The 56647-nt window shown below is 71.8% G+C and carries 51 protein-coding genes and 1 pseudogene (1 of these 52 cut by a window edge); 10 read left to right on the top strand and 42 right to left on the bottom strand.

Features of this window, described 5'->3' with window-relative positions; all coding sequences use genetic code 11:
* Positions 1-148: the end of a protein-export chaperone SecB gene (locus ABVB68_RS14070; protein WP_353601309.1), read on the top strand. It extends 341 nt beyond the left edge of the window; only the last 148 of its 489 coding nucleotides appear in the window; its start codon lies off the left edge, out of view; it ends in the stop codon at positions 146-148.
* Positions 149-212: 64 nt separating this feature from the next.
* Here the strand turns inward: ABVB68_RS14070 and ABVB68_RS14065 are convergent, their stop codons facing one another.
* The 7 genes from ABVB68_RS14065 to rpsB form a co-directional block, all read right to left on the bottom strand.
* The gene (locus ABVB68_RS14065; RefSeq protein WP_353601308.1) at positions 213-1007 is read right to left on the bottom strand and encodes an SDR family NAD(P)-dependent oxidoreductase; all 795 of its coding nucleotides are present in this window, start codon (positions 1005-1007) and stop codon (positions 213-215) included.
* A 21-nt stretch (positions 1008-1028) separates the two neighbouring features.
* A complete protein-coding gene (locus tag ABVB68_RS14060; protein ID WP_353601307.1) occupies positions 1029-2495 on the bottom strand; it encodes a cytochrome P450 in 1467 nt (488 codons plus the stop codon).
* Between the two features lie 362 nt (positions 2496-2857).
* Positions 2858-3994 carry a phosphatidate cytidylyltransferase gene (locus ABVB68_RS14055; RefSeq protein WP_353601306.1) on the bottom strand — a complete coding sequence of 379 codons (1137 nt, stop codon included), beginning with the start codon at positions 3992-3994 and terminating at the stop codon, positions 2858-2860.
* The gene (gene frr, locus ABVB68_RS14050; RefSeq protein WP_353601305.1) at positions 3994-4551 is read right to left on the bottom strand and encodes a ribosome recycling factor; all 558 of its coding nucleotides are present in this window, start codon (positions 4549-4551) and stop codon (positions 3994-3996) included. The genes ABVB68_RS14055 and frr overlap by 1 nt, the downstream gene beginning before the upstream one ends.
* Positions 4552-4732: 181 nt before the next feature.
* Positions 4733-5491, bottom strand: coding sequence for a UMP kinase (pyrH, locus tag ABVB68_RS14045; RefSeq protein ID WP_353601304.1), 759 nt, complete (start codon positions 5489-5491; stop codon positions 4733-4735).
* 203 nt (positions 5492-5694) lie between these two features.
* A complete protein-coding gene (tsf, locus tag ABVB68_RS14040; protein WP_353601303.1) occupies positions 5695-6531 on the bottom strand; it encodes a translation elongation factor Ts in 837 nt (278 codons plus the stop codon).
* 173 nt (positions 6532-6704) lie between these two features.
* Complete coding sequence (gene rpsB, locus ABVB68_RS14035; protein ID WP_353601302.1) at positions 6705-7622, bottom strand: 30S ribosomal protein S2; 918 nt, start codon at positions 7620-7622, stop codon at positions 6705-6707.
* Positions 7623-7896: 274 nt separating this feature from the next.
* Here rpsB and ABVB68_RS14030 point away from each other — a divergent pair, with 274 nt between their 5' ends.
* A complete protein-coding gene (locus tag ABVB68_RS14030) occupies positions 7897-8475 on the top strand; it encodes a peptidoglycan DD-metalloendopeptidase family protein (protein WP_353601301.1) in 579 nt (192 codons plus the stop codon).
* Positions 8476-8687: 212 nt separating this feature from the next.
* Here the strand turns inward: ABVB68_RS14030 and ABVB68_RS14025 are convergent, their stop codons facing one another.
* From ABVB68_RS14025 to ABVB68_RS13945, 17 genes are all read right to left on the bottom strand, one after another.
* On the bottom strand, positions 8688-9245 hold the full coding sequence (locus ABVB68_RS14025) for a TetR/AcrR family transcriptional regulator (protein ID WP_353601386.1): 558 nt from the start codon (positions 9243-9245) through the stop codon (positions 8688-8690).
* A 64-nt stretch (positions 9246-9309) separates the two neighbouring features.
* Positions 9310-10152: an RNA polymerase sigma factor WhiG gene (gene whiG, locus ABVB68_RS14020; protein ID WP_353601300.1), complete on the bottom strand. Its 843-nt coding sequence runs from the start codon at positions 10150-10152 to the stop codon at positions 9310-9312.
* A gap of 322 nt (positions 10153-10474) precedes the next feature.
* The gene (gene dprA, locus ABVB68_RS14015; RefSeq protein ID WP_353601385.1) at positions 10475-11605 is read right to left on the bottom strand and encodes a DNA-processing protein DprA; all 1131 of its coding nucleotides are present in this window, start codon (positions 11603-11605) and stop codon (positions 10475-10477) included.
* A gap of 175 nt (positions 11606-11780) precedes the next feature.
* Positions 11781-13391: a YifB family Mg chelatase-like AAA ATPase gene (locus tag ABVB68_RS14010; RefSeq protein ID WP_353601299.1), complete on the bottom strand. Its 1611-nt coding sequence runs from the start codon at positions 13389-13391 to the stop codon at positions 11781-11783.
* Positions 13392-13757 carry a YraN family protein gene (locus ABVB68_RS14005; protein ID WP_353601298.1) on the bottom strand — a complete coding sequence of 122 codons (366 nt, stop codon included), beginning with the start codon at positions 13755-13757 and terminating at the stop codon, positions 13392-13394.
* Positions 13758-13866: 109 nt separating this feature from the next.
* A complete protein-coding gene (locus ABVB68_RS14000) occupies positions 13867-14175 on the bottom strand; it encodes a DUF2469 domain-containing protein (RefSeq protein WP_014675276.1) in 309 nt (102 codons plus the stop codon).
* A gap of 56 nt (positions 14176-14231) precedes the next feature.
* The gene (locus ABVB68_RS13995; protein WP_353601297.1) at positions 14232-14756 is read right to left on the bottom strand and encodes an NUDIX hydrolase; all 525 of its coding nucleotides are present in this window, start codon (positions 14754-14756) and stop codon (positions 14232-14234) included.
* On the bottom strand, positions 14746-15522 hold the full coding sequence (lepB, locus tag ABVB68_RS13990; RefSeq protein WP_353601296.1) for a signal peptidase I: 777 nt from the start codon (positions 15520-15522) through the stop codon (positions 14746-14748). The genes ABVB68_RS13995 and lepB (ABVB68_RS13990) overlap by 11 nt, the downstream gene beginning before the upstream one ends.
* 156 nt (positions 15523-15678) lie before the next feature.
* Entirely contained in the window at positions 15679-16692 is a 1014-nt protein-coding gene (gene lepB, locus ABVB68_RS13985) for a signal peptidase I (protein WP_353601295.1), read from the bottom strand.
* On the bottom strand, positions 16580-17677 hold the full coding sequence (gene lepB / locus ABVB68_RS13980; RefSeq protein WP_353601294.1) for a signal peptidase I: 1098 nt from the start codon (positions 17675-17677) through the stop codon (positions 16580-16582). The genes lepB (ABVB68_RS13985) and lepB (ABVB68_RS13980) overlap by 113 nt, the downstream gene beginning before the upstream one ends.
* Positions 17670-18371: a signal peptidase I gene (gene lepB, locus ABVB68_RS13975; RefSeq protein ID WP_353601293.1), complete on the bottom strand. Its 702-nt coding sequence runs from the start codon at positions 18369-18371 to the stop codon at positions 17670-17672. The genes lepB (ABVB68_RS13980) and lepB (ABVB68_RS13975) overlap by 8 nt, the downstream gene beginning before the upstream one ends.
* A gap of 45 nt (positions 18372-18416) precedes the next feature.
* The gene (gene rplS, locus ABVB68_RS13970; RefSeq protein ID WP_353601292.1) at positions 18417-18767 is read right to left on the bottom strand and encodes a 50S ribosomal protein L19; all 351 of its coding nucleotides are present in this window, start codon (positions 18765-18767) and stop codon (positions 18417-18419) included.
* 135 nt (positions 18768-18902) lie between these two features.
* The gene (trmD, locus tag ABVB68_RS13965; protein ID WP_353601291.1) at positions 18903-19736 is read right to left on the bottom strand and encodes a tRNA (guanosine(37)-N1)-methyltransferase TrmD; all 834 of its coding nucleotides are present in this window, start codon (positions 19734-19736) and stop codon (positions 18903-18905) included.
* Positions 19733-20278, bottom strand: coding sequence for a ribosome maturation factor RimM (gene rimM / locus ABVB68_RS13960; protein WP_353601290.1), 546 nt, complete (start codon positions 20276-20278; stop codon positions 19733-19735). The genes trmD and rimM overlap by 4 nt, the downstream gene beginning before the upstream one ends.
* A gap of 82 nt (positions 20279-20360) precedes the next feature.
* Positions 20361-20600 carry an RNA-binding protein gene (locus ABVB68_RS13955; protein WP_005479813.1) on the bottom strand — a complete coding sequence of 80 codons (240 nt, stop codon included), beginning with the start codon at positions 20598-20600 and terminating at the stop codon, positions 20361-20363.
* 5 nt (positions 20601-20605) lie between these two features.
* On the bottom strand, positions 20606-21025 hold the full coding sequence (rpsP, locus tag ABVB68_RS13950; protein ID WP_353601289.1) for a 30S ribosomal protein S16: 420 nt from the start codon (positions 21023-21025) through the stop codon (positions 20606-20608).
* A 304-nt stretch (positions 21026-21329) separates the two neighbouring features.
* A complete protein-coding gene (locus ABVB68_RS13945; protein WP_353601288.1) occupies positions 21330-21926 on the bottom strand; it encodes a hypothetical protein in 597 nt (198 codons plus the stop codon).
* Between the two features lie 525 nt (positions 21927-22451).
* Between ABVB68_RS13945 and ABVB68_RS13940 the strand changes: the two genes are divergently transcribed.
* The gene (locus tag ABVB68_RS13940) at positions 22452-23318 is read left to right on the top strand and encodes an SAM-dependent methyltransferase (protein WP_353601287.1); all 867 of its coding nucleotides are present in this window, start codon (positions 22452-22454) and stop codon (positions 23316-23318) included.
* Between the two features lie 252 nt (positions 23319-23570).
* On the opposite strand, the gene ffh is transcribed toward ABVB68_RS13940, so the two are convergent.
* The 5 genes from ffh to nsdA all read right to left on the bottom strand — a co-directional run bounded on the left by ffh (position 23571) and on the right by nsdA (position 31292).
* Positions 23571-25121 carry a signal recognition particle protein gene (gene ffh / locus ABVB68_RS13935; protein WP_353601286.1) on the bottom strand — a complete coding sequence of 517 codons (1551 nt, stop codon included), beginning with the start codon at positions 25119-25121 and terminating at the stop codon, positions 23571-23573.
* Between the two features lie 169 nt (positions 25122-25290).
* Complete coding sequence (locus ABVB68_RS13930) at positions 25291-27768, bottom strand: [protein-PII] uridylyltransferase (RefSeq protein ID WP_353601285.1); 2478 nt, start codon at positions 27766-27768, stop codon at positions 25291-25293.
* 28 nt (positions 27769-27796) lie between these two features.
* Complete coding sequence (locus tag ABVB68_RS13925; RefSeq protein ID WP_353601284.1) at positions 27797-28135, bottom strand: P-II family nitrogen regulator; 339 nt, start codon at positions 28133-28135, stop codon at positions 27797-27799.
* Positions 28132-29472 carry an ammonium transporter gene (locus tag ABVB68_RS13920; RefSeq protein WP_353601283.1) on the bottom strand — a complete coding sequence of 447 codons (1341 nt, stop codon included), beginning with the start codon at positions 29470-29472 and terminating at the stop codon, positions 28132-28134. The genes ABVB68_RS13925 and ABVB68_RS13920 overlap by 4 nt, the downstream gene beginning before the upstream one ends.
* Positions 29473-29813: 341 nt before the next feature.
* Entirely contained in the window at positions 29814-31292 is a 1479-nt protein-coding gene (gene nsdA, locus ABVB68_RS13915) for a transcriptional repressor NsdA (RefSeq protein WP_353601282.1), read from the bottom strand.
* Between the two features lie 458 nt (positions 31293-31750).
* Between nsdA and ABVB68_RS13910 the strand changes: the two genes are divergently transcribed.
* Positions 31751-32413, top strand: a complete 663-nt coding sequence (locus ABVB68_RS13910; RefSeq protein ID WP_353601281.1) for a bifunctional DNA primase/polymerase — start codon at positions 31751-31753, stop codon at positions 32411-32413.
* A 427-nt stretch (positions 32414-32840) separates the two neighbouring features.
* Here the strand turns inward: ABVB68_RS13910 and ftsY are convergent, their stop codons facing one another.
* Positions 32841-34043, bottom strand: coding sequence for a signal recognition particle-docking protein FtsY (ftsY, locus tag ABVB68_RS13905; RefSeq protein WP_353601280.1), 1203 nt, complete (start codon positions 34041-34043; stop codon positions 32841-32843).
* Positions 34044-34213: 170 nt separating this feature from the next.
* On the opposite strand from ftsY, the gene ABVB68_RS13900 reads away from it, so the two are divergent.
* Together ABVB68_RS13900 and ABVB68_RS13895 are read left to right on the top strand one after the other, a co-directional pair.
* Positions 34214-35665, top strand: coding sequence for a cytosine permease (locus ABVB68_RS13900; protein ID WP_353601279.1), 1452 nt, complete (start codon positions 34214-34216; stop codon positions 35663-35665).
* 131 nt (positions 35666-35796) lie between these two features.
* Complete coding sequence (locus tag ABVB68_RS13895) at positions 35797-36768, top strand: LLM class flavin-dependent oxidoreductase (RefSeq protein WP_353601278.1); 972 nt, start codon at positions 35797-35799, stop codon at positions 36766-36768.
* 141 nt (positions 36769-36909) lie between these two features.
* On the opposite strand, the gene ABVB68_RS13890 is transcribed toward ABVB68_RS13895, so the two are convergent.
* The 4 genes from ABVB68_RS13890 to ABVB68_RS13875 all read right to left on the bottom strand — a co-directional run bounded on the left by ABVB68_RS13890 (position 36910) and on the right by ABVB68_RS13875 (position 43478).
* On the bottom strand, positions 36910-38328 hold the full coding sequence (locus ABVB68_RS13890; RefSeq protein WP_353601277.1) for a sugar porter family MFS transporter: 1419 nt from the start codon (positions 38326-38328) through the stop codon (positions 36910-36912).
* A 227-nt stretch (positions 38329-38555) separates the two neighbouring features.
* Positions 38556-42347 carry an SMC hinge domain-related protein gene (locus ABVB68_RS13885; RefSeq protein ID WP_353601276.1) on the bottom strand — a complete coding sequence of 1264 codons (3792 nt, stop codon included), beginning with the start codon at positions 42345-42347 and terminating at the stop codon, positions 38556-38558.
* A gap of 263 nt (positions 42348-42610) precedes the next feature.
* Complete coding sequence (locus ABVB68_RS13880) at positions 42611-42814, bottom strand: hypothetical protein (RefSeq protein ID WP_030346494.1); 204 nt, start codon at positions 42812-42814, stop codon at positions 42611-42613.
* A gap of 382 nt (positions 42815-43196) precedes the next feature.
* Positions 43197-43478 carry an acylphosphatase gene (locus tag ABVB68_RS13875; RefSeq protein WP_353601275.1) on the bottom strand — a complete coding sequence of 94 codons (282 nt, stop codon included), beginning with the start codon at positions 43476-43478 and terminating at the stop codon, positions 43197-43199.
* A 181-nt stretch (positions 43479-43659) separates the two neighbouring features.
* On the opposite strand from ABVB68_RS13875, the gene ABVB68_RS13870 reads away from it, so the two are divergent.
* The gene (locus ABVB68_RS13870) at positions 43660-44871 is read left to right on the top strand and encodes a CAP domain-containing protein (RefSeq protein WP_353601384.1); all 1212 of its coding nucleotides are present in this window, start codon (positions 43660-43662) and stop codon (positions 44869-44871) included.
* Between the two features lie 235 nt (positions 44872-45106).
* On the top strand, positions 45107-45502 hold the full coding sequence (locus ABVB68_RS13865) for a winged helix-turn-helix transcriptional regulator (RefSeq protein WP_353601273.1): 396 nt from the start codon (positions 45107-45109) through the stop codon (positions 45500-45502).
* Here ABVB68_RS13865 and mutM read toward each other — a convergent pair.
* The 8 genes from mutM to recG all read right to left on the bottom strand — a co-directional run bounded on the left by mutM (position 45475) and on the right by recG (position 52828).
* Positions 45475-46335, bottom strand: a complete 861-nt coding sequence (gene mutM / locus ABVB68_RS13860) for a bifunctional DNA-formamidopyrimidine glycosylase/DNA-(apurinic or apyrimidinic site) lyase (RefSeq protein ID WP_353601272.1) — start codon at positions 46333-46335, stop codon at positions 45475-45477. The genes ABVB68_RS13865 and mutM overlap by 28 nt on opposite strands.
* Before the next feature lie 83 nt (positions 46336-46418).
* A complete protein-coding gene (rnc, locus tag ABVB68_RS13855) occupies positions 46419-47276 on the bottom strand; it encodes a ribonuclease III (protein WP_353601271.1) in 858 nt (285 codons plus the stop codon).
* Between the two features lie 7 nt (positions 47277-47283).
* On the bottom strand, positions 47284-47457 hold the full coding sequence (rpmF, locus tag ABVB68_RS13850; protein ID WP_003951102.1) for a 50S ribosomal protein L32: 174 nt from the start codon (positions 47455-47457) through the stop codon (positions 47284-47286).
* Between the two features lie 2 nt (positions 47458-47459).
* A complete protein-coding gene (locus ABVB68_RS13845) occupies positions 47460-48113 on the bottom strand; it encodes a YceD family protein (RefSeq protein WP_353601270.1) in 654 nt (217 codons plus the stop codon).
* A 144-nt stretch (positions 48114-48257) separates the two neighbouring features.
* Positions 48258-49376: a F0F1 ATP synthase subunit B gene (locus ABVB68_RS13840; RefSeq protein WP_353601269.1), complete on the bottom strand. Its 1119-nt coding sequence runs from the start codon at positions 49374-49376 to the stop codon at positions 48258-48260.
* Between the two features lie 57 nt (positions 49377-49433).
* Positions 49434-49913 carry a pantetheine-phosphate adenylyltransferase gene (gene coaD / locus ABVB68_RS13835; protein ID WP_353601383.1) on the bottom strand — a complete coding sequence of 160 codons (480 nt, stop codon included), beginning with the start codon at positions 49911-49913 and terminating at the stop codon, positions 49434-49436.
* 26 nt (positions 49914-49939) lie between these two features.
* Positions 49940-50527 (bottom strand): 16S rRNA (guanine(966)-N(2))-methyltransferase RsmD, encoded by a 588-nt coding sequence (gene rsmD / locus ABVB68_RS13830; RefSeq protein ID WP_353601268.1) that lies wholly within the window; start codon positions 50525-50527, stop codon positions 49940-49942.
* A gap of 81 nt (positions 50528-50608) precedes the next feature.
* Positions 50609-52828, bottom strand: a complete 2220-nt coding sequence (recG, locus tag ABVB68_RS13825; RefSeq protein WP_353601267.1) for an ATP-dependent DNA helicase RecG — start codon at positions 52826-52828, stop codon at positions 50609-50611.
* Between the two features lie 224 nt (positions 52829-53052).
* Here recG and ABVB68_RS13820 point away from each other — a divergent pair, with 224 nt between their 5' ends.
* A complete protein-coding gene (locus tag ABVB68_RS13820; protein ID WP_353601266.1) occupies positions 53053-54888 on the top strand; it encodes an HSP90 family protein in 1836 nt (611 codons plus the stop codon).
* Positions 54888-56647 (top strand): annotated as a pseudogene (locus ABVB68_RS13815) (tetratricopeptide repeat protein); the annotation flags it as partial. The gene ABVB68_RS13820 and the pseudogene ABVB68_RS13815, both read left to right, overlap by 1 nt.

The following is a 56647-nucleotide window of genomic DNA, read 5'->3' as shown; positions in this document are numbered from 1 at the left end:
TCCCTATGTTCGCGAACTTGTACACCGAGTAAGCTCGGATCTTGGCTTCCCAGGCCTTTTCTTGGACAACCTAGACAGTAAAGATTTGTTTCGGTTGCTAAGTGAGGAAAAGATCAAAAAGCGCAATGACGAACACGGCGCTGTCTGATCCCCCAATCGGGCAGGTTTGTGGGCGATCGGCACGGCTGTGTACCGCTCCGCTGCGGAACCGTTCAGAGCGTCTTGATCTGGCCGCCGTCGATCGTGAACTCGGCTCCCGTGATGTTGCCGGCGCGGGGTGAGGCGAGGAACAGGGCCAGGTCGGCGACTTCGCGGGGTTCGGTGACCCGCCCGGTGGAGATGCCCATGTCCCGCGGGACGAGCACATCCATGGCCTCCTGCGCGGTGGTGCCGGCCTGGGCGGCGGTGGCATCGGCGAAGCCGCCCGGAGCGGTCCAGAAGGGGGTGCGGACCGGTCCCGGGGCGATCGCGTTGACCCGGACACCGCGCGGGGCGAACTCCTCCGACAGCGACTTGGTCAGACTGGTCAGCCCGGCCTTGGCCGCGGAGTAGTCCACGACCGCGGGGAACGGCAGGCGCGCGTTCACGGAGCTGATGTTGATGATCGCACCCCCGTCCGCCGCCAGCAGGTGGGGAATCGCCGCGCGGCCGGCCCGGACCGCGCTGAACAGCGTCAGGTCGAAGATCCGTCGCCACTCGGCGTCGTCGATGTCGAGGAAGCTCGGGCGGAAGGTCGCGGCACCCAGGTTGTTGACCAGGATGTCGAGCCGGCCGCACCGCTTGACCGCCTCCCGCACCAGCGCGTCCGCCCCGTCCGCCGCGGACAGGTCGACCGGGACCGCGATGACGCCGTGGCTCGCGCCGAGCGCTTCGAGCTCGGGGGTGACGCTCCGGCTGCCCGCGACGACTCGGACGCCCTCACGGGCGAAGGCGTCGGCGATGGCGAGGCCGATGCCCTTGCTCGCCCCGGTGACCACGGCGACCTTGTCGGTGAGCTGGAGGTCCATGGCATTCCTCTTCCGGTCTTGTCACCAGGTGACGGGCAGGGTCCTGGGGCCGCGGATCAGGCCGTTGCGCTGGAACTCGACCTTGTCGGGCGGAACGGCCAGCCGGATGCCGGGGAACCGGGCGAGCACGGTCGAGATGATCACCTCGGCCTCCATGCGGGCCATGATGGCGGCCAGGCAGTGGTGCGGGCCGTACCCGAAGGCCAGGTGGGCCCGTTGCTCGCGGTCGAAGTCCAGGGCGTCGGGGTCGGGGAAGACCTCGGGGTCGCGGTTGGCGGAGACGTAGGCGTTGTAGACGACCTCGCCGGCCCTGATCAGCCGGCCGCCGACCTCGACGTCCTCCGTGGCGACGCGCGGGATGCCGACGCCGTTGCGGTGCGGGACATAGCGGAACAGCTCGTCCACCGCCCGGGGCAGCAACTCCGGCTCGCGGCGCAGCCGGTCCATCTGCCCGGGGTGGGTGAGCAGCGCGTACATCATGGAGCCGCTGTTGTTGCGGACCGCGTGACCGCCGCTGACCTGGATGGCGGTGGCGAGCGAGATCGCCTCGTCGTCGGTGATCTCGCCCGCCCCGGCGGCCTGCGCCAGCACTCCGGCGAGGTCCTCGCGGGGCTCCGCGCGGCGGCGCTGGAGCAGTTCGACGATGCGGGCCCGGGTGGCCCCGGCGGCCTCCCTGGCGCGCTCCTCGGACTCGGTGCCCGCGGACAGCAGGGCCTCGCCCGTCGCCGCCCAGCGATGCCAGTCCTTCTCCTCCACGCCGAGGAAGTCGCGGACCACGGCGACCGGGAAAGGCCCGTGCAGGTGCTCCATGAGGTCGGCCGGTGCGCCCGCGCGTTCCATGGCGTCGAGCAGTTCGGTGGCCCTGCGCTCGGCCAGCGGCCGCAGCCGCCGCATGCTCTTGCCGGTGAAGGCACGGGCGACGACCCGGCGCAGCCGGGTGTGCCGGGGCGGGTCGATGTACTGCAGGCCCGCCGTCTGCGAGGCCACGGGCACCGGGCGCATGGTGGTGACGTCGCGGCCGACGACCTGTTCCCGGGAGAAGCGGGGGTCGGAGGTGACGAAGCGGACGTCCTCGTACCGGGTCACCAGCCAGGCGTGGCCTTCGCCGTACGGCAGCTTGATCCGGGTGACCGGCTCGTCCCGCAGCATCTCGTCCAGGAACGGATCGGGCTCCAGCGCGGGCAGATCGTCGACGGCCCAGAACCGCACCGGCGGCGAACCGGCGCCGGCGGCCGGGCCGGGCGGGGTGACGGCGGGGCTGAGCGGCGAAACGGCAGGGCAGGACGCGGCTGCGGTGGCCGACTGGGCCGCGGCCGGGCCGGGCGGAGTGGCCGACTGGGCCGCGGCCGGGCCGGGCCGGGCTACGGCCGGCTCCGGCGAGGCGACCGCCGACTCCGCCGGGGCCCCGGCCGAGTCCCGCTGGCCTGCAGTTGAGCCCGGCTCGGTGGCGGCCGGGTCTGACGGGGCCGGGGTGGGTTCGAGGGGCATGGGCACACTCCCTGCGGCGTCAGAGGCGGCTGAGGACACGCCGTCCTCTCAGGGAGTCTGTCGCCGACCCGCCGGCCCGGCGATTTCTGCTGCGGCATCCGGGGCCGGGCCCGGATCGCCGGGCCGGGCCGACGGCACGGCAACGGCCCCCGCCCGGTGTTCAGGACGGGGGCCGGGAGCCAAGCCGGTGGCTCCGTGGCTCGATGGCCGGAGGACAGCCCTCGTTGCCGGAGGGCAGCCCTCGTTGCCGGAGTGCAGCCTTACTGCCGGAGCGCGGCCCTCGTTGCCGGAGCGGAGCGCAGCCCTCACTGCCGGAGTGCGGCCTTACCGCCGAAGTGCGGCCCTCGTTCAGCCGTCAGCCGTCAGCCGCCGCCGACGAAGAGCACCATCAGCAGCCAGACCACCGGTGCCGTGGGCAGCAGCGAGTCCAGGCGGTCCATGATGCCGCCGTGGCCGGGCAGCAAGGTACCCATGTCCTTGATGCCCAGGTCCCGCTTGATCATGGACTCGCCGAGGTCGCCCAGGGTGGCGCTGGCCGCGACCGCGAGACCCAGCAGCAGGCCCTGCCACCAGGTGCCGCCCTCGATCAGGAAATGCATGCACAGTGCGCCCGCGACCATGGCGAACAGCACCGCGCCCAGCAGTCCCTCGCGGGTCTTGCCGGGGCTGATGCGGGGGGCGAGCTTGTGCTTGCCGAAGCGCCAGCCGACCGCGTAGGCCCCGGTGTCGCTGACGACCGTCAGCAGCAGGAAGGTGAGGACCCGCCAGGAGCCGTCGTCGGCGGTGAGCATGAGCGCGACGAACGTGGCCAGGAAGGGCACGTAGAACGCCGCGAAGACGCCGGCCGTGACGTCCTTGAGGTAGCCCTCCGGTGGTTCCGTCATACGCCAGGCCAGCACGGCGAGGGCGGTGAGGGCCATGGCGACCCACGCGCCCTCGGGCCCGCGCACGTAACCCGCGACCACCATGGCCGCACCGCCGACCGCGAGCGGCACGAGCGGCGCCTTGATGGCCTTGCGCTCCTGCAGCCTGCTGGTCAGCTCCCACAGGCCGACGACGACGGCGATCGCGATCACACCGACGAACACGGCCTTGACGATGAACAGCGACGCGATGATCACCACGCCGAGCCCGACGCCGACCCCTATGGCCGCGCTCAGGTCACGGCCGGCGCTCTTCTTCTTCGGCGCCGGCGGCGGCTGGGGGGCGTCGGGCATGGGCTCCGGATTCTGGCTGTCGGCCGGGACCGGCCGGTGCTGGAAGGTCTCGTCGCGGAAGAGGGGGCCACCCAGCCGAGCGGTCCCCCGCTCGTCGTCCTGGTCTCCGCCGTACGCGGGAACGTCGGGCACGATGGGCACGGGGCGAGTCTGCTGCGCCTGCGGCGCATCGTGCGCGGGACCCGCCGGGGCGGCCCCCTGGGCAGGCCGGACCGGCCCGCCCTCGCTGGAGCCCCAGTACCCGGCCTGCCCCACCGGCGGCCCCCAGGAAGAGTCGCTCATCAGACTTCGAGCAGCTCCGCTTCCTTGTGCTTGAGAAGCTCGTCCACCTGGGCGACGTACTTCGCCGTCAGGTCGTCGAGTTCCTTCTCCGCACGGCGGCCCTCGTCCTCACCGATGTCGCCGTCCTTGATCGCCTTGTCGATGGCGTCCTTGGCCTTGCGGCGCACGGAGCGGATGGACACCTTGGAGTCCTCGCCCTTGCCCTTGGCGACCTTGATGTACTCGCGGCGGCGCTCCTCGGTCAGCTCGGGGAACACCACACGGATGATGTTGCCGTCGTTGCTGGGGTTGACGCCCAGGTCGGAGTCGCGGATCGCCTGCTCGATGTTGCGCAGAGCGCTCTTGTCGAAGGGCGTGACGACCGCCATGCGCGGTTCCGGCACCGAGAACGAGGCCAGCTGGTTGATCGGCGTCAGGGCACCGTAGTAGTCGGCCACGATCTTGTTGAACATCGCCGGGTGCGCACGGCCGGTGCGGATCGCGGCGAAGTCCTCCTTGGCGACCAGGACGGCCTTCTCCATCTTCTCCTCGGCCTCGAGGAGGGTCTCTTCGATCACCACTTGCTCCTGCGTGTCTTGAGTGAGGCCCGGCTGCGGTTCCTGAAGTCGGGCGGCGGCCGGCTGCGTCGCGTCTGCTTCCTGCACGGTTCCCGACCGGCAGGACATTGTCCATCCCCCGGTCAGGGCGCGTCCCGTCCGTCGGACAGGTGGTGCACCCCGGGCGACGGGGGTGTGCCGGTCAGTCCCGGCTGCCCTGGTCGCCCACCAGCGTGCCGATCTTCTCACCCTTGACGGCACGGGCGATATTGCCCTCCGCGAGGAGTTCGAAGACGAGGATCGGGAGCTTGTTGTCACGGCACAGCGTGATGGCGGTGGCATCGGCGACCTTGAGGTCGCGGGTGATGACTTCGCCGTAGCCGAGAGCGTCGAACTTGACGGCGTCCGGGTTGGTCTTGGGGTCGGAGTCGTAGACCCCGTCCACGCCGTTCTTACCCATGAGCAGCGCCTCGGCGTCGATTTCCAGGGCGCGCTGGGCGGCGGTGGTGTCGGTGGAGAAGTACGGCATGCCCATACCGGCGCCGAAGATGACCACGCGCCCCTTCTCCAGGTGGCGCACGGCGCGCAGCGGGATGTACGGCTCGGCGACCTGGCCCATGGTGATGGCGGTCTGCACCCGGCTGTCGATGCCCTCCTTCTCCAGGAAGTCCTGGAGAGCGAGGCAGTTCATCACGGTGCCGAGCATGCCCATGTAGTCGGAGCGAGCGCGGTCCATGCCGCGCTGCTGGAGTTCGGCGCCGCGGAAGAAGTTGCCGCCGCCGATGACGACCGCGACCTGCGCGCCGTCGCGGACGACGGCCGCGATCTCGCGGGCGATCTTGTGCACCACGTCCGGGTCCACGCCCAGGCCGCCGCCACCGGCGAAGGCCTCTCCGGACAGCTTCAGCAGAAACCGGCCGTTCACTTTGCCGTCGTCGCTCTTGTCGGCCTTGGTGGTCATGGGAATCCCGCCTCTTTCACGTGTTGCACATACGAAGAAGGCCATTGCCGATGGGGTCGTTTTTCGCTCCCATGCGCGGCAATGGCCTCCTCGTCAGATCTGCTGCCGTCCGCCACACGCCCGGGTGTGGCGGTGTGCGCGGACGACTGCTGTCGACCCTATCGAGTTTTCTCGCCGGGTCGCGCGTCGATCGCGGTACGGACTCAGATGCCGACCTTGATGCGCGAGAAGCGCTTCAGGGTGACACCGGCCTCGTCCAGCACCTTCTGGACCGACTTCTTGTTGTCCAGCGCGTACGGCTGGCCGAGCAGCGTGGCGTCCTTGAAGAAGCCGTTGAGGCGACCCTCGACGATCTTGGCGATCGCGGCCTCGGGCTTGCCCTCGGCGCGGGTGGTCTCCTCGGCGACGCGACGCTCGGTCTCGACGACCTCGGCCGGGACGTCCTCGCGGGAGAGGTACTTCGGCGCGAAGGCGGCGATGTGCTGGGCGACGCCCTTGGCGACCTCGGCGTTGGGCTTGTCGAACTCGACCAGGACACCGATCTGCGGGGGCAGGTCGGGCATGGTGCGGTGCATGTAGGCGGTGACGTAGCCGTCGGTGAACTGCGCGAAGCGGTCCAGGACGATCTTCTCGCCGAGGTTGGCGTTGGCCTCGTCCACGAACGCCTGGACGGTCTTGCCGGCCTCGATCTCGGAGGCAAGCAGCGCCTCGAGGTCGGCCGGAACCGTCTGCGCGACGTGCTGGGCGATGGCGTTGGCCACGGCCTGGAACTTCTCGCCCTTGGCGACGAAGTCCGTCTCGCACTTCAGCTCGACGATGACGCCGGAGGAGTTGTCGTCGGCGATGACGGAGACCACGGCGCCGTTCTCGGCCGAGCGGCCCTCGCGCTTGGCGACGCCCTTCTGGCCCTTGATGCGCAGCGCCTCGACGGCCTTGTCGACGTTGCCCTCGGCCTCGTCCAGCGCCTTCTTGCAGTCCATCATGCCGGCGCCCGTGAGCTCACGGAGCTTCTTGACGTCGGCGGCGGTGTAGTTCGCCATGAGTCTGTGAGTCTTTCTCGAAGTCTGGGAGATCTTCTGATCCGCACGGTCCGTGATCCACATGTAGTCGCGGACCGCGGACGACGTGCCGACCTACGGGTGAACAGCGGGGGCGGACTTCACGGCGCCGAAGGCGCTCGATCGGGGTACCGCCCCCGCCGTCGACGCTGACGTCAGGCCTGCTCGCCCTCGGCGGCCTTCTCCTCGGCCGGAGCGGCCTCGGCGGCCGGAGCAGCCTCGGTGGCCTCGGCGGCCGGAGCGGCCTCGGTGGCCGGAGCAGCCTCGGTGGCGGCCTCGGCGGCCGGGGCCTCGTCCTTCTTCTCACCCTCGAGCAGGTCGCGCTCCCACTCGGCGAGCGGCTCGCCGGCGGCCTTCTCGCCCTTGTCACCGGTGGCGACACCGGAACGGGAGATGAGGCCCTCGGCGACGGCGTCGGCGATCACGCGGGTGAGCAGGGTGACGGAGCGGATGGCGTCGTCGTTGCCCGGGATCTTGTAGTCGACCTCGTCGGGGTCGCAGTTGGTGTCGAGGATCGCGACGACCGGGATGTTCAGCTTCCGGGCCTCACCAACGGCGATGTGCTCCTTCTTGGTGTCCACGATCCAGACGGCGCTGGGCACCTTCTGCATCTCGCGGATACCACCGAGGGTCTTCTCCAGCTTGGCCTTCTCGCGCGAGAGCACGAGAAGCTCCTTCTTGGTCAGACCGGACGCGGCGACGTCCTCGAAGTCGATCTGCTCGAGCTCCTTCAGGCGCTGCAGGCGCTTGTAGACGGTCGAGAAGTTGGTGAGCATGCCGCCCAGCCAGCGCTGGTTGACGTAGGGCATGCCGACGCGGGTGGCCTGCTCGGCGATGGCCTCCTGCGCCTGCTTCTTCGTGCCGACGAACATGACCGTGCCGCCGTGGGCGACGGTCTCCTTGACGAACTCGTAGGCGCGGTCGATGTACGACAGCGACTGGAGCAGGTCGATGATGTAGATGCCGTTGCGCTCGGTGAAGATGAAGCGCTTCATCTTCGGGTTCCAGCGACGGGTCTGGTGACCGAAGTGGACGCCGCTCTCCAGCAGCTCCCGCATCGTGACGACGGCCATGGCCGTATCTCCTTGGTTTTCTCGGTTGTGCCGCGCCCGCCGGACGGCGGTCGCGCCTGACGCCCGCGACGCGCCGTGCCACGAAGGACCGAGGGGCGCTTGGTACGAACCGTTGCCGGGTGCCGTACCGGGGCGTGCGAAGTCGACCCGGTGACCCGGATCGCCAGAAGAAGTGTACGGGACCGGCGGGGCACCGGGTGACGCCGCTGTCCACAACCGGGGAGTGGTCCACAGGGTCCGGCCGTGATCGGCGGGAGTCGGGGACGGTGTTCGCATGCGACGAGCGATGCGATGTGTGGTCTTGTGGGCGGCTTCGCTGCTCGGCTCGGTGACGGCCGCCCTGTCCCCTTCGGCCTGGGCGGACCCACCGGTCCCCGCGCCCCGGGCGCCCGGGGCTCCGGTCCCGGCCGTGGGCCGCGCCTGGCCGGTGGGGATCCGGCCGCCGGTGGTACGGGGCTGGGAGCCGCCGGCGACGGTGTACGGCCCCGGTCACCGGGGCGTGGATCTGGCGGCGCCGGCCGGCTCCGCGGTCCGAGCGGTCGCGGCCGGCCGGGTCTCCTTCGCGGGCCCGGTGGCGGGGCACGGCGTGGTGTCCGTCGAGCTGGCGGGGACGGATCTGCGGACCACGTACGAGCCGGTGCGGCCGTCGGTGCGGAAGGGGGCGGAGGTGGCGGCGGGAGGAGTGGTGGGCCGTCTGGAACCGGGCTCGCACTGCGGGACGACGGCGTGCGTGCACTGGGGCCTGCTCAGAGGCGCGGCCTACCTGGATCCGCTGTCCCTGCTGCCGCCGTGGCTCCTGCGCACGGGACCGTCGAGACTGCTGCCGGTCCTGGACGTGCCACCGCCCGGGTGACCACGGACGGCCCGCAGAGCCGGTGCCCCGGCCGACCCTGACCCGGCCCGCCCCACGGGACCCCGGTCACCACGGCCGGCGCCGCACACCTGCAAGCCGTGCTCTCAGCCCCGCAGCCCCACGATCGCCGCGAACCGGCGCCACACACCTGAAGCCGTGCCCTTGGCCCCGAAGGCCCCTACGGTCGCCGCCGCACACCTGAAGCCGTGCTCTCAGCCCCGCACGCCTCGCAGGGCCATGGTCACCGCGGCGTCCGTCACCGCGGCGGGGTCCTCGGCCGCGCCCAGCTCGATCCGCCGGACCGCCGCGTCCACGACCCCCTGCAGCAGCATCGCCGCCAGCCGGGGCTGCTCGTGCCCCATCTCCCCCAGCGCTTCGGCGATCATCGCGACCAGCCCGCCGTGGGCCGCCCGGATCTTCTCGCGCGCGCCCGCGTCCAGCTCGCTCGCGGAGATGGCGACGACCGCCCGGTGCCGCCGGTCCCCGACCAGCGCGAGTTGCCGCCGCACGTACGCCTCGACCTTGCCCTCGGGCGAGTCCGCGCGTTCCATGGCCGAGGCCACCTCCGCCGCCCACAGCGGGAAGTCGGCCTCGCACAGCTCCTCGACCACGGCGGCCCGGGAGCGGAAGTACTCGTACACGGACGACCGCGCCAGCCCTGTCCGCTCGGCCAGCGCGGGGAAGGTCAGCGCCTCCGTCCCGCCCTCGGACAGCAGAGACCGAGCCGCGTCCAGCAGGGCGGCTCGCTGCATCGACCGGTGCTCGGCCACGGAGGCCGCTCGAATCCTTGGCACGCCGACCACTTTACGGACACGCCACCCCGGAAGGGAGGACTCAGCGCCCGAAGCTCGCCAGCTTGGCCCGCAGCTGGAGCACCGACTTGGTGTGGATCTGGCTGACCCGGCTCTCGGTGACGCCGAGCACGTTGCCGATCTCGGCGAGCGTGAGCCCCTCGTAGTAGTACAGCGTGACCACGGTCTTCTCCCGCTCGGGCAGCGTGTTGATGGCCCGCGCGAGGAACCGCCGCAGCTCCCGGTCCTCGGCCACCTCCACCGGGTTGTCGGCGGCGGTGTCCTCCAGCGTGTCCATCAGGCTGAGCCGGTCGCCGCCCTCGCCGCCCACGTGCAGCAGCTCCTCCAGGGCGACCACGTTGGCCAGCGACAGCTGGCTGAACACGGCGTGCAGATCGTCGACCTCCATGCCCAGCTCACCGGCGACCTCCCCCTCGGTCGGGGTGCGTCTGAGCCGGGCCTCCAGCGTGGCGTAGGCGCGCTCGACGTTGCGTGCCTTCTGGCGGACCGAGCGGGGGATCCAGTCCAGCGCCCGCAGCTCGTCGATCATCGCGCCGCGGATCCGGGTGATCGCGTACGTCTCGAACTTGATCTCCCGGTCGACGTCGAACTTCTCGATCGCGTCGATCAGCCCGAAGACGCCGGAGGAGACGAAGTCCGCCTGCTCCACGTTGGGCGGCAGGCCGACGCTCACCCGGCCCGCCACGTACTTCACGAGCGGCGAGTAGTGCAGGATCAGCTGCTCGCGCAGCCGGTCGTCCCCCGTCGCCTTGTACGACCGCCACAGCTCGTCGAGCGTCGAGGGAGCGGGCGGCCGCACGCTGCCACCGTCGCGGGCGGCTGGGGGGATCGCCGCCCGGTCGGACCCGGAGGTGTGCTGGGGCATTCGTCGCCTTGTGCCGTTCTGCCGTGAAGTGCTGTGAAGTGCCGTGAAGCGGTGGAGGGTGGGACGTGTGGAAGGGAATGGGCTGCCTGGGTGAGCTGTCGGTCTCATGACGAGTTGGCGCGTTCTGCGCGCCCACCTTCGTGAGCGTAGCGTGACTGAGGTGTCGCGGTGTGCGAACAGCGAGGCGCCACTCGTGAGCGGGGCATCCCCCTCGGACCCGTGACCGCATCCCCGGGATCGCTCTGCGTGAACGGCCGGAGGGGTCAACTCCGGGTAAACGCAAGGGCGTCGGGGAATCCCCCGGACGGCCGAACACCCTCGGTCAACACGGGTGCCGACCGCTCCGGACCGAGATCATCGCCTGGCGTGTCAACTTCCAGCCATCGCCGTGTCGTTCGACGTAACCAACTGCTCGGAGTTCGTACAGTCTCGCGATCGCCTCGTCCCGTGTGGTCCGCGCCTCGAGCGCGATCTCCTCGGCGCCTGCCGCACGGTCGCCCGGCAGTGCGGCGAGAACGCTCCGGGCGGCCGGTGCCAGCAGGTCGCGGGGCAGGACGGGCCCGCGCCGGGGCGGGGCCAGTTCACCCATGTCGCCGACCAGCTCGACGACTTCCGTGGCGTCCGTGACCAGGGTGGCCTCGCCCCGCAGCAGTTCGTGCACGCCGGCCGACAGGGCGCTGGTGACGGGCCCGGGCACGCCCATGGTGAACCGGCCGAGGCGCTGCGCGGCCCGCGCCGTGGCCAGCGAGCCGCTGCGGCCTGCGGCCTCCACGACGACGGTGCCGCGGGTCAGCGCCGCGATGACCCGGTTGCGGAGGATGAAGCGGCTCGGTGTCGGGTGGTCGCCCGGCGGCAATTCGCCCACGACCAGTCCCTGTTCCGCGATCCTGTCGATCAACGCGGCGTGGCCGCGCGGGTAGGGGCGGTCGACGCCGCAGGCGAGGACGGCGACGGTGGCTCCATGGGCGGCGAGGGCACCGCGGTGGGCGGCGCCGTCGACTCCGTACGCTCCGCCCGAGACCACCACCCATCCCTGCTCGGCGAGACCCGCGGCGAGGGTGGCGGCCACGTGGGTGCCGTACTCGGTGCAGGCCCGGGCGCCCACCACGGCGACCGATCGGAGCGCCCACATGCGCAGGCTCGGCCACCCGCGCACCCAGAGTCCGACGGGCCGGGCGTCCCCGAGGTCATCGAGCTGCCCGGGCCACTCGGCGTCCCCCGGCCGCACGAACCGGGCACCGGCCGCCGCGGCCGCCGCGAGGTCCCGCGCCGGATCCGCCTGTGCGGCGCGCGCGACGAGTCCGGCCCACCGCACCCCGCTCACGCCGGGCAACGGCTCCCGGCCGGCGCGCAGCCGCCGCACCACCTCCCCCACGCCGAACTCCCGCACCCACCGCCCGCCGAACTCGTCCCCCGGCTCCAGCACCCGCCCCAGGAAGACCCGTCCGAACACATCCCCGCCCGGGTCGCCGCCGGTCGCGCCGGGTCCGGCCGGCGTCGTCGGCCCGCTCGTCACGCCGCGCCTCCTCGTGCGGTGGCATCGGCCGGCACGGCCGGGTGCGCCCGGCGCCGGCCCGGACACGGCCCGCTCGGGCCGGGCCGTGGGGTACGGCTCGGCGCCCCGGCCCTCATGTGCCGGTCCGTTCCAGGACCGCACCGCGGCGGACGCCGGTGCGCAGTTCCAGGGCCCGGTTCACGTCGTTGGCCGAGGGCCGGTCGCGGCCGCCGAGGTCGGCGAGGGTCCAGGCGACGCGCAGGACCCGGTCGAAACCCCGGGCGGTGAGCAGGCCCCGGTCGAGGTCCTCCTCGGCCTTGGCGAGGGCCCCGGACCGCACGTGCCAGCGGGTGCGCAGTTCGTGGCCCGGCACCTCGCTGTTGGTCCGCCAGGGCAGCCCTTCGAAGCGCCGGGCGGCTCGCTCCCGGGCGAGCCGGACCCGGTCGGCCACGACGGCCGTGGTCTCGCCGCCGGTGTGCAGCCGGAGCAGCTCGGCCCTGGCGACCGGCTCCACGGTGACCCGCAGGTCCACCCGGTCCATCAGGGGACCGGACAGCCGGGCGCGGTAGCGCTTGATCGAGGACGGGCGGCACTCGCAGATGTCGTCGCCCCTGCCGTGGCGGCCGCACGGGCACGGGTTGGCGGCCAGGACCATCAGGAACCTGGCCGGCATCCGCAGCATCCCCGCGGCCCGGGCGATCACGACATGGCCGGATTCCAGCGGCTGGCGCAGTGCGTCGAGCACGCTGCCGTGGAACTCGGCCGCCTCGTCGAGGAAGAGCACGCCGTGGTGGGCCAGGGACACCGCGCCGGGCCGCGGCAGCCCGTTCCCACCGCCGACGAGGGAGGCCATGGTCGCCGAGTGGTGCGGTGCGCAGTACGGGGGCCGGTCGACCAGGGGATGGCCGGGAGGCAGGAGCCCCGCCACCGAGTGGACGGCGGTGACCTCCAGCGACTCCTCCCTCCTCAGCTCGGGCAGGAGGCCGGACAGCCGTTCGGCCAGCATGGTCTTGCCGGCGCCGGGCGGGCCCTTGAGGAACAGGTGGTGCCGGCCCGCCGCCGCCACCTCCAGCGCGGCCCTGGCCAGCGGCTGACCGGCGACGTCGGCGAGATCGGGGGCGTGCGACGCGCTCGCGGGACCGGTGCCCAGCCCCGTCCCGGGCAGTGCCAGGCCCGCCAGGTAGGGGTCGGGGCGGATCTCTCCGGGCACGGGGTCCTCGTCGGGGACCGGTTCCTCGGCGAGGACGGCGATGAGCTGGCGCAGGCTGCGCACGCCGAGCACCGAGACGCCGGGCACCAGGGACGCCTCCGGTACCGCGCACTCCGGCACCACCACCTGTTCGTAGCCCGCGTCCGCCGCGGCCAGGACCGCCGGCAGGATGCCCCGCACCGGTCGCACCCGGCCGTCCAGTCCCAGCTCGCCGATCATGACGATGTCGGCGAGCACCTGGGGGTCGATCCGCTCGGCCGCGCCGAGGACGGCCGCGGCGACGGCCAGGTCGAAGCCGCTGCCGCTCTTGGGCACGGATGCCGGGCTGAGGCCGACGGTGAGCTTCTTCGAGGGCCAGGCCGCCCCCGAGTTGACCACCGCCGCCCGGACCCGGTCGCGGCTCTCGGTCAGGCTCTTGTCCGGCAGGCCGACCAGGGTGAAGGTCGCGACGCCGGGTTCGAGGTCGGCCTGGACCTCGACCACCACCCCCTCGACGCCCACCAGGGCCACCGAGCACGTACGGGCGAATCCCATTCAGGCCACCCCCCGGGCGTGCTCGACGCACGGAGCGCCCCGGCGGGGCAGGAGGACGCCGATCAGGTCGATGCGGACGCCTCCGGGTGGCGCTCCCCCGTGGGCGTGGATCCAGTGCCGGGCCAGGCTCCGCAGGCGTTCGGCCTTCTCAGGGGTGATCGCGGCCATCGGATGCTCGTAGGAGCCGCCCCTGCGGGTCTTGACCTCGCAGACGACCAGCGCGTCGCCCTCGCGCGCCACGATGTCGATCTCGCCGGACCGTCCGCAGCGCCAGTTGCGCTCCAGGACCGTCATTCCGGACTGGACCAGCCGCCGCGCGGCCAGGTCCTCGCCGTACCTGCCGAGTGCCCTGCGTGCCTTGCTCATGTCGGCACCACCTCCGGCGCCAACGGTCACGCATCCCGCCCACCACGTGTTGATCTTGGTGGACTACTCGGTGGTTGTGGAGAACCCCGTCATCCGAACGGGGAGACGATCATCCGCCCGGGAGTTCCAGGTCGCTCTTGTTCAGCTCTTCGATGTTCACGTCCTTGAAGGTGAGGACGCGGACCTGCTTGACGAAGCGAGCCGGCCGGTACATGTCCCACACCCAGGCGTCGGCCATGGTCACCTCGAAGAACACCTCGCCCTGGACCGAGTGCACCTGCATCTCGTAGTCGTTGGTGAGGTAGAAGCGCCGTTCCGTCTCGATCACGTATTTGAACAGACCGACGACGTCTCGGTACTCCCGGTAGAGCTTCAGCTCCATCTCGGTCTCGTACTTCTCGAGGTCCTCGGCGCTCATGGCATGTTCCCCTTCAGCCGTGCGATCCCCCCATTGTGCGCCAGTCCGGTGGGCCCTCAGACGATTTCCGTGTCGAGGGTCACGGGCGTGGCCGGGGGACCTTCGTCGAGCAGCCGCTGCAGCAGCCCGGCGAGTCTGGTCGGATACACCGTCTCATGTGCCCGGGTCAGTTCCCGACACGTCCACCAGCGCGCTCCGGCGACGCTGCGCCGTTCCAGCTCCGTCAGGCCGGTCGCGGCGGTGGCCGTCTGGGTCGTACGGGCCAGGTAGTACCACTCGTCCTGGTCCCAGCGGCGGCCCGCGAACGGGAAGGAGCACCTGCGCCGCCACAGCACGGGGCCGAGGGCGACGTCGGTGATGCCGGTCTCCTCGGCGAGTTCCCGCAGCGCGGCCTCCTCGCGCGTCTCGGCGCCCTCCAGACCACCGCCGGGGGTGAACCACCAGTCGTCGGCCGGGTCGTCGGGCTCATGGCCGTGCAGGAGCAGGATCCGGTCCTCCGGATCGAGGAGGACCACCCGGGCCACCTTGCGCAGGCCGCCCGGGAACGACTCCGCGCCCGCCCGGGTGGGCTCAGCGGGCACCGGCCGGCCCCGGCCGGGTCCGGGCGCGGCCCAGGCGCGCCGCGATCGGGCCGTACGCACCGCCGACGAGGACCAGGACGGTGCCGGCGGCGATCATCAGCTCGATCGTGCGCAGCGGGCCGGGGCTCGACAGGGCGCCGAGGGACTCGAAGCCGGTGGGGCGCTGGAGCATGCCGTTCCAGGGCCAGACCACGGCGTCCACGCGGGCGGAGACGGCGTCGCGGGCGACGGTGCCCCGGGCCGCGTCCGTGAGGTGGGCGGTGGAGTCCAGGGAGCCCTGGCGTTCGTCGCCGAGCAGGAACAGCCGGCCCTCGGGGACGGTCACGCTGGGGAAGTCCGTGATCTCGGCGAGGCTGCCCTTGGGCAGGTACGGCTCGTCGATCTCCTTGCCGTTGACGGTCAGCTTGCCGTCGGTGCAGCAGGCGACCTTGTCGCCGCCGACCGCGACCACGCGCTTGACCACCTTGGCGTTGCTGACCCACGCCTTGTCCTCGAAGACGACCACGTCACCACGACGCACCTCGGCACCGTCGACGCGCTGGGCGAGCACGCGGTCGCCGGCGTCGATGGTCGGGGTCATGGAGCTGGTCGGCACCGTGTACGGCCGGTAGATCAGCGCCGCCCACCCGAAGCCGCCGAGGAACAGCACCAGACCCAGCGCCACGGCCAGCCCGGACAACCGCTGGCCGATCCGGCTGCCGCCGCCCTGTGCCGTGCCTGTGCCGCCGCTGCGCGGGGCCGTACGCGTCGTGCTCTCGCCACCCATGGACCCGCACCCTACCCGGCGGTACCCGGGCGGGCCCACCCCCCCGTGGGACGGCTCCGGCGGCCGCCCCCGCACACCCGTGGGCCCCCGCCGGACCGGCCGGTGCTCAGGGCACGGCGGACCGGGCGGGGGCCCACGGGGGGCGCGGTGGGCGGACTACCGCTCTCCGGAGGTCGCCTTCTGTCCGGTCGTGGAGCGGAGCCGGTCCGCCCGCCTGCGCCGCCACACGACCACCGGCAGGACCGCCGCGACGGCCACGCCCTCGGGGGCGACCGTCAGGGACGCGGAGGCGGCGGACTGCCGGTCGAGGCCGGGCTGGTCGAAGGTGTCGGGGATCGGCAGGGTGCCCCAGCGGTTGATCGGCCAGGCCTTGACGATGGCGCGGCCGACGACCTTGTCGACGGGGACCATGCCGTGGTTCTTGTCGGACTGGTTGTAGCGCGAGTCGCGGGAGTTCTGGCGGTGGTCGCCCATGACCCAGATGAAGCCCTCGGGCACCTTGACCTTGAACTGGCCGCCCAGTTCGTCGTCGGTGCACGGCGTGTTGCCGGGGTAGACGTAGGGCTCGTTCAGCGCCTTGCCGTTGACCGTCAGCGGGCCGTCGCCCTTGCACTGGACCGTGTCGCCGCCGACGCCGATGACCCGCTTGATCAGGTCCTTCTCCTCGGCGGACGGCATCAGGCCGATCCAGCTGAGCACCTTCTGCACGGCGTTCGGGTTGGGCGCGGGCTCACCGGCCAGCCAGTTGTCCGGGTCGTGGAAGACGACGACCTCGCCGCGCTCGGGCTCGGAGCCGAACCACGGGGTCAGCTTGTCGACCAGGACGCGGTCGCCCTGCTGCAGGGTGTTCTGCATCGAGTCGGACGGGATCGAGAACGCCTGCACCAGGAACGTCTTGATCAGCAGCGCCAGGACCAGCGCGATCAAGATCAGGATCGGCAGTTCCTTCCAGAACGAGCGCGGCTTGGCCGGCCGGGCCCGGGGCTCGTCCGTGCCCACGGCCGCGGTGCCGGACCGCTGCTCGTCCCGCGGCGGGCCGTCGTCGCCCGGCGCCGGGTCATTCCCGGAGGTCATGGCGCCTTCCGGTACCGGGGCGTTGCCTTCCACGGGGTGCCCGCGGTGCTCCTCGCCGTCGTGTCCCGAACGTGCGCCAACCGCCACATCCCCCACGCCATCTCCTTACTCCGTGCCGCCGCCTGCTCCGGATACGACGCAGGCCCACCACTCCCATAACGAGCGGGAGTTCCGCAGGGGTCGGGAGTCGGGTCAGTCCGTTCTGATCCTCGGGGACAACCCTATGCGACGGCTGGGGGCCCGCGGTCGCCCCGGACACGGAGTCGGTGACGCTTGCGAAGGTTTTAGGTTCCTCCAGACGCGTCCAGTGGCCGACCGGCCACCCGATGATCATGGCCCGGCCGACCACCGAGTCCTCGGAGACCGTGCCGCCGTAGGGCGTGTCCTGGTGGAAGCGGGAGTCCGCGGAGTTGCCGCGGTGGTCGCCCATCACCCACAGCCGGCCCCGGGGGACGGTGATGTCGAAGGGCGTCGCGGAGGGGGCGTCCCCCGGGTAGATGTAGGGGCCCTCGGTGAGCGGAACGCCGTTGACGGTGACCCGGCCCTGCGCGTCGCAGCACTTGACGTGGTCGCCGCCGACCCCGATGACCCGCTTGATCAGGTCCTTCTCGTTGTCGGAGGGCAGCAGGCCGATGAAGGTGAGGCCTTCCTTGAGCTGCTTCACGACGATCGGGTCCTTCTTCTTCGCGGTCTGCTCGTCGGCCAGCCAGCCACCGGGGTCGTGGAAGACGACCACGTCCCCGCGCTGCGGCTCGGAGCCGAACCACGGGGTGAACTTGTCGACCAGCACGCGGTCGCCGATCCGGATCGTCTGCTCCATGGAACCGGAGGGGATCACGAACGCCTGGACCAGGAAGGTCTTCAGCACCAGCGCTATGAGGACCGCGACACCGACCAGGAGCGGGATCTCCCGCACGGCCGAGCGGCGCCGCTTGCGCTTGACCTTGCGCTGCAGTTTGCGGCGCTCCGCGCGCGTGCGGCCGCCGCCGGGCGTGGGCGTGGCGGTGCGGCGGGAGCCGGTGGGTAGCAGGTCGTCGGCGGGCGTGCTGGGCACCCCGCGCGGTTTGCCGCGGTTACCCATGGGCGGCCTCGCCGGGGGCGGCGGGCACGCGCGCGTAGGCGGACGGCCGCGTCAGGTGGGTCCAGTGCCCGTAGGGCCAGACGATCCAGTCGGCCCGGCCGATCACGTCACCCGTGGGGATCATGCCGCCGCCGGGCGAGCCGAGGTGGTCGCGGGAGTCGCTGGAGTCGCCGCGGTGGTCGCCGAGGACGAAGAGGCGGCCCGGGGGCACGGCGACGTCGAAGGGCACCCCGGAGGCGCTGTCCCCGGGGTAGAGGAACGATGTCTCGTCGACCGGCCGGCCGTTCACCTCGATCCTCGCCTCCTTGTCACAGCAGACCACATGGTCTCCCCCCACCCCCACAACGCGCTTGACGTAGTCCGCGTCCCCGAAATACCCGGTGCCGTCGAACACAATCACGTCCCCGCGGCGTGGCCGGGCACCGAAACGGTACGCCAACTTGTTTACGAGAACGCGGTCCCCGATCCTCAGTCCCTGTTGCATGGATCCGCTCGGAATCTGGAACGGCTGCACCACGAAAGCGTTGAGAAGGAGCAAAAACGCCAGGCAGACGAAGAGGGTGAGGGTGATCCGGCCGCCCGGCAGCCACTGGGCGGCCCGTGCCGCCAACGCGAAACGCGACCGGCCCTCCGTCCCCGGGGAGTCCGGGTGGGAGGAGCGGTCGCGTTCTGTCGGCTGTGCTTCGGTGTCCATCGGAGCCAGATGTTATCCGGCCCCGCCGCGACGCCGGGGAGGCGCTCAGCTCTCGCGCTTCTCCTTGATCTTCGCGGCCTTGCCGCGCAGGTCACGGAGGTAGTACAGCTTGGCGCGGCGCACGTCACCACGGGTGACGAGCTCGATCTTCTCGACGATCGGGGTGTGCACCGGGAAGGTGCGCTCGACGCCGACGGAGAACGAGACCTTGCGGACCGTGAAGGTCTCGCGGACACCGGAGCCCTGGCGGCGGATCACGACGCCCTTGAACTGCTGCACACGGGAGCGGTTGCCCTCGATGACGCGGACGTGGACGTTGACGGTGTCACCCGGGCGGAAGGCCGGGACGTCACTGCGCAGCGACGCGGAGTCGACGGTGTCGAGCAGGTGAGACATTTCGTCTGCTTTCTTCGCTGATGCCACAGGTCATCAACGGTAACTAGGTGTATGTGAGGTCTGCCGCGCGGATCGGGGCGGGCGTCGTGTCCCCCTGTGGCAGGGGCGCGCGCCGGACGGACGCACAACAGCGGCCTATTCTTCCACGCCCTCGGCCCGGCGCCAAAATCGGCCGTGGTGCTCCGCCCCGGGGTCCGGTTCCCAGCCCAGGATGGAGAGCATCTCGCGGTCCTTCTTGTCGAAGGCCTTGGGGTCGCAGCGCTCGATCAGATCGGGCCGGTTGGCCGTCGTACGCCTGAGGGCCTCGTCGCGGCGCCAGCGGGCGATCTTCCCGTGATGGCCGCTGAGCAGGACGTCGGGGATGTCCCGGCCGCGCCACTGGGGCGGCTTGGTGTAGACGGGGCCTTCCAGGAGGTTGGCCATCGCACCCGGCGCGAAGGAGTCGTCGCGGTGGGACTCGGCGTTGCCGAGGACGCCGGGCAGCAGCCGGGCGACGGCCTCGGTGATGACGAGCACGGCCGCCTCGCCGCCGGCGAGGACGTAGTCGCCGATGGAGACCTCGTGGACGGGCATGCGGGTCGCGTACTCGTCCGTCACGCGCCGGTCGATGCCCTCGTAGCGGGCCGGGGTGAAGATCAGCCACGGGCACCCGGACAGCTCGACGGCCAGTTCCTGGGTGAAGGGGCGGCCGCTCGGGGTGGGCACGATCAGGGCGGGGGCCCGGTTGCCGGCCTCGTAGCCGTCGGCGAGGACGGTGTCCAGGGCGTCGCCCCAGGGCTCGGTCTTCATGACCATGCCGGGGCCGCCGCCGTACGGCGTGTCGTCGACCGTGTTGTGCCGGTCGTACGTCCAGCCGCGCAGGTCGTGGACGTGCACGTCCAGCCGGCCACGCGCGCGTGCCTTGCCGACGAGGGAGACGTTCAGCGGCTCCAGGTACTCGGGGAAGATCGTGACGACGTCGAGCCTCATTCGCCGTCGTCCCTGGACGAGGCGATCTCGGCCTGGTCGTCGATCAGGCCGGGCGGGGGCGCGATGACCGCCTTCTGCTCCGTCAGGTCGATGTCGGTGACGATCTCCCCCACGAAGGGGATCATCACCTCGCTGCCGTCCGGGCGCTCCACGATGAACAGGTCCTGCGAGGGCAGGTGCGAGATCTCCGTGATCCGGCCGACCTGAGTGCCGTCCTCGGTGACCACGTCGAGGTCGATGAGCTGATGGTCGTAGTACTCGTCATCGCCCTCGGGAAGTTCCTCGGGGTCGATCTCGGCGATCAGCAGGGTGTTGCGCAGGGCCTCCGCGCCGTTGCGGTCGCCGACGCCCTCGAAGCGCAGGAGCAGCCGGCCGCTGTGCACACGGCCGGTGGCGATGGTGAGGGGCCCGGCAGCGGCCGGGTCGGTGGCCAGGACGGCGCCCGGGGCGAGCCGCAGCTCGGGCTCGTCCGTACGTACCTCGACGGTGACCTCGCCCTTGATGCCGTGGGCGCGGCCGATCCGTGCGACTACCAGCTGCACGTGTCCAAATCTCCTGTCGTACGACTGCGGGCCGGGGACGGCCCAGTGGCCCTCCCCGGCCCGAGCCGGTTGCGATGAAGCGTCAGCGGACGTGGTCCACGTCGACGAGGTCGACACGGACACCGCGGCCGCCGATGGCGCCCACGACGGTACGCAGGGCCCGCGCGGTGCGGCCGTTGCGGCCGATCACCTTGCCGAGGTCGTCGGGGTGCACCCGGACCTCCAGCACGCGCCCGCGGCGCAGGTCGCGCGAGGCGACCTGCACATCGTCAGGGTTGTCGACGATGCCCTTCACGAGGTGCTCAAGCGCCTCTTCGAGCATGGTGCTCAGGCCTCGGTCGACTCGGACTCAGCCGCGGCCTCGTCCTTCTTCTCAGCCTTCTTCTTCTGGGTGATGGCCTCACCCTTGCCCTCGTCTTCACCGCCGAGAGCCTCGAACGACGGACGCGTCGACTTCGGCTCGGCGACGAGCAGCGGCGCCGGGGCGGGCTCGCCCTTGAACTTCTGCCAGTCGCCGGTCTTCTTGAGGATGGCGAGAACCGGCTCGGTCGGCTGCGCGCCGACACCCAGCCAGTACGCCACGCGCTCGGCGTCCACCTCCATGACCGACGGGTTGTAGGTCGGGTGGTACTTGCCGATCTCCTCGATGGCCCGGCCGTCACGGCGGGTACGGGAGTCGGCGACGACGATGCGGTAGTGAGGCGAACGGATCTTGCCCAGACGCTTCAGCTTGATCTTGACTGCCACGGGAGTGGGTTCTCCTGGAATTGACGTGGGTGGGCACGGCGAGCTGCCGCGTGGGGTTGCGGTACCCGAGTGCCCGATGGACGCGTCAGCCGGAGGAGAGAGGGGTCCTATGCGGCTGTCGAGTACAGCTGACCATTGTGCCACACGCGGTGGGGCCCTTTCGGCCGCGGGCGGCGCGGGGACGTTCGGGCATGCCTGCGGGGCACCCGGCGCGGAGGTGACCGTACGTCGGGTGCGCCGCCCGGCGCCGCGAAGCCGCCGACCGGTCCGGCACCCACGAGATGCCGGTTTCCGGCGGCCCCGCCTACGCCGCTCCCACGATCTCCGGGATGCGGAACGGCTTGCCGCAGCCGCCGCACACGATCGGGGCCTGGGCCAGGACCGACGGGACCACCCGGACGTTGCGGCCGCAGTCGCAGACCGCCTTGACCCGGACGCCACCGCCGGAGGACCCGTGCCGGGCGGCCGGGCCGCGGAAGGTGCGGGAGGTGTCCGAGGAGGTGGCCGCCGTGTGGGCCTTCAGCGCTCGCTGCAGCCGTTCGATGGTCGGGCGGTACCGGCGCTTGGCCTCGGGGTTGAGCGTGACCAGCGAGAAGCCGCTGCTCGGGTGCGGCTCCTCGGGGTGGTCGAGGCCCAGCTCCTCGGCGATCGCGAGGAAACGACGGTTGTGGTAGCGGCCGGCCCGGGAGGTGTCGCGGACGCCGCGGGCGGCCGCGATGCCGTGGACTGCCTCATGGAGCAGCCGCTCGAAGGAGAGCTCGTGTCCGCACGCGGACGACGACTCTCCGATCAGGGACTCTGGCGCGGCAAGGTCCGGCAGTTCGGGGTGGTGCCGCTGAATGTCGGCCCACGCCTGTGCCAGCTCTGCGGCGAGAACAGGTGGTGTCTGTGTCGTGCTCACGTAATGACAACGAGCGTGGGTGCCGCTGTGTTCCTATTCCGGGGCATCCCAAATAATTTGCACGTACCCGTCAGTTGGCACTGATGCGTCCTGACGAGGGCGGGTGCGCTGATCTGCGGAGAAGCCTCACAGCTCATACCAAGCTGGTGCGTAGTCGGCGGTACGACCGGTGTGTAGTACGCGCGTGCGACCGCGGGCTCCGGATACGCAAGGCGGGTTTCGGCCGCACTGGGTGCGGAGCCTCGTCCTGATCAGCGTCCGTGACGGTCGTGACGTTACCGCGCCGCGTCCACGGCCCCTCGCACCGGCCCGTTCGCCTGGAGCGGTCACCGTAGGGCCGTCCAGATTGCCGGGACGTGAAATCTCGCCACACTGACGTCCGGGCCCCAAACCGGGCCCCACGACCCCTGGACGGCACCGCGAGCCGGGAGTTACCTGGCATACGTGGGAAGTGCGGCGCGCACGGCACGGGGGCCACGCAACCGGGCACAGCGGCGAACTGTCGGCGGATTGGGGCGCTTACCTATGACACCTACGCTCGTGCGGCAGCACCGGCCTCATGCGGACTCCACACCCCGCGTGGACCGGCGCGCACGCGCGCGTGACTGGTCGGAGATCCAGGAACGGATGCTGGTCCCGCTCTACGAAGCGGTCTACGAACGGCTCGAAGTGGGCCCCGGCACCAGGCTGCTCGGGCTGCGCTGCGGCGCCGGGCTCGCGCTGCTGCTGGCGGCATCCAGAGGGGCGGCCGCGGTGACCGGCGTCGACTCCTCCCCCGAACGGCTCGCCCTCGCGCGCGAGCGCCTGCTCCCGGACGCCCGGCGCGGGGCCCACGGCGTACACGGGCGTACGGCCGTGACGCTCGTGAGCGGCCGGCCCGGGGACGCGGCCGACGCGGAGACGGCCGCGTACACCCTGGTGACCGTCTTCGAGCCGGCCGGCTGCTTCGCCGGTGACGCCGAGGGGCTGGACGAGCAGCTCGCGGCCGCGCTGCCGCGGGCCGGGCGCGGGGCCGCCGTGGTGCTGGCCGGCTGGGGGCCACCGGAGCGCTGCGCCACCTCCTCGGTGCTGCGGGCGGCCGCGAAACCGGCAGATCCGCTGCGCGGGCACAGCTGGCGTCCGGCCCGGCGGGACGATCTGGAGGACGTCGCCCGGCGGGCCGGGCTGAAACCGGACGGCTCGGGCCGGGTCGCCTGCCCGTTCGGCTACGCCGACCTCGACAGCGCGGTGCGCGGACTGCTCTCCACCGGACTGTTCGATGCGGCGATCGCGGCGACCGACGCCAAGCAGATCGACAAGGAGCTGACGGAGGCCCTGCACGTTCACCGGCGCGAGGACGGCACCGTGTGGATGCCGAACGTCTTCCGCTACCTCATAGCGCGCGTGCCGTAGGCGGGACCGGCCCCGGGGCGGGCTTGGGCGATCCGGACCCCGGACGGAGGACCGGGCCCTGGGCGATCCGGACGCCGGCCGCTCCTCACGCCGGGCGATCCTCACGCCCCCGGTCCCCACGACAGCCGGTCCTCACGCCAGGCCGACCCGACCAGAGGCGGGCCGGACCTGACGCGGACCGGACCAGAGGCGGACCGGACCAGAGGCGGACCGGCTCAGCTCGCGCCGCGACCCGCGCCGTGGCGGGCCGGCTCAGCCCATGAACTTCTTGAACTCGTCCGGCAGCTCGAAGTCCTCGCCGCCCTGCTGCGGCAGCCCGAAGGCGCCTCCGCTCTGTGCGGCGGCCTCGCGGCGCTGGGCCTCCTCCAGCTCCTGCTGCTTGCGCTTCATCGGGTTGCCGGAGCGCTGCTTGCCCTTGGCCTTCTTCGGCTGCTTCTTGGTCCGGCCGGGGCCGCCGCCCATGCCCGGGATGCCCGGCATACCCGGCATGCCGCCGCCCTGAGCCATGCGCGACATCATCTTGCGGGCCTCGAAGAACCGCTCGACGAGGTTCTTGACGGCGCTGACGTCGACACCCGAACCCTTGGCGATACGGGCGCGGCGGGAGCCGTTGATGATCGTCGGGTCCTGGCGCTCGACCGGGGTCATCGACTTGATGATCGCGGCGGTGCGGTCCACGTCCCGCTCGTCCAGGTTGTTGATCTGGTCCTTGATCTGCCCCATGCCCGGCAGCATGCCGAGCAGCTTGGAGATCGACCCCATCTTCCTGACCTGCTCCATCTGGGACAGGAAGTCGTCCAGGGTGAACTCCTGGCCCTTCTTGGACGCCAGCTTGGAGGCCATTTTCTGGGCCTCTTCCTGGCTGAAGGTCTTCTCCGCCTGCTCGATCAGGGTGAGCAGGTCACCCATGTCGAGGATGCGGGAGGCCATCCGGTCGGGGTGGAAGGCGTCGAAGTCGTCCAGCTTCTCGCCGTTCGACGCGAACATGATCGGCTTGCCGGTGATCTGCCGGATGGACAGGGCCGCACCACCGCGGGCGTCACCGTCGAGCTTGGAGAGCACCACGCCGTCGAAGCCGACGCCGTCGCGGAAGGCCTCGGCGGTGTTGACCGCGTCCTGACCGATCATCGCGTCGACGACGAAGAGGATCTCGTCCGGGGAGACGGCGTCGCGGATGTCCGCGGCCTGCTGCATCATCTCCTGGTCGATGCCGAGCCGGCCGGCGGTGTCCACGATCACGATGTCGTGCACCTTGGACCGCGCGTGGTCGATGGAGTCCTTGGCGACCTTCACCGGGTCGCCGACGCCGTTGCCCGGCTCCGGCGCGTAGACGGAGACGCCCGCGCGCTCGGCGACGACGCTCAGCTGGTTGACGGCGTTCGGACGCTGGAGGTCGGCCGCGACCAGCAGCGGGGAGTGGCCCTGCTCCTTCAGCCACCGGCCGAGCTTGCCCGCGAGGGTGGTCTTACCGGCACCCTGCAGACCCGCGAGCATGATCACGGTGGGCGGCTGCTTGGCGAAGCGCAGGCGCCGGGTCTCACCGCCCAGGATGGTCACGAGCTCGTCGTTGACGATCTTCAGGACCTGCTGGGCGGGGTTGAGGGCCTTGGAGACCTCGGCGCCGAGCGCGCGCTCCTTCAGGTTCTTGATGAACGTGCGGACGACGGGCAGCGCCACGTCGGCCTCGAGGAGCGCGATACGGATCTCGCGGGCGGTGGCGTCGATGTCCGCCTCGCTCAGACGCCCCTTGCCACGCAGGTTCTTGAAGGTCGCTGAGAGGCGGTCGGAGAGAGTATCGAACACGGCGGCGTCGGTCCTCGGAGTCGGGGGCAGGGTGAGCGGCTTCCAGGGTATCCGGCCGCGCAAGACAATCGTCCCCACCCACGGGGTCCGGCCGACGGGGACGGGGTCCCACGGCCGGCAGGCGCGGCACCCCGGGGCCGACGGGGACGGGGCGCCGGGGCGCCGGATGTCACCCGCGCAGGGTCTCCTCCAGCAGCCGGGCCAGCGACGCGGCGTCCTCGGGCGGCAGGGCCGCGCCCGTGCCGGTGGTGACGTAGAACGCGTCCACCGCGTTCGACCCCAGTGTGCTGACGTGCATGCTCCGCACTCGTACGGCCGCCTTCTCCAGGGCCATCCCGATGCGGTAGAGCACCCCGGGGGCGTCCTGGGTGCGCACCTCGATCACCGTGGCGTGGTGGGAGGCCGCGGGCGCCACCGTCACGCGTGGGGGCGGGGCCGCCGGGCCGCGGCGGCGCGGGTAGGCCGCGTCGCGCTCGGCGAGACGGCCCGCGATGTCGAGGGAGCCGTCGAGGGCACGGACCAGGTCGGCCCGCAGCCGGGCGGCCTGCGGCAGGGACCCGTACTCGGCGGCCACCCGCCAGTTCAGCAGGAGGACCGCCCCCTCGTCGGCGTCCTCGGCCTCGCCGACGTCACCGATGTCGCCGGGCAGCCGCAGGGCCCGTAGCCCGGCGGTGCGGACCGTGAGCCGGTGCACGGCGAGGACACCGGCCACCGCGGGCAGCACGGCGGGCCGGCCCGGTACGGCGATGAGCAGCTCCACGCCGAGCGGCTCGGGCGCGCCGGAGGGTTCGCCCTCCGGCACCGGTTCGGTCTGCGCGCGCAGGGCGAGGACCGGGCTGCCGGTGCGGAAGGCCTCGACGGCCAGGCGTTCCTGCTCGGCGGTGGGCGCGGCGGGCTCGGGCTCCTCCGGGGCGTCCCCGGCGAGGACGGCGCCGACGCGTCCCACCAGGTCGGTGACGAGCGAGTCGCGCCAGGACGACCAGGCGGCGGGCCCGGTCGCGAGCGCGTCGGCCTCCGTCAGGGCGTGCAGCAGTTCCAGGGTGCTCTGGGTGCCGACCGTGTCGGCGACCGAGCGGACGGTGGCCGGGTCGTCCAGGTCACGCCGGGTGGCCGTCTCGATCAGCAGCAGGTGATGGCGGACCAGCGTCGAGATCACGTCCACGTCCGCACGGTCGAAGCCGATCCGTGCGGCCACGTCCTTGGCGATGATCTCGCCGGCCACGCAGTGGTCGCCGGGCCAGCCCTTGCCGATGTCGTGCAGCAGGGCGGCGACCAGCAGCAGGTCGGGGCGGCTGACGTGCCGGGTGAGCGCCGAGGCGCGGACCGCGGTCTCGATCAGGTGCCGGTCGACCGTCCACAGGTGGACGGCGTTGCGCTGCGGGCGGCAGCGAACCCGTTCCCAGTCGGGCAGCAGAGTACTGATCAGGCCTTCCGCCTCCAGGGCCTCCCAGACGTCCACCGTCGGCGGGCCGGAGCCGAGCAGGGTCACCAGCTGCTCGCGCGCCTCGGCCGGCCAGGGCGTGGGCAGGGGGCGGGCGGTGGCGGCCATGCGCCGTACGGCGTGCAGGGAGAGCGGAACACCGGCCTGTGCGGCGGCGGCCGCGGCGCGCAGCGGCAGCACGGGATCGCGTTCGGGGCGCGCGGCGAGGGCGAGCACCGCCTCCCCGTCCTGCTCGACGACTCCCTCGGCGAGCGGTGAGCGGTCGGCGACCGGTTTGCCGCCGCCCAGCATGGCGCGCAGCCGCGGGCGGACGGCGCGTGAGCGCAGCACACGCCGTACCTCCCGCCAGGTGACGTCGCTGGCGTAGGAGATGACGCGCGCCGCCTCGTACACCTGCCGCAGCAGTATGTCGGCGTCCAGCAGGTCCAGCTCGGCCGCCACCTGGTCCTGTTCCTGCAGCGCCAGCCGGTCGGTGGCGCGGCCGGTGGCCAGATGCAGGGCGTCGCGGACGTCGAGCAGCCGCCGGCGGGCGTCCGCGAGGCCCTCGCGCGGGGCGTCGGCGAGCCAGGAGGCGGCCACGGCGCGCAGGGCGGTGGCGTCGCGGAGGCCGCCGCGGGCCTCCTTGAGGTCGGGTTCCAGGAGGTACTGCAGCTCGCCCTGCCGCTGCGCGCGGTCCGCGCACAGTTCCTGCAGTTCGGGGAGGCGCCTGGGGGCCGCGTTGCGCCAGTCGGCGAGGACGGTGGTGCGCAGCGCGGCGGTCAGGCCCAGGTCGCCGGCGAGGTGACGGGCGTCCAGGAGACCGAGTTGGGCCTTCAGGTCCTCGGTGGCCGTCTTCCGGGCCTCGGCCGGGGTGCGTACGGAGTGGTCGAGGGCGAGCCCCAGATCCCAGACCGGGTACCAGAGACGGTCGGCGAGGGCGGCGACGGCGCCGGGGTCGGAGCCGTCGTGCAGCAGCAGGAGGTCAAGGTCGCTGCGCGGGGACAGCTCGCCGCGGCCGTAGCCGCCGACGGCGACGAGGGAGACGCCCGCGACCGGCTCGGCCGCGGCCGTGAACAGTCCGGCGAGCCAGTCGTCGGTCAGTTCGGCGAGGGCCGCACGGCGCGGCGGCCCGGACCGCGCCCCCTCGGTGAGGAGGCGCAGCCGGGCCGCCGCGTAGCCGCTGGGTCCCGAGCCACCCGTTTCGTTCCGTGCATCCGTACCCGTCACCCAGCGACTCCTGTTCCGTCGTCCCTGCTCAGAGCGCGTCCGGCCCGCGCTCCCCGGTGCGCACCCGTACGGCCGTCTCCACCGGCAGGGCCCATACCTTGCCGTCACCGATCTTGCCCGTCCGGGCCGCCTTCACGATGACCTCGACCAGCTGCTCGGCGTCGTCGTCCTCGGCCAGCACCTCGATACGGATCTTGGGGACCAGGTCGACGGTGTACTCGGCGCCGCGGTAGACCTCGGTGTGGCCTCGCTGCCGGCCGTAGCCGCTGGCCTCCGTGACCGTCAGTCCCTGGACGCCGAAGGCCTGCAGGGCCTCCTTGATCTCGTCCAGCCGGTGGGGCTTGACGACGGCGGTGATGAGCTTCATGCGTCCACCTTCTTGTTCTGCGGGGCGGCCAGGGGCGAGGCGGTGACGGAACCGAGGACGCCGCCGCCGGCGCCGCTGAAGTCGTACGCGGTCTCGGCGTGCTCGGCCTGGTCGATGCCCGAGATCTCCTCGTCCTCGGACACCCGCATCCCGATGGTCCGGTCGAGCAGGAAGGCGAGGATCGCGGAGGCGATCAGGGAGTAGGCGAGGACCGCGAAGACCCCGGCGCACTGCTTCCACAGCTGGTCGAAGGAGTGGTTGCCGTAGAAGACGCCGGTGGCGGTGGACTGGCCCTTGCCGGTGGCCAGGAAGCCGATGAGCAGGGAGCCGATGATGCCGCCGACCATGTGGACGCCGACGACGTCGAGGGAGTCGTCGTAGCCGAAGCGGAACTTGAGGCCGACGGCCGCCGCGCAGGCGACACCGGCGACGACGCCGACGGCGATCGCGCCGAGCGGGGAGACCGCGCCGCCGGACGGGGTGATCGCGACGAGGCCGGCGACCGCGCCGGAGGCGGCGCCCAGCGTGGTGAACGCGCCGTGCCGGATCTTCTCGTAGGCGAGCCAGGCCAGCATGGCGGCGGCCGTCGCGACCTGCGTGTTGACGAACATCAGCGCGCCGACGCCGTCGTCGTTGCCGAGCCAGGAGCCGGCGTTGAAGCCGAACCAGCCGAACCACAGCAGTCCCGCGCCGAGCATGACCAGCGGGAGGCTGTGCGGGCGCATCGGGTCCTTCTTGAATCCGACGCGCTTGCCGATGACCAGGATCACGCCGAGGGCCGCGGCACCGGCGTTGATGTGGACCGCCGTACCGCCGGCGAAGTCGATCACACCGAGTTTGTAGGCCCAGCCGTCGGCGCCCCAGACCCAGTGGGCGACCGGGACGTAGACGACCGTGGCCCACAGCGCGATGAAGAGGGACCAGGCGGAGAACTTGACGCGGTCCGCGAGGGCGCCGCTTATCAGGGCCGGCGTGATGATGGCGAACATCAGCTGGAAGACCATGAAGACGAAGACGGGGATGGTGTAGCCGTCCCACAGGTCCGTCAGTCCCACGTTGCTGAGGCCGATCCAGTCGGCGTTCCAGCCGATGAGGCTGGAGCCCGTGCCGAAGGCGAGGGAGAAGCCGTACAGCACCCAGAGGATGGTGACGATACCCATGCTGATGAAGCTCATCATCAGCATGTTGAGGGTGCTCTTGACCCGGACCATGCCTCCGTAGAAGAAGGCCAGACCCGGGGTCATGAGCAGTACCAGGGCGGAACAGATGAGCATGAAGCCTGTGTTCGCGGAGGAAAGCTTGGGTGCCTCCGCGGCAAGCGTGATGGCTGGGGCCATCGGCGTCTCCTCGTCGTTGGTACGGCCCCGTGCGGGCGGTGCCTGAGCGGTCCGGGCGGTTGAGGGGTGGGCCGGTTATGCGCCACGAGACTGACGCAGCGCGGTTTCGGTGGAGGCCCCTCGGTGTTTCACCGGGGTGACGAAGACGCCCTGTGTGTTACGCGTCGGTGAAGCGCCGGATACCGGGCCGGGAGACCGTTATCGTGGCGCAACCTTCTGAGCGGGAAACGCGCCGGGAGACAGGCCGGCCGCGGTGGTCCTCTCGATGACCTGGCGTGGGGGAGCCGAGTCGGGCAGTTCGGGAGGACCGGCCGCGGCCGGGGTTCGGGTGGCGGGAGAGCTCAGACCGCTTCGGCGTTCTCGGGCAGGTCGACGGCGAGCTGCTCGGTGAGGTCGACGACGGCGGCGAGGTCCCCGAAGTCGCGTACGGCCGTGTCGACCGTCTTTCGGATACGGGTGTTCACCCGCTCGGAACGGACCTTCCTGGCGATGTGCATGGCCTGCGAGGCGTACTCCGTGCCGCTCTCGGGCTCGCGCCGCAGCAGGTGCACGGTGGCCATGCCGATCAGGTTGAGCGCGTAGGACCGCTGGTGCTCGGAGTCCTTGGCGAACAGCTCCACGGCCCGCTGCATGAGCGGCTCGGCCAGCGAGGCGTACGTGGGGCTGCGGCCGGCGACGTAGGCCAGGTCGCGGAAGGAGTGGGAGTTCTCGCCGTACAGCTCGGCCTCGGAGAAGAAGCGGATCCAGTCGGGGTCCGGCTCGTCCCACTCGTCGCACTCGGCGAAGGTGTCCTCGGCCATGCGGACCGCGCGCTTGGTCTTGCCGGGCTGACCCATGTTGGCGTAGGCGCGGGCCTCCATCGCATACAGCATGGACTGGGTGCGCGGGCTGGCGCAGTCGCGGCTGCCGTACTGCGCGAGGTGGATCAGCTCCAGGGCGTCGTCGGGCCGGCCGAGGTGGATCATCTGGCGGCTCATGCTGGACAGGACGTACGAGCCGAGCGGCTTGTCCCCGGCCTCCTTGGCCGCGTGCAGGGCGAGGACGAAGTACTTCTGCGCGGTCGGCTGCAGACCCACGTCGTAGGACATCCAGCCGGCCAGTTCGGCGAGTTCGGCGGCGACCTTGAAGAGTCTGCGGGTGGTCGCCGCGGGCTGGGGCTCCTGGAGGAGGTCGGTGACCTCGTGCAGCTGGCCGACGACCGCCTTGCGGCGCAGGCCGCCGCCGCACTGGGCGTCCCACTGGCGGAACATCCGCGTGGTGGACTCGAGCAGGTCCAGCTCCGGCCGCGAGAGCCGGCCCGGCCGGCGGGCGTCGAGGGCGGACTCCGGCTCGGCCGGGCCCGGGGCGGTGGGTGTGGGCACGAGCCAGCGCTGCATGGGCTCGATGAGGGTGGGGCCCGCGGACAGCGCGAGGGAGGTGCCGAGGAAGCCGCGGCGGGCGAGCATCAGGTCGCTGCGCGAGAACTCGCTGAGCAGGGCGACCGTCTGCGGGCCGGTCCAGGGGAGGTCGACGCCGGAGGCGGAGGGCGACTGGCGGGCGGCGCGCAGGCCGAGGTCCTCGATGGAGACCACGCAGCCGAAGCGCTCGGAGAACAGCTCGGAGAGGATGCGCGGGATCGGCTCGCGCGGGTTCTCCCCGTCCAGCCAGCGCCGGACGCGCGAGGTGTCGGTGGAGATGTGGTTGGCACCCAACTGGCGGGCCCGGCGGTTCACTTGGCGGGCCAGCTCGCCCTTGGACCAGCCGCTGCGCACGAACCACGAACCGAGCAGCTCGTTGGGGCGCTTGTCAGCGTTCTCCCCGCTTCCGCCGTTGCCGCCCACTGGAACGCCCCCATCCCTGAGACCCCTTGTCGCCCTGGTGCGCCAAGCCCTATCAGGATGCCGGTAAGTACGGCCCGCCGTCCGCCGGTTCTCACCCATCGAACGAGTTGCCGACTTGCCTCCGGCATACCCATCAGTGCATGTGCCCCTCGGGTTCGCACACTCACAGTAATCCTACGATCACCGCTCCAGCCACGGGAATCCCGGAAACGCCACCATTCGCCACCCCTTCGAATGAACTCACGGTGGCGTCCACGCGATTCACTTGACATAGGACGACCGGAAGTCGACGGAGTGGAGCGAACAGGGGCGCATAGCCTCTGGTGCGCCACCCCCTTCGCTTCGATGCGCCGCCCTGACCTCGCGGCACCGAGGGCAGGCGAAGCCGTAGCGTTACGTTCCGCTTCCGTCTCGCTCCGTGTCGTAACCACCGGCGCGCCGGACCCGTTGGAGGGGGCATGGGCTTCACGATCGGCGGCATTCGCGAGATCCGCTCCGGCACACGCCGGCGCGGCCGTTCCTCGGAGTGCACCACCGTCGCCGAGTTCACCGGGCTGTGGGGCTGGGACGTGGTGCCGGGAGCACGGGCCGCCGCGGGCGCCTGCTCGTGCGGGCGGGCCGACTGCCCGGCGCCGGGCGCGCATCCGCTGGACTTCGCGCCCCAGGTGCCGGCCGGGGCCACGCTGGACGAGGCGACCAAGGCCTGGTCCGAGTTCCCGGGCGCCGCGGTGATGCTGCCGGTCGGGCGCGCGTTCGACGTCATCGAGGTCTCCGAGGCCGCCGGGCGCCGCGCCCTGGTCCGGCTGGAGCGCATGGGCCTCCCCCTCGGCCCGGTGACCGTGACCCCGGACGGCCGCGCCCACTTCTTCGTCGCGCCGGGCGCGGCGAAGGAACTGCCCCGGTTGCTCTACCGCACGGGCTGGGACGACCCCGCCGCGCTGGATCTGCGCGGCCTCGGGCCGGGTGACTGCGTCACCGCGCCGCCCTCCGACCGCGGCGGCCTCGGCCCGGTGCGCTGGCTGCGCCCGCCCGCGCTGGACTCGGCGACGAAACCGCCGTCGGCCCGGCTGCTGCTGGGGACGCTGGCGTACGTGGCGCACCGGTCGCGGGCCAGGACCTGACCGCACGCCCCGACGGACGAAGCGCCCGCCCCCGACTGCACCTCGGGGGCGGGCGCTTCTCGCAGGCACCCGGGAACGGTCCCGGCCGCCCGCGGAGATCCGGAGGCGTCGGCACCTACGGAGATCCGGAGGTCGTCAGCGCCCACGGAGATCGTGAGGCGGTCAGGTCCCGGCCCGCGGAGATCCACGGCGAGCCGGGCGTCGGGGAGGCCGGCGACCAGCGTGCGGACCTCGGCGGGGCGGAGGTGCCGTACCTGCGGAGATCCGATGGCGGTCCGTCGTCGATGGCGGTCCACCGTCGATAGCGGTCCGTCACCGATGGCGGTCCACCGTCGATAGCGGTCCGTCACCGATGGCGGTCCGCCGTCGATAGCGGTCCGTCACCGATGGCGGTCCACCGTCGATAGCGGTCCGTCACCGATGGCGGTCAGTCGCCGATGAGGGCGTCCACGAACGCCTCCGGCTCGAACGGCGCGAGATCGTCCGCGCCCTCGCCGAGCCCGATCAGCTTGACCGGCACGCCCAGCTCGCGCTGGACCGCGACGACGATGCCGCCCTTGGCGGTGCCGTCCAGCTTGGTCAGGACGATGCCGGTGATGTCCACGACCTCGGCGAAGACGCGGGCCTGGACCAGGCCGTTCTGTCCGGTGGTGGCGTCCAGGACCAGCAGCACCTCGTCCAGCGGCGCGTGCTTCTCCACGACCCGCTTGACCTTGCCCAGCTCGTCCATGAGACCGGTCTTGGTGTGCAGCCGGCCGGCGGTGTCGATGAGGACGACGTCGACCCCCATCTCCTTGCCCTCCTTGACCGCGTCGAAGGCGACGGAGGCGGGGTCGCCGGCCTCGGGGCCGCGCACGGTGTGGGCGCCGACCCGCTCGCCCCAGGTCTGCAGCTGGTCGGCGGCGGCGGCACGGAAGGTGTCGGCGGCGCCGAGGACGACCGTGCGGCCGTCGGCGACGAGCACGCGGGCCAGCTTGCCGGTGGTGGTGGTCTTGCCGGTGCCGTTGACCCCGACGACCATCACGATGCCGGGCTTGCGGCCCTCGGGCTCGGTCTTGACCACGCGGTCCGTGTCGGTGCCGACCAGCTTGAGCAGCTCGTCGCGCAGCAGGCCGCGCAGCTCGGCCGGGGTACGGGTGCCGAGCACCTTCACCCGCTCGCGCAGCCGCTCGACCAGCTCCTGGGTGGGCAGCACGCCGACGTCGGCGGTGAGCAGCGTGTCCTCGATCTCCTCCCAGGTCTCCTCGTCGAGGTGCTCGCGGGAGAGCAGCGTGAGCAGGCCCTTGCCGAGGGCGTTCTGCGAGCGGGACAGGCGGGTGCGCAGGCGCACGAGCCGGCCCGCGGTGGGCTCCGGGATCTCGATCTCGGGAGCCTCGACGGTGGGCGGCTCCTCCACGACGACCGGCGTGGGGCCGCCCGGGAGGTCCACCTCCTCGATCGTCCGGCGCGGTTCGTCGCGCGGCGTCTCGGCCTCGTCGCCGACGTGCGGCTCGGCCGGGGGCGCGGTGATGTCGGGGGCTGCGGGGGGCGGCGGGGGCAGCGGCTTCCTGCGCCGGCTGCCGACGATGAGCCCACCGAGCGCACCGAGCACGACCACGGCGATGACTACAGCAAGGATGACGGTTTCCATAACCCGTCCAGTATCAGCCATGGGTTACGGCGTAACCTCGTTTGTGCCTTCCTCCGAGAGACAAACTCCACGTATGGCGAGGAGTGGGAGCAAAGTACGATGGTGGCGACTCCGTCCACGCGCGTAGAGTCCCCACGTCACCCTGTCCCCCCATGTCTGGCACCTCTTCCATGAGCAAATCCGTCGAGGCCGAAGGCGCTCTCGAGACCCGAGGCATCGAGCAGGTCCCCGACCACGAGCGCACCGCGAAGACCCGTGAGCTCTTCCCCACCTGGGTCGGTGCGAACATCAGCGTGCTGCTGCTGACGATGGGCGCGAGCCTCGTCGTGGCCTACCGCCTGAACATCTGGCAGGCACTCGTCGTCGCGGTGACCGCGCCGATCGTGTCGTACGGCCTGGTGGGGCTGATCGGCATCGCCGGCAAGCGGGGCGGCGCGCCCGGCATGGCACTGTCGCGGGCGGCCTTCGGGCAGCGCGGCAACCTGCTGCCCGGCTCGCTGATCTGGGTCGCCCGCTGGGGCTGGGAGACGATCAACGCGGTGACCGGCGCCTACGCGCTGCTCACCATTCTGGACATGCTGTTCGGCATCAAGGCGAACGGTGTGCTGGACATGGTGACGCTGCTGGTGTTCGTCGTGGCGACCTTCGCGATCTCCGGGCTCGGCATCAACGCCGTGCAGAGGTGCAACACGTACGCGACCTACCTCTTCGGCGTCTTCTCGGTGCTGGTCCTCGGCTACCTGGTGGCGAACACCGACTGGCCGAAGGTGATGGACCACGGTGCCGGCTCCACGGCCGCGGTGATCACCGGTGTCGGCATGATCGCGGCCGGCGGTGTCAGCTGGATCCCGTCCGCCCCGGACTTCACCCGCTACCTCCCGCGCACGGCGTCGTCCAGGGCGATCGTGGGCACGGCGATCGGCGGTGCCGGTGTCGTCGTCCTGCCGATGGTGCTGATGGGCGCGGTCATGGCGGTCTCCACTCCGGACCTGGCCTCGGCGACCGACCCGGTCTCCTTCCTCGGCGAGATCCTGCCGACGTGGATCGCGGTACCGTACCTGTGCATCGCGCTGATCGGCATGCTGCTGATCAACTCGATGTCGATGTACTCGGCGGGCTTCACCGCGCAGACCCTCGGCTTCAAGGTGCCGCGCCACTGGGCGGTCTCGGTCAACGCCGTGATCTCGCTGGTCCTCGGTGGGGTGCTGATGCTGGTGGCGACGAGCTTCATGGGCTCGTTCATCGCCTTCCTGTCCCTGCTGGCGGTCGCCTTCTCCGCCTGGGTCGGCGTGTTCGGCGCGGACATGCTGCGCCGCACGGAGTACGACGCCCGGGCCATGGCCGACACCACGCGCACCAGCGCCTACTGGTACCGGGGCGGCTTCTCCCCCGCGGCCGTCGCCGCCTGGGCGGTCGGCCTGCTGTCGGGCCTGATGTTCACCACCTCGGACTGGTTCACCGGCCCGCTCGCGAAGAACAACGTCATCGGCGAGTACGGCCTCGCCTGGGTGGCCACGATCGTGATCTCGGGCCTGCTGTACCTGGCGCTGCCGAAGCCGGCGGTGGTCACACCGGCACCGGCCGGAGAGCCGGTCGCGCAGAGCGCCCCCGCCACCGTCTGACGCCGGCCGTCCCGGCCGTGAGCCCGCCGGGGCGCTGCCGCCGGTGCGCCCTTCCTGGTCATCTGACGACTCGTCAGCTACCGTCCCCCTCCATCGCATGCCCACCGCATCGCACCGGAGGGGGACTTCCCATGCCCGTCACGGTCGTACGTTTCAACCTGGTCGCCCCCGGCGCCGGACCCGCCGCCCTGTCCGCCCGCTACCGGGCCGCGCTGGAGATGGCGGCGTACGCGGACGAGCACGGGATCACCACGGTGCAGACCGAGGAGCACCACGGCGCCGACGACAACTGGCTGCCGTCGCCGTTCACCTTCGCCGGCGCGGTGTTCGGGGCGACCCGGAACATCGCCGTCACGGTCTCGGCGATGATCGGCCCGCTGCACGACCCGCTGCGGCTCGCCGAGGAGATCGCCGTACTGGACCTGCTCAGCGGCGGCCGGCTGGTGACGGTGGCCGGGATCGGGTACCGGCCCGAGGAGTACGCCCTGTTCGGCGTGGACTGGAAGCGCCGGGGCCGGCTGCAGGACGAGTTGCTCCAGACGCTGCTGAAGGCGTGGTCGGGCGAGGAGTTCAGCCACCGGGGCCGTACCGTACGGCTCACCCCGCGCCCGTACACCGACCCGCACCCGCTGCTGCTGGTGGGCGGCTCCTCGAAGGCGGCCGCCCGCCGGGCCGCGCGGCTCGGCCTGCCGTTCTTCCCGAGCGCGCACCTGCCGGAGCTGGAGGCGTACTACAAGGAGAGGCTCACCGAGTACGGCACCGAGGGCTGGACGATGATGCCGGCCGCCGAGACCCCGCTGCTCCACCTCGCCGAGGACCCGGACCGGGCCTGGGCCGAGTACGGCGAGCACTTCCTGCACGAGGCGCGGACGTACGCCTCCTGGCAGTCCGACCAGATCCGCTCGGCGGTGCGGTCGGGGGCCACGACGGTGCGGGAGCTGCGCGCGGAGGGCGTGTACCGCATCCTCACGCCCGAGCAGTGCGTGGCGCAGGGCCTGGACAGCCTGGTCCTGCATCCGCTCGCGGGCGGCATGCCGGTGGAGGAGGGCTGGCGGAGCCTGCGGCTGTTCGCGGAGCGGGTCCTTCCGGCATTGGGCGGCTGACTTCCCCGGCCTCCTCGGCGGGCCCCTGGGGAAAGGCCGCCGCCCCCGGTCCGGGCAGTGGCCGGGCCGGGGGCGACGGGGTCGACGGGGAGAGGGGCAGCGGGGACTTGGCCCTTCTCCCCGAGTTCTCGGGGAGGCCGGTCAGCCCATCTCCTCCAGCGCCTTGCCCTTGGTCTCCTTGACGAACTTCAGGACGAAGGGGATCGAGAGCGCGGCGAAGACCGTGTAGATGACGTAGGTGCCGGACAGGTTCCAGTCGGCCAGCGACGGGAAGCTCGCGGTGATGGCCCAGTTGGCGATCCACTGCGCCGAGGCGGCGACACCGAGCGCGGCGGCACGGATCCGGTTCGGGAACATCTCGCCGAGGAAGACCCACACCACCACACCCCACGAGAGGGCGAAGAACAGGACGAACAGGTGCGCGGCGATCAGGGCGACCCAGCCCTGGGTGGCGGGGAGCTTGCCGCCGACCAGGTGGTACGAGAAGGCCCAGGCCTCCAGCGCGAGACCGATGACCATGCCGACCGAGCCGATGAGGGCGAGCGGCTTGCGGCCGATGCGGTCCACGAAGATCATCGCGATCACGGTGCCGACGATGTTGATGATCGACGTCGTGAAGGAGTAGAGGAAGGAGTCCGTCGGGTCGACGCCGACCGACTGCCACAGCGTCGAGGAGTAGTAGAACGCGACGTTGATGCCGACGAACTGCTGGAAGACCGACAGGCCGATACCGACCCAGACGATCGGCTTGAAGAAGAAGGAGCCGCCGAGCAGGTCCTTGAAGGTGGACTTGTGCTCACCCTTCATGGCGCGCTCGATCTCGGCGATGCGGGCGTCGAGGTCGACCTTGTCGCCCTCGACCTCCTTCAGGACCTCACGGGCGCGCTCCTTGCGGCCGACCTCGACCAGGAAGCGCGGCGACTCGGGGATCGCGAAGGAGAGCAGACCGTAGAGGACGGCCGGGATCACCATGACGCCGAGCATGACCTGCCAGGCCTCCAGGCCCAGCAGCTTGCCGCGCTGGTTGCCGCCGGCGGCGTTCAGGATGGCCCAGTTGACCAGCTGGGAGACGGCGATACCGACCACGATCGCGGCCTGCTGGAAGGAGCCGAGGCGGCCGCGGTAGGCCGGCGGGGCGACCTCCGCGATGTAGGCCGGGCCGATGACCGAGGCCATGCCGATGGCGAAGCCGCCGATGATGCGCCAGAAGGCGAGGTCCCACAGCGCGAAGGGCAGCGCGGAGCCGACGGCGCTGATGGTGAAGAGGACGGCGGCGATCTGCATGCAGCGGATACGGCCGATCCGGTCCGCTATGCGGCCGGCGGTGGCGGCGCCGATCGCACAGCCGATCAGCGCGATCGCGATGACCTGCGCGAGGGCGGCGGAACCGATCTCGTAGCGGCTGCGGATGGCCTCGACGGCGCCGTTGATGACGGAGCTGTCGTAACCGAAGAGGAAACCGCCCATGGCGGCCGCGGCCGCGATGAAGATGACATGCCCGAGATGTTCGGGATGAGCCGCCCTGGCTCCTGGCTGGGGTGCCTGCGCTGTGCTGGTCACGGATAACTCCTCGGGCCGCGGCAACGCTGCCGGGGTGGGGTGATCCCTTCCTGGTATCCAGTGGCGCACAGGTTCACACCACTCACACCTGAAGGTAAAGACAACGTTGCAGAGACTATGCCTTCAAGTTTCGAAGTCAATAGGTCGGCGGCTGTGAGTTTTTCGATACGAGGAGGTGACATGTGTTCAAGAAGTGAACATGATGACAATTGATCTCGTAGGAACCGCTAGCGAAGGCGCTGCGAGATGACCTTCGACACTCCGTCGCCCTGCATCGAGACGCCGTACAGCGCGTCGGCGACCTCCATCGTGCGCTTCTGGTGCGTGATCACGATCAGCTGCGAGGCCTCCTGCAGCTCCTGCATGATGCGGATCAGCCGCTGGAGGTTGGTGTCGTCGAGCGCGGCCTCGACCTCGTCCATGACGTAGAACGGGCTGGGCCGTGCCTTGAAGATCGACACCAGCAGCGCGACGGCGGTCAGCGAGCGTTCACCACCGGAGAGCAGGGAGAGCCGCTTGACCTTCTTGCCCGGCGGACGCGCCTCGACGTCCACGCCCGTGGTGAGCATGTTGTCCGGGTCGGTCAGCACCAGGCGCCCCTCACCGCCCGGGAAGAGACGGCTGAAGACACCCTCGAACTCGCGTACCGTGTCCCGGTAGGCCTCGGTGAAGACCTGCTCGACGCGCTCGTCGACCTCCTTCACCACTTGAAGGAGGTCGGCGCGGGTCTTCTTCAGGTCCTCCAGCTGCTCGCTCAGGAACTGGTGCCGCTCCTCCAGCGCCGCGAACTCCTCCAGCGCCAGCGGGTTGACCTTGCCCAGCTGCTGGTACGCCCGCTCGGCCGCCTTCAGCCGCTTCTCCTGCTCGCCCCGTACGAAGGGTCTCGGCTGGTTGCGGGGGTGCTCGGGATCCTCCGGCAGCGTCTCGCCCTCGGCGGGCGGTGAGGGCGGCACGAGCTGGGCCGGCCCGTACTCCGCGACCAGTCCCGCCGGTTCGACACCCAGCTCCTCCAGCGCCTTGGTCTCCAGCTGCTCGATCCGCAGCCGCTTCTCGGCGCCCAGCACTTCGCCGCGGTGGACCGAGTCCGTCAGCTTGTCCAGCTCGGACTTCAGTTCCCGGCCCGCCGTGCGCGCGGTGGTCAGCTCCTGCTCCCGCCGGGCCTTGGCGGCCTCGGCGGCGACGCGCTCGCGCTCGGCCCGGGCGAGGGACACCTCGACGTGCGCGAGCAACTGGCGGGCGCCCGAGGCCACGGCTTCCGCCACGGCGGCCTCGTGCCGCAGCCGGGCCCGGCGCTGCTCGGCACGCGCGCGTGCCTCCCGTTCGGCGCGCGCGGCCCGGTCGAGCGAATCGGCGCGCCCGGCCAGGCCCTTGACCCGCTCCTCGTGGGTACGGACCTGGAGCCGGGCCTCCATCTCGGTCTGCCGGGCGTTGGCTCCGTCGGCGGCGAGCCGGTCCCGCGCGGAGGTGTCCGGTTCCTCCTCGACCGGCATCTCCTCGGCCACGGCCAGCCGCTCGGCCAGCTCCTCGGCCTCTTCCACGGCCTTCTCCAGTGCTTCCTGCGCCCGTGCGGCGGCCGCCGCCGACCGTTCGGCCTCGCCTGCGGCCCCGCGCGCCTGTCCGGCGAGGCGCCCGAGCTGCTGGGCCACGGCCGACTTCTCCCGGTCGGCGGCGCGCCGGCGCTCCCCCAGCTCCTCCACGAGGGCGGCGGCCTCCGCACGCCGCTCGGCCGCCGCGCTCTGGGCCCCGGCCAGGTCCTGGCACCGCACCTCCAGCTCGGCCAGCTGGGCGGCCGCCTCGTCCACCGAGGCCTGCACCTCCAGCAGGCTGGGCGCGCCGGCGGATCCGCCGTGCGCGAAGTGGGCACCGAGCAGGTCGCCCTCGGCGGTCACCGCGGTCAGCTCGGGGTGGGCGAGGACCAGGTCCTCGGCGTCCTCCAGCGTGCCGACGACGACGATCCCTTTCAGCAGGTGGCGTACGGCCGGCAGCAGCTCGGCGGGGCCGCGGACGAGGCGCTCCGCGGGGAGGGCCGGGGGCTGCGCGGGGAAGGGCGGGGGTGTGCTCGGGAGGGGCGTCGGAGGTTGCCGGTCCGGTGCGGGGGGCGTGGGGCGTTGCCGGTCTGGTGCGGGTGCGTCCTGGCTGGGCGCGCCGTTCCCCGCGTCCCCGTGGGGCGCCGACGGCTCGGCGGGGTCGGGTGTGCAGGTCCCTGTGGCGCCGTGGGGCGCTGCCGGAGCGTCTGCCGGTGCGGGTGCGTCGTGGCCGGGCGCGCCCCCCGCGTCCCTGTGGGGCGCCCACGGTCCTGTGGGGGTTGTCAGGAGCAGGGACGCTCGGCCGCCGTCCTGTTTGCGGAGCAGGCGGATCGCCTCGGCCGCCGAGGCCGGGTTCGTCACGGCTACGGCGTCGGCCGCCGCGCCGAACGCGGCGGCCAGGGCGATCTCGTGGCCGGGTGTCACCGTGAGCAGTTCCGCGGCCGGGCCGAGGACCCCGGTGAGGCGGTCCCGGGCGCCGAGCAGTATGCCGGTGCCGTCCTTGCGGCGCAGGCCGAGCGCCAGCGCCTCGTGGCGGGCCTGGGTCGCGGCGCGCGCCCGCTCCGCCGCCGTCACCGCCTCGCGGGCCGCGCTCAGGGCGGCCTCGGTTTCGGCGAGCCGCCGCTTGGCGGTCTCGTGCCGCTCGGCCAGGTCCACGTCGTCGGCGTCGAGGCCGTCGACCTCCGCTTTCAGGGCCTCGTACTCCTCCTGCGCGCGGACCGCGCGGTCCTGGGCCTCGTCGCGGGCCGTGGCCAGCCGGTCGATCTCCGCCTGGGCGGAGGCCGCGCGCGAGCGGGCCGCGTTGACCTGCCCGGAGAGACGGGCCAGTCCCTCGCGGCGGTCGGCGATGGCACGGGCGACGTCCTTCAGGCGGCGCTCCTCGACCGCCAGCTCCCGCTCCAGCTCGGCGCGGTGGCCGACGGTGTCGTCCAGGGCGTGCTGGGCCGCCTCCAGTGCCGCCTCCAGTTCGGCCTCCTGCTCGCGCACCCGGGCCGCCTCCCGCTCCAGGTCCTCGGGGTCGCGGCCGCGCCGCTCCTCGTCGGGTGCCGAGGTCGCGCTCTTCACCCGGGCGTCGGCCAGCGAGACGGTGCCGCGGACGCGCTCGGCCAGCTGCGACAGCTCGTACCAGGTCTGCTGGGCGCGCTGCAGCCGGGGCGTGAGCCGGCGTACCTCGTCCTCCAGCAGGGCCTCGCGCTGCAGTGCCTTCCTCAGCTCCTGCTCCGCGGTCTCCTTGCGCTCCTTCAGGGCCGCCTCGTCGGCGATCTCGGCGTTCAGGGCTTCGCGCAGGCGTACGAGGTCGTCGGCGAGGAGCCTCAGCCGAGCGTCGCGCAGGTCCGCCTGGATGACGGCGGCCCGCCGCGCCACCGCCGCCTGACGGCCCAGCGGCTTGAGTTGGCGCCGCAGTTCGTCGGTGAGGTCCTGCACGCGCGCGAGGTTGGCCTGCATCGCGTCCAGCTTCCGCAGCGCCTTCTCTTTGCGCTTGCGGTGCTTCAGGACGCCCGCGGCCTCTTCGATGAAGGCGCGCCGGCCCATGGGGTCGGCGTGCAGTACGGAGTCGAGCTGGCCCTGGCCGACGATGACGTGCATCTCCCGGCCGATACCGGAGTCGGACAGCAGGTCCTGGATGTCGAGGAGGCGGCAGGTGTCGCCGTTGATCTGGTACTCGCTGCCGCCGTTGCGGAACATGATCCGCGTGATGGTGACCTCGGCGTACTCGATGGGCAGCGCCCCGTCGGAGTTGTCGATGGTCAGCGACACCTCGGCCCGGCCCAGCGGGGGGCGCCCGGTGGTGCCGGCGAAGATGACGTCCTCCATCTTGCCGCCGCGCAGGGACTTGGCGCCCTGTTCACCCATGACCCAGCTGAGCGCGTCCACCACGTTCGACTTGCCCGAGCCGTTCGGACCGACGACGCAGGTGATGCCCGGTTCGAACCGGAGCGTGGTCGCGGAGGCGAACGACTTGAAGCCGCGGAGGGTCAGGGCCTTGAGGTGCACGCCGCCGGACTCTACCGGGCGCCGCTATCTCACTCCACGAACCCTCGCAACCGCGCGGTTTCGCCCCTGAACATGCAGGGCACACCGTACGTTGAAGAGGGTGAAAGGATGCGGGGGGAAGTAACTGCAGAAAGAAGGGACGCCGAAGCGTCCCTTGCAACTCTGAGGCAACTCTGACGACCGGGTCTCGGTCGTCCGATCAACTGAGCGGTTGATACGGGCAGCCCAACCACTGCGATTGCTGTTGTGGAGCGATGCAGCGATCAGGTGAGCGCAGGCTCCGCCTGGTGTGCGTCGATGCTCTCCATGATCCTGTCCTGAGAGGCGGCAGCCGTCAGCGCTTCGTTCTCCGCCTGGATGCGTCCGAGTTCGGACTCCAGGTCCTGTACACGCTGCTGCAGCCGTCGCATCTCGGCGAGGAGTCGAGGGTCGGAGCCGCCGACGTAACCGAGAAGCGCCTTTGCCATGATGGATGGTCCTCCACACTGAGTGACCGACCGATGCGGTGTGGGTCGTGAGGGATTCGCACCCTCGGTGCTTGGCACATCAGGGTGTTGCTCTGCAGTTGCTCCATGCCAAACAGCTAAGGTGCGCGGGGCTTTCAGCGTCTCACCAAAAAGTTTGACGGTCAACACGATCACGCCCCGTATTGGCGGGCAGACCCGGGCGCGCGGCCGGAGAACGGCGGCGCTGCGACTCCTGCGGGGACCCTCGGGACGCGACGATCAGCTGTACCGACGGAGCCTGCCACGCCACGCCGTTCTTGGCAACCACCAGGTCGTTTCTGCTTTCCGCATGTGCCCCCGGCAGCTTGCCCCACTCCGGCCTGCGGGTCTGTACAGAACCGGCTCAGCGGATGGCGAAGCCGTCGTAGCCCCCGCGGGGTGTGTCCCAGATCTCGGTGACACCCTCGACCCGTCCGGGCGTGTCGTCACCCTCGAGCCAGCGGAGCAGTCCCTCGCAGTCCGGGCGCGGCCCCTCGGCGACCACCTGGACCCGGCCGTCGGCCAAATTGAGAGCAAAACCACTCAGGCCGCCGATCTCCAGCGCCTTGGCACGCGTGAACCAGCGGAAACCCACACCCTGCACGTGTCCACGCACCCAGGCGACCAGTCGTACTTCCTCGCTCATGGGGGCAACCTAACCGTCCCGTGTCACCCGTGACACATCGCTCCCCCCACGGCATGCGGTAGCGTCCGCTCCCAGCAATCTCATATGAAACTCACTCCTTCGAGTGAGTCGGGTCGACCAGGGGGAGTCACTCGCCGCGCTGACACCGGTCGACCGCGAGCACGAGGAAGAGGGCAAGCAAATGGGACGCCACCGACGCTCCGCCGCCGGCCGCGCCGCCACGGATCACGCCACGGGGGCCACGCACCCGCACGGTCCGGCCGCGGCGGGCGACGGTCCGCAGTCCTCGTCCGCGGGCCGCCCGGTGCCCAGGGGGATCGCGCCCTACCTGAACCCGGAGGCCTACGCCGAGGCCAACGCCAAGGCCCAGGCCTACCTCTTCGCGCAGGGCGCCGGCCCCGGCGCTCCCGGTGCCGACGGGACCACCCCCGCCGCTTCCGCCGCCGGCGGCTCCGCCCCGTCCCCCTTCTCCGCCTCCCCCTCCGCCGGCCACCAGCACCGCAAGAAGATGGGACGGCCGGTGCGCTCGGGTCTGCTCGGGGTGTCGGCGGCCGTCGCCCTCAGCTCGCTCGCGGCGGTGGCCACGGGTGTGATGCCCGGCCTGGAGCACTACCAGCTCGGCGGCAGCACGAACACCACCGGCGGCGACAGCGTGCAGGCAGCGGGCTCCCCCAGCAACACGGCCAGCGAGCAGGGCGGCACTTCGGGCAGCGCCGACGCCACTCCCGGCGCGCCCGCCGGCAACCCCGCGCGCCCGCAGTCCCCGAGCCGGACCGCCCCCGCGTCCACCACGCCGTCCGCGCCCGCCTCCCCGTCCGCTTCCGCTTCCGCCTCGAAGCAGCCCTCCCCCGTGCCCACCCCGTCGAAGACGGCGGGCAGGAGGACGGCCCCCAGGGCGACGCCGTCCACGCCGAGGACCACCCCCTCGCGCAGGACGGCCGCACCGGCCGCGCCGACCGTGCCAAGCAAGGCACCCACGGCGTCGGCGTCCCCCGCGCCGGGGACGGTGACGAACGAGGCGGTCGCCGAGGCCGAAGTGCTCAAGCTCGTCAACGAGGAGCGGGCCAAGGTCGGCTGCAGCGCGCTCGCGGCGAACTCCTCCCTGACCAGGCTGGCCGAGGCGTTCAGCGCCGACATGGCCGCGCGGGGGTTCTTCGACCACACCGACCCGGACGGCGCCTCACCGTGGGACCGGGCCGCGAAGGCCTCCATAACCGACCTCGGCGGCGAGAACATAGCCCGCGGCCAGGCCACGGCGGCAGCCGTGATGGAGGCCTGGATGAACAGCCCCGGCCACCGCGCCAACATCCTGAACTGCGACTTCAAGACCCTCGGCGTCGGCGCCCACTTCGGCCCGGGCGGCCCTTGGTGGACCCAGGACTTCGGCTACTGAGAAAGCCACAGGCCAGACGGCTAAGCCCCCTCCCCTGGGCAACCGGGACCGCGAGGTCGCCAGGGCACGAGTCGCAGGTTCGATGACCTCAGTGGCCCTCATGCCCGTAGTTCGCATCGAGGGGGCATCGCGACGTCCCCCGGACCGTCTGGGGGTGCTCGACGACGGCGAACGGCACTATCCAGGAGTTAGTGCAACCTGGTGGTGAGCGCTGTGCGTGCGTACCCTTGGGGGTATGACCCTCACCAGTCGGGATCACGAGGACCTCGCCTACAACGTCTTCGCCAAGGCCTGCCCCTCACGCGGCACCCTGGAGCATGTGACGGGCCGCTGGGGCGGCCTGACGCTCGGGGCGCTGTACGAGGGTTCGCTGCGCTTCAACGAGCTGCGCCGCCGCGTCGACGGCGTGAGCGAGAAGATGCTGTCCCAGACCCTGCACGCGCTGGAGCGGGACGGACTGGTGCACCGTGAGGCCCAGCCGACGAACCCGCCCCGCGTGGACTACGAGCTCACCGAGCTGGGCCGGCGGGTCGCCGAGCGGCTGCTGGCCCTCATCCACTGTGTGGAGGGCGCCATGGACGACGTCCTCGCCTCCCGCGCGCGCTACGACGACGCGCGCGGGGCTCTCTGACACTTCGGGCAGAAGTAGCTGGAGCGGTTCATCCAGGGGCGGCGGCGCATGGGGGTGCCGCACCGCCTGCAGGGCAGGCCCTCGCGGCCGTACGCGTCCAGGGACCGGTCGAAGTAGCCCGACTCGCCGTTGACGTTGACGTAGAGGCTGTCGAAGCTGGTGCCGCCGACGGCCAGCGCCGCGTTCATCACGTCCCGTACGTGGCCGAGGAGTTCCGTCGTGACCGGGCGGGTGAAGTTCGCCGTCGGGCGCTCGTAGTGGATGCGGGCGCGCCAAAGGGCCTCGTCCGCGTAGATGTTGCCCACTCCGCTGATCAACGACTGGTCGAGCAGCGCCCGTTTGATGGTGGAGCGCTTGCGGCGCAGCGCGTGGTGGAAGGCCTCGTCGTCGAACAGCGCGTCGAGGGGGTCGCGGGCGATGTGCGCGATGACGTCGGGCAGGCCGTCGGCGGTGTTGTCGTGCAACGACAGCCCGCCGAAGGTGCGTTGGTCGACGAACCGGAGTTCCGTGCCGAGGGAGTCGGCGAAGCGGACGCGGATGCGCAGATGCTTCTCGTCCGGCGTCTCGTGCGGCTGCACCAGCAGCTGGCCGCTCATGCCGAGGTGGGCGAGGACGGACTGGTTGGTCTCCTCCAGCGGCAGCCACAGGTACTTGCCGCGCCGGCTGGGGGTGCCGACGTGGTGGCCCTTGAGCCGGTGCGCGAAGTCGTCGGCGCCCGCGATGTGCCGGCGCACGGCGCGTGGGTGCAGCACCTCGACCTCGGCGACGGCGCGATGGGCGACCCAGCGCTCCAGGCCGCGCCGGACGACCTCGACCTCGGGCAACTCGGGCATCGGGACCCCCACGGTGCGGTGGATGAGCGCAGCGCCCGCCCCGTCGTGAACGGCGGGGCGGGCGCTCGGTACTGCTGTTCCGGTCAGGCGGTGGCGGACGACGGGTCGCCGTCCTGGACGGCGGCCTCCTCGGCGCCGTCCTTGTCGGCGGCCTCCGCGGCCGCCTTGGCGCGCTCGTCCGCCGCGGCCCGGATGGACCGCCAGGCGGATTCCGCGGCCTGCTGCTCCGCCTCCTTCTTGCTGCGGCCGGTGCCGGTGCCGTACGAGACGCCTCCGACGCGGGCGGCAGCAGTGAAGGTCTTCTCGTGGTCGGGGCCGGTTTCCGTGACCAGGTACTCGGGCACGCCGAGTCCCTCGATCGCGGTCAGCTCCTGGAGACTGGTCTTCCAGTCCAGGCCGGCTCCGAGGTTGGAGGACTTCTCGATCAGCGGGTCGAAGAGCCGGTGCACCAGCTCGGACGCCGCGTCGAGGCCCTGGTCGAGATAGACCGCGCCGATCACCGCTTCAAGGGTGTCGGCGAGGATGGACGCCTTGTCCCGGCCGCCCGTGCCCTCTTCACCGCGGCCGAGCCGGATGAAGGAGCCCAGGTCGAGGCCGCGCCCGACCTCCGCCAGCGCACGCGAGTTGACCACCGCGGCCCGCAACTTGGCCAGCTGGCCTTCGGGCAGGTCGGGGTGGGTGCGGTACAGCGTGTCCGTGACGACGAGGCCGAGCACGGAGTCCCCGAGGAACTCCAGCCGCTCGTTCGTCGGCAGGCCGCCGTTCTCGTATGCGTAGGAACGGTGGGTCAGCGCGCGCACCAGAAGGGCGGACTCGAGCCGGTAGCCGAGCCGCCCTTCCAGAAGCGTGTGGGACGAGGCCTGATTGTCCAATTTCTTCTTGGCGGGTGCGTCCGCCGTGGCGACTTCCGCCTTCTTGGGACTGGACACAGTGCCTCTCACCGGCCGCTCAGACTTCGAGGACCTGGCGCTTGTTGTAGGTGCCGCAAGACGGGCACGCGATGTGCTGCTGCTTGGGCTCGTGGCAGCGCTCGCACGCAACCAGGGTGGGGACCGCAGCCTTCCACTGCGACCGGCGGTGGCGCGTGTTGCTGCGCGACATCTTCCGCTTCGGAACAGCCACGGCTACTTCTCCTGCTTCTCGTCGGCGTGCGCTGATGGAAGCGCGCCGCCGCTCATCTCGTCCTTCTCGCCGTCTTCGAGTGAACCGGCGAGTCCCTGCAAAGCCGCCCAACGGATGTCGACGGCGTCGTGATGGTGGTCCGGGTCGTCCGTGAGCCGCGCTCCGCACTCGGAGCACAGGCCCAGGCAGTCTTCCCGGCACACCGGCTGCATCGGCAGTGCGAGCACCACCGCATCCCGCAGCAGAGGTTCGAGGTCGAAAAGTCCGTCCTCGAGGAAGTACCTGTCCTCGTCGTCCTCGGCGTCGTCGCCCGGTTCCGCGATCACACGGCCCCGGTCGTCGGCGTCAGGGTACGAGAACAGTTCCTGGAAGTCCGCTTCGAGCTGCTGCTCGATCGGCTCCAGACACCTTACGCACTCCCCCTCGGCCCGTGCACGGGCGGTGCCTGTGACGAGCACCCCTTCCATGACCGACTCGAGCCGGAGGTCGAGCTCGACCGGGGCGCCTTCCGGCACTCCGATGACTCCCTGGAGACCGAGGTCCCGGGGGGCGTCGATCGTGCGGGTCAGGCGCTGCTGCGCGCCAGGCCGCCGCCCCAGCTCGTGTGTGTCGAACACGAGGGGGTTGCGGTGGTCGAGGCGGGCGTTGGAGGCCATTCCTGCTTTCGATCTACGAGCTGGAGGGGGACACCGCCCGCTGGTGTTCCGGGCAGCGTGGATCGCGGGCATACGCGCGACCGAACAGCCAGGATACTGGACCTTTCGCTCAGGGCCCAATCCGGGTCGGTCGGCGGTGTACGGCTACAGTCCCCGGCCCTGCTCGTACGCCCGCAGCTGCTCCGCGCTGATCATGCCGGTGTCGAAGAGGCTGGTCTCGTCGAGGGCGTAGCCCTGCTGGGCCTGCTGGGCCTGCTGGGCCTGCTGGGCCTGCTGGGCCTGCTGGGCCTGCTGCATGTCGTAGGCGGTCTGCTGCTGGGCGTCGTAGGCGCCCTGCTGCTGGTCGTAGCCCTGGTAGCCGTAGGGGTCGGCCTGCTGGTAGCCGTAGGGGTCCTGCTGCTGGGCGTAGTCGGGCTGCTGCGGGAAGCCGGCGTAGGGGTCGGGCTGCTGCTGGTAGCCATAGGCGGGCTGCGGCTCGTACGACGGCTGCGGCGGCGGGGACTGGGCGGGGGGCTGCGGCGCCGCCGGGCGCTCGGCCGGGGTGTCGGAGAGGCCCGCGAGGTCGGCGAGGTAGTCGGCGTCGCTGGAGTGCTGGTAGGTCGTGGTGTCGTCGGCGAGGGCACCGAGGTCGTCGGTGGCGATCCGGCCGTGCAGCTTCTGCCGGCCGCGGCCGACGGCCTCCAGGGTCTTGGCGAGGACCGCCTCGAAGGCGCCGAGCTTGACGTCGACGTACGCGTCGGCGTTGTGGCGCAGGGTCTCCGGGTCCTGGCTGCGCTCGGGGGCGTCCTCGTCCTCGTAGCCGTTCTCGTCCAGGCCGGGCCCGGTGCCGAGGAGCTTCTCGCGGCCGCGGCCGACCGAGCCGAGGGTCTTGGTGAGGACGACCTCGAAGTTGGCCAGCTTGGAGTCGACGTAGTCGTCGGCCTCGGCGCGGATCTCCTCGGCCTCCTGGCGGGCCTCGGCGAGGATGCGGTCGGCCTCGGCCTGGGAGCGGCGGGCGATCTCGGTGTCGGAGATCAGCGAGCCGCGCTGGTTGTGCGCCTCGGTGATGATCCGCTCGGCCTCCAGGCGGGCCTGCTCGACCATCTGCTCACGGTCGCCGATCAGTTCCTGCGCCTGTGCGAGGGAGCCGGGCAGGGCCTGGCGCATCTCCTCCAGCAGCGCGAGCAGTTCGGCGCGGTTGATCACGCAGGACGCCGACATGGGCATGGCCCGGGCGCCGGCGACCGCGGAGACGATCTCGTCGAGCTTCTTCTGGACGTCCACCTGTGCTCGCCACTCTCTACAGCCGGGTTGGGGACGGACGGGACGACTGTAGTCCCATCATTCCTTGCGCAGGCGCGTGTTCAGGGCCGCCAGGACCGGGCCCGGCACCAGGTGGGAGACGTCGCCGCCCCAGGCCGCGACCTCCTTGACCAGGGAGGAGGAGAGGAAGCTGTAGGTGGGGTTGGTGGGCACGAACAGCGTTTCGACACCGGTGAGGCCGATGTTCATCTGGGCCATCTGCAGTTCGTAGTCGAAGTCGCTGACCGCGCGCAGACCCTTGACGATGGCGGGGATGTCCCGCTCCTTGCAGAAGTCGACGAGAAGGCCGTGGAAGGCCTCCACGCGGACGTTGCCGTACTCGGCGGTGACCTCGCGGATCAGCTCGATCCGCTCCTCGATCTCGAACAGGCCCTTCTTGGACTTGTTGATCATCACCGCGACGTAGACCTCGTCGTACAGACGGGAGGCTCGGGCGATGATGTCGAGGTGTCCGTTGGTGATCGGGTCGAACGACCCGGGACAGACGGCGCGGCGCACTTGTGATCCCTCGCTCTCCGGTCCGGTCATCGTGCGTCTTCGCACGTAGAGGCGGCGCGACCGTACCAAAACGTTCCCTCGCCGTAACGACGGGACCGGATCGCCTCGAAGCCGTCCGGCCAGTGGAATTCGCCGCCTCTGGTGCTGCGCTCCACGGTGACGAGGGCTTCCCCGGCGAGCCAGCCCTCCGAGCGGAGTGTGAGCAGGATCTCCCGAAGATCGTCGTCCGTGACGGCGTACGGAGGGTCGAGGAAGACCAGGCCGTACGGCTCGTCCGGCGCCGGCGTCCGGATGATCTGCTCCGCTTTGCCCGCTCTGACCTCGGCCCCCGGGAGGCCCAGGTTCTTCACGTTCTCGCGGATGATCCTCGCCGCGCGGGCGTCGGCCTCGACGAGCAGGGTGTGGCTCGCGCCCCGGGAGAGAGCCTCCAGGCCCACGGCGCCGGAACCGGCGTAGAGGTCGAGGACCCGTTCGCCGTCCAGGGGGCCGCCCAGCAGGGACTGCCAGGTGGAGAAGAGTCCTTCGCGTGCGCGGTCGGAGGTGGGGCGGGTTCCGGTGCCGGGAGGTACTGAGAGGCGCCGTCCGCCGGCCCGGCCGGCGATCACGCGGGTCATGTGTGGTCCTTCTGGTGGGCGACTGTACGTTCATTGTGGCTGGTCGCGCGGTTCCCCGCGGCCCTGTGGGGGCGCTGCCCGTCAGCCCTTTTCCAGGTACTGCTCCCGTTCCTCGTCCAGGAGCGCGTCCAGGGCCGTGCGAAGGCCCGGCAGCCGCTCCAGTTCCGGGTCCGCCGCCACGAGCGCCGCCGCCTCCTGCCTCGCCTCCGCGATGACCTCCTCGTCCTCGATGACCGCGAGAACCCGCAGGCTGGAGCGGGCGCCGGACTGGGCCTGGCCGAGGACGTCGCCCTCGCGGCGCTGTTCGAGGTCGATGCGGGAGAGTTCGAAGCCGTCGAGGGTGGCGGCGACCGCGTTCAGGCGCTGGCGGGCGGGGCTCGCCTCGGGCATCTCGGAGACCAGCAGACACAGACCGGGGGCCGAGCCCCGGCCGACCCGGCCGCGCAGCTGGTGGAGCTGGGAGACGCCGAAGCGGTCGGCGTCCATGATCACCATCGCCGTGGCGTTGGGGACGTTGACACCGACCTCGATCACGGTGGTGGCGACCAGGACGTCCGTGTCGCCGGCCGCGAAGCGGCGCATCACGGCGTCCTTGTCGTCGGGGTGCATACGGCCGTGCAGGGTCTCGACCCGCAGGCCCCGCAGGGGGCCCTCGGCCAGGCGGCCGGCCACGTCGAGGACCGCGAGCGGGGGCCGCTTCTCGGCCTCGTCCTGCGGGGACTTCTTCTTGCCGGCCTTCTTCGGGTCGTCCTCCTCGTCACCGATGCGCGGGCAGACGACGTACGCCTGGTGGCCGTTCTCGACCTCCTCGCGGACCCGCTCCCAGGCGCGGGCGAGGAAGTGGGGTTTGTCGGCGGCGGGGACGACGTGGCTGGCGATCGGGGAGCGGCCGGCGGGCAGCTGGTCGAGGACCGAGGTCTCCAGGTCGCCGAAGACCGTCATGGCCACCGTGCGCGGGATCGGGGTGGCCGTCATGACGAGCAGGTGAGGGGGCTGCTTGCCCTTGCCGCGCAGGGCGTCGCGCTGTTCGACGCCGAAGCGGTGCTGCTCGTCGACCACCACGAGGCCCAGGTCGTGGAACTGGATCCGGTCCTCGATCAGGGCGTGCGTGCCGATGACGAGGCCGGCCTCGCCGGTGGCCAGGTCCAGCAGGGCGCGGCGGCGGGCGGCCGCGCCCATGGAACCGGTGAGCAGGGTCACCTTGGTGGCGTGCTCGGCGCCGCCCAGCATGCCGCCCTCGGCCAGCTCCCCCATCATCTCGGTGATCGAGCGGTGGTGCTGCTGGGCGAGGACCTCCGTGGGCGCGAGCATCGCCGCCTGGCCGCCCGCGTCGACCACGGCGAGCATCGCGCGCAGGGCCACGAGTGTCTTTCCGGAGCCGACCTCGCCCTGCAGCAGGCGGTGCATGGGGTGGTCGGTGGCCAGGTCGTCGAAGATCTCCTTCGAGACCTTCCGCTGGCCCTCGGTGAGGGTGAACGGGAGGCGGTCGTCGAAGGCCGCGAGGATGCCGTCCGGCACGGGCACGCGGGGTACGGCGGGCAGCTGGGTGTCGGCGTGGCGGCGGCGGGCGAGGGCGACCTGGAGCACGAAGGCCTCGTCCCACTTCAGGCGGGCGCGGGCGTCGGCGATGTCCGCCTTGGTGTGCGGGCGGTGGATCTTGAGCAGGGCCTCGGGCAGCGGGAGCAGGCCGCGGCCCTCGCGCAGCGAGTCCGGGAGGGGGTCCAGGGCCTCCTGGGCGCTGGGCAGCACCGTCTGGACCGCCTTGCCGATCTTCCAGGACTCCAGTTTGGCGGTGGCCGGATAGATCGGGATGAGGACGCCGGCCCAGGTCTCCACCGCCTCCTCGCCGTCTCCGCGCAGCAACTCGTAGGCGGGGTGGGCGAGCTGGAGGCGGCGGTTGAAGACGGAGACCTTGCCGGCGAACATCGCGCGGGTGCCCGGCAGCAGCTCCTTGTGGGGCTTGTGCACGCCGGCGCCGAAGAAGACCAGCTGGAGCCGGCCGCTGCCGTCGGTGATCGTGACCTCGAGACGCTGGCCCTTGCCGCGGGGGGCCTTGGCCGAGGCGAAGGTGTGCAGACGGGCATCGGCGACCTGGGCGACCACCGTGACGTGCTCGTCCATGGGGAGGTCGGCGAGGTGGGTGAGCTGGCCGCGCTCCTCGTATCTGCGCGGGTAGTGGTGCAGGAGGTCGCCGGCGGTGTGCAGGCCGAGGTGCTCGGCCATCACCTTCGCGGTGGCGGGGCCGAGCACTGACTTCAGCGGCTGTTTCAGTGACTCTTCCAGTGCGGGCACGGGATCCATTGCACACCACCGCACTGACAATGCCGCAGACGCTGCCCCGCGGATGCGCCGCACGCCGCGGGCGCGGTTTCTTCCGCGACGCCGGAGAGGTCCGTGAAACCCCTGGTCGGGTGCGCTGATCCGGCTCTAGGATGACGCGCTCCGGCCATCCTTTTCGCGGTCACCTCCCCAACCGGTACCGCCCGACCCCGCGCCGCACCTCTCCCCCCGCCGGCGCAGTGACGATGGACTCCCAGACCTCGCAGTCATCCCAGGCATCCCAGTCACCTCACCAACCTCATACGTTTCAGGTCGACCTGCGCGGTCTGGTGGACCTGCTCTCCCATCACCTCTACTCCAGCCCGAAGGTCTACCTGCGGGAGCTGATGCAGAACGCCGTGGACGCCGTCACCGCCCGGCAGGCCCTGGAGCCGGGCACGCCGGCGCTGGTGCGGCTGCACGCCGCGGACGGCGCTCTGCGGGTGGAGGACAGCGGCATCGGGCTCTGCGAGTCGGACGTGCACGAGCTGCTCGCGACCATCGGCCGCAGCTCCAAACGGGCCGAGGGCGTGCAGGAGGCTCGGTCCGACTTCCTCGGCCAGTTCGGCATCGGGCTGCTCGCCTGTTTCGTGGTCGCCGAACGCATCCGGGTGGTCAGCCGCAGCGCCCGCACGCCCGACGCCCCGCCGGTGGAGTGGACGGCCCGGGACGACGGCTCGTACACGGTGCGCACGCTGCCCGCCGCCGAGCGGCCCGAGCCGGGCACGACGGTGTACCTCACCGCGCGGGCCGGGGCCGCCGAGTGGCTGGCGCCCGACCGGGTGCGCGCCCTCGCCCGGGACTTCGGCTCGCTGCTGCCGTACGACGTGCGGATGGGCGAGGAGCGGATCACCGATCTGCCGGCGCCCTGGGACCGCCCGTACCCGGGTCCCGCCGCGCGACGGGGAGCGCTGGCCCGGCACTGCCAGGAGCTGTTCGGCTTCACGCCGCTGGACTCCATCGACCTGGACGTGCCGGTGGCGGGGATCCGCGGGGTGGCGTACGTGCTGCCGTCGGCGGTCAGCCCCGCCCAGCGGGCCACGCACCGCGTGCACCTGAAGGGCATGCTGCTGACCGAGCGGGCCGAACAGCTGCTGCCGGACTGGGCGTTCTTCGTGCGCTGCGTACTGGACACCGACAGCCTGCGGCCGACCGCCTCGCGCGAGTCGCTGTACGAGGACGAGACGCTCGCCGCCGTGCGGGACGCGCTCGGCGAGAGGATCCGGTCCTGGCTGACCGGGCTCGCGGCCGGTGACCCGGAGCGGCTCGCGGCCTTCGTCGCCGTGCACCACCTCGGGGTGAAGTCCCTCGCCCGGCACGACACCGCGATGCTGCGCACGATGCTGCCGTGGCTGCCGTTCGAGACGACCGACGGGCAGCTGTCCCTGGAGGAGTTCGCCCAGCGGCACCCGGTGGTGCACTTCACGCGGACGGTCGAGGAGTACCGGCAGGTCGCGCCCATCGCCTCCGCGCAGGGCGTCGGGGTCGTCAACGGCGGCTACACCTACGACGGCGAGCTGATCGAGGCCCTGCCGCGCGCGCGTCCCGGCACGGTGGTCGCCGAGCTGGACGCGGACACGGTGACCGCGCACCTTGATGCGGTGGACGCGGCCGAGGAGCTGGCGCTGTCGGGCTTCCTGGCCGCAGCGCGGGCCAGGCTCGACCCGCTGGGCTGCGACGTCGTACTGCGCGCCTTCCACCCGCTGTCCGTGCCCGCGCTGCACCTGGACGACCGGGGTGCGCGGCACGAGCGGGCGCGGGCCGAGGCCGAGGAGGGGGCCGACGACCTGTGGGCGGGCATCCTGGGCTCGCTGCGCGGCGGCGCTCCCCGCGCGCGTCTGGTGCTCAACCATCTCAACCCGCTGATCCGGCGGATCGGTGCGCTGCGGGACCCGGAGCTGGTCGGCACCGCGGCCGAGTCGCTGTACGGGCAGGCGCTGCTGATGGCGCAGCGCCCGCTCAGGCCGGCCGACTCGGCGCTGCTCAACCGGGCGTTCATGGGCCTGCTGGAGTGGGCCACGCATGGGGAGAACGGTCGCTGATGGGTGAGATCACCGACCTCGACGCGCTGCGCCGGGCGATGGCGGAGAACGCCGCGGAGCCGGAGGGCCCGGCCCGCAACGCGCGCGCGGAACAGCTGCTCGCGCAGGCGGAGCGGCTGGACGTCCCGCTCGCCGTGATCGAGGCGCTCGGACACCAGCTGAAGGTCTACAACTACAGCTCCGAGAAGGACAGGATGTTCGTCCCCTTCGCGCGGCTGCTGCGCATGTGGGACGAACGGCCCGGGGACTTCGACGAGTACGAGACGCACTCGCTGCACTGGGTCTTCAAGTGGATGTCGGCGGGCATGCTGGACCAGCCGCACATCCCGCTGGCCTCGATCGAGAAGTGGCTCGGCGAGATGGAGCACCGCTACCGGCTCGCCGGGCACTCCGAACGTGCGGTGCGCGGCGCCGAGTTCACCGTGGCCGCGCACATCGGCGACCTGGCGCGGGCCGAGCGGGCCTATGCCGCGTGGCTGGCCGCCGACCGGGACGAGATGGCCGACTGCCACGCCTGCGAGCTGCACGGGCAGGGCACCTGGCAGGTCGAGCGCGGCCGGGACGCGGAGGCGCTGCGGCTGTGGGAGCCGGTGCTGGAGGGCGAGTACAGCTGTGCGCACGAGCCGCACTCCGTCCTCGCGTCCTCGCTGGTCCCGCTCCTGCGCCTCGGCCGGGTGGAGGAGGCCCGCGCGAACCATCTGCGGGGTGTCCGGCTCGTGCGCGCCATGGAGAGCATGCGTGGCGCCTACGCCGACCACGTGGAGTTCTGCGCGCTGACGGGCAACGAGGCCCGCGCTCTGGAGCTGCTCGCCCAGCGGCCCGCGTACTTCACGGACAACGGGCATCCGCGCAGCCGGCTGGAGTTCATGGCCGTCGTGACGCTGCTGATGGAGCGGCTGACCGCGCTGGGACTCGGCGGCCGGCAGGTGCCGGGGCCCGCCGGGCGGACGTGGACCGCTCGGGAACTGGCCGTCCACGCGCGCGCGGAGGCGGCGGAACTGGCCGGGCGCTTCGACGCCCGCAACGGCACCTCGTACACGGGCGACCGGATACGGGCGCGCATGGCGCGGGATCCGCTGGTGGAGCGGCTGCCGCTGGGCGTGCGTACGGCGCGTCCCGCGCCCGCCCGGGCGCCGGCCCCACCCGCGCCGCCGGGGACGGCGGAGACGGCGGGGACGACAGAGACGCCGGGGACAGCGGGGACGGCAGAGACAGCGGTGGACGAGCCCGGCCTCGCGGCCCTGCTCGCCGAGGCCCGGCGGATGTCGGACACCTTGCGGCCGCACGCGCTGGAGGCCTGGGCGGCGGTGGCACGGGCGGCGCGGGGCGCCGGCCTGGGGCCGCGGGACCGGGCGGAGATCGCCGACCACGAGGCGATGGCCCGGGGTCCGGAGGGCGTCGAACTGTTCGAGCGGGCGGCCGCGCTGTACGCGCAGGCGGGCGACCCCGGCGAGGCGCTGGCGGCACGCGCCCGTGGGGCGTACGTCCGCGCCCTGGGCGGCGAGGTGGACGCGGCCCTGACCACGGTCGCGGGCCTGTACGACGAGGTGCTCGCGCTGTACGCCGACGAGGCCACCGGGGTGCGGCAGACGGCGTCGGTGGTGATGAGCCGGGCCCGGATCCTGATGCGGCGGGTGCCCGAGGACCCGTACGAGGACCCTCGAGGGGACCTGCCCGAGGACCCGCACGAAGACGCTCAAGGGGACCTGCCCGAGGACCCGCACGAAGACGCTCAAGGGGACCTGCCCGAGGACCCGCT

The organism is Streptomyces sp. NPDC096012 (genome assembly GCF_040426375.1).
Taxonomy (GTDB): Bacteria; Actinomycetota; Actinomycetes; order Streptomycetales; family Streptomycetaceae; genus Streptomyces.
Note: the sequence above shows the minus strand (reverse complement) of the source record. Positions and strands in the feature narration are given on the sequence as shown.

What these genes read in the sequence shown, in the direction of transcription:
- ABVB68_RS14065 (WP_353601308.1), bottom strand. Translation starts at nt 1,007, where the DNA reads ATGGACCTCCAGCTCACCGACAAGGTCGCCGTGGTCACCGGGGCGAGC.
- ABVB68_RS14060 (WP_353601307.1), bottom strand. Translation starts at nt 2,495, where the DNA reads ATGCCCCTCGAACCCACCCCGGCCCCGTCAGACCCGGCCGCCACCGAG.
- ABVB68_RS14055 (WP_353601306.1), bottom strand. Translation starts at nt 3,994, where the DNA reads ATGAGCGACTCTTCCTGGGGGCCGCCGGTGGGGCAGGCCGGGTACTGG.
- pyrH (WP_353601304.1), bottom strand. Translation starts at nt 5,491, where the DNA reads ATGACCACCAAGGCCGACAAGAGCGACGACGGCAAAGTGAACGGCCGG.
- tsf (WP_353601303.1), bottom strand. Translation starts at nt 6,531, where the DNA reads ATGGCGAACTACACCGCCGCCGACGTCAAGAAGCTCCGTGAGCTCACG.
- rpsB (WP_353601302.1), bottom strand. Translation starts at nt 7,622, where the DNA reads ATGGCCGTCGTCACGATGCGGGAGCTGCTGGAGAGCGGCGTCCACTTC.
- ABVB68_RS14030 (WP_353601301.1), top strand. Translation starts at nt 7,897, where the DNA reads ATGCGACGAGCGATGCGATGTGTGGTCTTGTGGGCGGCTTCGCTGCTC.
- whiG (WP_353601300.1), bottom strand. Translation starts at nt 10,152, where the DNA reads ATGCCCCAGCACACCTCCGGGTCCGACCGGGCGGCGATCCCCCCAGCC.
- ABVB68_RS14010 (WP_353601299.1), bottom strand. Translation starts at nt 13,391, where the DNA reads ATGGGATTCGCCCGTACGTGCTCGGTGGCCCTGGTGGGCGTCGAGGGG.
- ABVB68_RS14005 (WP_353601298.1), bottom strand. Translation starts at nt 13,757, where the DNA reads ATGAGCAAGGCACGCAGGGCACTCGGCAGGTACGGCGAGGACCTGGCC.
- ABVB68_RS14000 (WP_014675276.1), bottom strand. Translation starts at nt 14,175, where the DNA reads ATGAGCGCCGAGGACCTCGAGAAGTACGAGACCGAGATGGAGCTGAAG.
- lepB (WP_353601296.1), bottom strand. Translation starts at nt 15,522, where the DNA reads ATGGGTGGCGAGAGCACGACGCGTACGGCCCCGCGCAGCGGCGGCACA.
- lepB (WP_353601294.1), bottom strand. Translation starts at nt 17,677, where the DNA reads ATGGGTAACCGCGGCAAACCGCGCGGGGTGCCCAGCACGCCCGCCGAC.
- lepB (WP_353601293.1), bottom strand. Translation starts at nt 18,371, where the DNA reads ATGGACACCGAAGCACAGCCGACAGAACGCGACCGCTCCTCCCACCCG.
- rplS (WP_353601292.1), bottom strand. Translation starts at nt 18,767, where the DNA reads ATGTCTCACCTGCTCGACACCGTCGACTCCGCGTCGCTGCGCAGTGAC.
- trmD (WP_353601291.1), bottom strand. Translation starts at nt 19,736, where the DNA reads ATGAGGCTCGACGTCGTCACGATCTTCCCCGAGTACCTGGAGCCGCTG.
- ABVB68_RS13955 (WP_005479813.1), bottom strand. Translation starts at nt 20,600, where the DNA reads ATGCTCGAAGAGGCGCTTGAGCACCTCGTGAAGGGCATCGTCGACAAC.
- ABVB68_RS13940 (WP_353601287.1), top strand. Translation starts at nt 22,452, where the DNA reads ATGACACCTACGCTCGTGCGGCAGCACCGGCCTCATGCGGACTCCACA.
- ABVB68_RS13925 (WP_353601284.1), bottom strand. Translation starts at nt 28,135, where the DNA reads ATGAAGCTCATCACCGCCGTCGTCAAGCCCCACCGGCTGGACGAGATC.
- ABVB68_RS13920 (WP_353601283.1), bottom strand. Translation starts at nt 29,472, where the DNA reads ATGGCCCCAGCCATCACGCTTGCCGCGGAGGCACCCAAGCTTTCCTCC.
- ABVB68_RS13910 (WP_353601281.1), top strand. Translation starts at nt 31,751, where the DNA reads ATGGGCTTCACGATCGGCGGCATTCGCGAGATCCGCTCCGGCACACGC.
- ftsY (WP_353601280.1), bottom strand. Translation starts at nt 34,043, where the DNA reads ATGGAAACCGTCATCCTTGCTGTAGTCATCGCCGTGGTCGTGCTCGGT.
- ABVB68_RS13900 (WP_353601279.1), top strand. Translation starts at nt 34,214, where the DNA reads ATGAGCAAATCCGTCGAGGCCGAAGGCGCTCTCGAGACCCGAGGCATC.
- ABVB68_RS13895 (WP_353601278.1), top strand. Translation starts at nt 35,797, where the DNA reads ATGCCCGTCACGGTCGTACGTTTCAACCTGGTCGCCCCCGGCGCCGGA.
- ABVB68_RS13880 (WP_030346494.1), bottom strand. Translation starts at nt 42,814, where the DNA reads ATGGCAAAGGCGCTTCTCGGTTACGTCGGCGGCTCCGACCCTCGACTC.
- ABVB68_RS13875 (WP_353601275.1), bottom strand. Translation starts at nt 43,478, where the DNA reads ATGAGCGAGGAAGTACGACTGGTCGCCTGGGTGCGTGGACACGTGCAG.
- ABVB68_RS13870 (WP_353601384.1), top strand. Translation starts at nt 43,660, where the DNA reads ATGGGACGCCACCGACGCTCCGCCGCCGGCCGCGCCGCCACGGATCAC.
- ABVB68_RS13865 (WP_353601273.1), top strand. Translation starts at nt 45,107, where the DNA reads ATGACCCTCACCAGTCGGGATCACGAGGACCTCGCCTACAACGTCTTC.
- mutM (WP_353601272.1), bottom strand. Translation starts at nt 46,335, where the DNA reads ATGCCCGAGTTGCCCGAGGTCGAGGTCGTCCGGCGCGGCCTGGAGCGC.
- ABVB68_RS13845 (WP_353601270.1), bottom strand. Translation starts at nt 48,113, where the DNA reads ATGGCCTCCAACGCCCGCCTCGACCACCGCAACCCCCTCGTGTTCGAC.
- rsmD (WP_353601268.1), bottom strand. Translation starts at nt 50,527, where the DNA reads ATGACCCGCGTGATCGCCGGCCGGGCCGGCGGACGGCGCCTCTCAGTA.
- recG (WP_353601267.1), bottom strand. Translation starts at nt 52,828, where the DNA reads ATGGATCCCGTGCCCGCACTGGAAGAGTCACTGAAACAGCCGCTGAAG.
- ABVB68_RS13820 (WP_353601266.1), top strand. Translation starts at nt 53,053, where the DNA reads ATGGACTCCCAGACCTCGCAGTCATCCCAGGCATCCCAGTCACCTCAC.